A 57,671-nucleotide genomic window follows, 5' to 3' on the forward strand; every position below is an offset into this window, starting at 1 on the left:
ATTTGCATCAATTTGTGCCATTTTGAACTGAGTTTAGACTTCGGTTAACCGTTCAAAAAAGAGCTTATAAGTAATTGATAATTAACGCATTGTGGTTAGTAAATTAGTGCTGCCACCCCGAATCGGAATCGATGGATATGGAATTCAACACTTCGTCTATCGAGACCTGTTCGGTTGTGGAGCTTATACATTCACCGTCTGCAAGTACATGCTGTACAGAAAAGGTATATGTCTGTCCTTGGGCCAGATTGGAAAAGGTAGGGTTGGTCTGCCAAGTAGTTCCCCCATTATTGGAGAATTGATAGGTGCCAGACTCAAATTCCTGTCCTCCCGATGCGGAAAGGGTAACTTCCCCGGTCTCCCCTGTACATTGGGGCTGGATAATATTGTCCACCGATATCTCTACCTGTGAGGGCCTGTTTATGGTAAACTGAGGGGTTATCTTTCCACTTTTAACAGTAACATTTAAACCGTCGTACATTACTTCTTGGTATACTATGAAATAAGTAGCTGAATTGCCCCCATTTTCGTTGCCCCCATCCAGTCCTTCTAGTTTTCCTTTGTAATTACCCCCTCCCACTGGATTCAGTTCCACAAAAGGATCGGCTATGGTTTGTTTGGTTGTTCCTGGAAAAGTCGGATTTTTCTTTTTTAGTTCTTCATCGGTTGGGTCGATAGGATAATCCCCTTCATAGACGATATAACGCATTTGGTACCCATTGGCCGTATCCACATTATCATCAAAAGTAAGGGTGACCGAACCATCGTTGCTATCGAAACAGGTTGTGTTGGTGGTTTGGGGGGTTCCTACAAGTCCAGGGGAACAACCGACAAAACTGATGGTAGTAGAATTTGAGAATATTCCTGGCTCATAATTAACGGCAATTTCAATTATTTCATTTGTATTATACCCATTAAAATCGGCTAGTGTTACATCGATAGAAGTGTTACCATTAAATTTAGTAATGGTATTCCAATTGCTTTCACCAGGCCTCCTATATACCCAGTTGTAAAATGAATTGTCGAGATCATCAGATGTTGTTAAATCAATAGTGTCCAAATAACATATTGGTGATACACCTGCATTTAAGGTGTTTAAAGGTCTGGATTCTATACTTATATCAGCAATTAAACACTCGTCGTACTCAAAATCATAGGTTGTAATGTTGGAATTGCTCACAGATATTGTGGTTTCATCATCTCGAGAGATACAATAAAGCTCCTCCTCGGGATACTGAGAATCTTCAATATAAACCCCAGTAATAAGGACACTTAGGGGCTTACTGGGTACTAATACCTCCCATATCGCCGATCTTAACTGAAGGTTCAATGCACCCCCGTATACCTCAGTAGATACATTTAACGGGTATTCCAAACCATTTGCACATTTTACTTTTATGTCCATTCGTGATTCCGGAGGCATACAACCACTTCTACATCCACGATATCCAGTTGCCTTGTCAATATCTGAGGCTGAAACCCTGAAATGATAAGATTGGCTATAACCATAATTACTAAAAATAAAAAAGAGAACGAAAATGAATATTACTCGCATAACCTAATATTTTACATTGATTTTCTTAATTAAAGATGTTCTTCCTCCATTTAACACCATTTGCAACCCATAGGTGTATTCAGAGTTGATTTCCAGATCAACATCATTATACCCCTTGGTAGTACCTACCAATGTCTTGTACAATCGTAAATTATCTGGACTTGTTCCACGATATAGTCGGTATTCCAAAACCTCTTGGTCCTTTATTTTCCAAGAAAGATTGATAAAACGCAATTCCCTGTTTACCGTTCCAGAGAATTTTATATCATCCTCGCTAATGGTTTTGCCATGCCACACCACGGTTAGTGGACTCGAAGGATTACTCTCCAATCCGACAGAATCCCTGGCTATCACGGTGTAGCTATACTGATTTCGTTCCAATTCCTCGGTATCCAAAAAAGTACTGTCATTTTTAGCGCTGGTTTCATATATTTTTTCCCATAACGCTGCCTGATCATCCATGGCTTTTCTAAAAATCATATGTGAGGCTACATCTTGACTACTACTGGGTATCCAATTGATCCGGATACCTTCTTGCGAAACTTCGTATTTCGTGAGAACAGGAGGCGATGGAGGAAGTACATCCGGTTTGTCCACTATGAGCATTTGGGAAAATCCCGACCTGTTGTACCTTTGATCCTCTGCCTGTAATTTATAATATACTTTGGTGTTCAGATTGCGTACAGGAAGGGTGTCATTATACATTTCAGCATTGAAACTTTCGTTGGTCACTTCACTGAATTCCACATTTGGATTGTTCGACCTAAAAATGCGATACCCCTTTAAATCCTCTTCCATATTTTTATCCCATGAGAGTTTAACGATTCCGGTAGTATCCATCACACCGGTTAAACCTTTGGGTGCTAAAGGAGGAATGGAATCAACGGGTTGTACCAAGGATGAAAAGGATTCACTCTCTGTACCATTTTTACCCATGGCCACAATGGTAAAATAATTGGAACGCTTTAGTCCTTCAAAGGAGGTTTTCCTTGTCGTAATTGGAATATCCTTTTTTACGGTCTCATAAGGACCTTTGTTCGTATTGGCACGGCGAAGTTCAAAACCAGAGATCAATTCGTTTCCTTTATCGTCAAATTCCCAATAAAGTATGACTTTGTTGTCCGTAGGTATTTCTTTTCTGTAGATTCTTGGTACAAATCCCAGGTTTTTTCTTGCTTGACCTTCAATGGGGTCAGAATAAGGTCCGATTTCCCCAAAAGCCGTTTTTCCTTTTAACCGATAATAGAATTTTTTATTGTTGGGTATGGAATCGTTATAGAAAAGAGAGACCTGCTGGGTGTCTTCTTGTTGTTGGGCACTAAAAATAGGGGCGCCATTCAATGGCATATAAGACATGTTGTCGTCGGAACGCTCCAATATATAATTGGTGTAATAGCTTTGAAGTAAATTGAAATTCCAACTTAGGGTAACACGACTGTCATCGAAGACCCCGACCAATCCAATTGGTTTTGGTAAAGGTTCATACATGTCTGGGCTGGCATAAATCGTACCTTCTTCAATGTTGCTAAGATTATCGGGTGGTATAGGCACGTAGACCTTATACATGTATTTCTCCCCTATTTCCACGCTGGTATCCACAAAGGCCCAGCCTGCCAACATAGCGGCCTCAAAATTTTGTTCTGCTGCTACCAATGCAAAGGTGAAACGTTGTTCCAATTCATCATTTATGGCATAAACCGCTCCCATTTGGCTCCCGGGAACCTCTGTTTCAAAGCTATCGCCAAATAAAGCTTGCGCAATTACGGCGGCATTCTGGTCTTGGGTCGCCAAGGCTTCCCATTCATTTAATGGTTTCGGTTTTAATGGGTCTGTCACCATGAGTTGGCGTTCAATCGGGATTACGGCCTCCCCGTTACGGGAGATGGTAGACCGTTCTATAAGAAAACCGATTTCATTGGCCTTTTTCCACGCCAGTGGCTGGTCTACTGCCCAACGGAGCATCACCTTATCCGGTAATGAACGGGCAATGACCTGCACCGATGCCGTTTCTTGGGCTCCAACCAAGCTTGTTATAAAAAAAAGTAAAATTCCAATTTGTTTCATTATTTTATTCTTTACCCTTACCGTTCCCCTCTTGAGAGGGGTTAGGGGTGTGTTTTTCATATTCAGTAATATAATTTTCAATTGAATTCAGAACATTATAGGTGTCCTTTAAAACCTGATAATCTGAATACCTAAGAACATGAACGCCCAAACCATTCAATTCTTTTTCTTTTTTAATATCCCTATTATATACCTCGAGTAAACTATGTGAATATCCATCTACTTCGATTGCAAGTATTAATTCGTGACAAAAAAAATCAACTATATAGTTACCAAGAGGTTTTTGTCGATGAAAATCGTAACCATACATTTGTTTTCTTTTAATTTTCTGCCATAAAATCACTTCTGCCTTAGTCGAATTATTTCTCAATTCGCGTGCAAACTCTTTTAATTTGTGGTTATATGGAATAATTTTTCTTTTCTTCATGCTTTCTTTTACACACCCCTAACCCCTCTCAAGAGGGGAACTATATTATTTACACTAATTATCTTTTTCTTTAAACAAATACATTATCAACTTTCAATCAATCATTTTTATATTTTATCTGATATCCTTTTTGATACAGATTCCCAGGGGTCCTGTAAATAAGTTGGGCCTTAAAGCTTCCTAAAGGCAATGGAGGGAAGCTTGTCAGTAAATATTTGAATGTATTGAATTGCTCCGTATTGCCATCAGAATATGAATATCGATTGATAATTCTATTGCGTAAATGAACCATATCCGATTTGTACTGGTAGGGTAAATTATATACAAATGGAATCCTGTTCTTTACCCAGGAGGATCCTGGATTGTTCTCTAAATTGGCCAGATATTCCTGGCCTACATAAAAGGAACGGATCGGTGGCACTCCAAGAATGGATTCATCGCGATCAACGTATATATTACCGTCTAATGGATAGTTCTCATAAAGTAAAGGATATATTTTCTTTTTGTAATAATCATCATCCAAAATGGCTTGGGCATATACCAAGGGTTGTAAAGCTGTATACTTTCCTCCAGAAACCTCTAGTTTCTCAAAATATTCATAATCCGCAACTTTAATAGATAATGAATGTACATCAGCATAGATGTAATTGGTGAGATTATTGATAACTGTTAGGTCCCTTACCTTATCCTTAAAGGAGGCATGTTTACTGGTTTTAAAGTCATATTCCAGAATAGATTTCGGGGCGCCGTTCGATACCGTGACATTAGCGGCTTTTTTATTGGATACCACGGCACTACTTGAGGTAGTTATGGTTTCTTTGTCCTGTGAATTGGTAGCTACATCAAACCAGTTGGTGTCACCACTCTCTTGATCAGCGAACAATTCCGTTTCCTCAACTATGATTTCAGTTTGAATATCCGCTCCGGGAGGAAAAGCCATTAAATTAAGTTTGTATGGGGTTCCCAATGTCATCTCGGGCACGTCATAAAAAACGGTAGCTTTTGATTGGTCGTAGGACAATTTGGTACGTATACCTTGGCCCGTAGCAGTGGAGGAAAATTCAGCCCTCATTTCATACCCACTATTGAAAAGGTAATTTTGTGGGGTAATCATTTTTACGTAACCTTTATCATATTCTTCAGGGTAAAAGTTTTGCTGTTCCATAACCGGGTACATATAGGCAATATTCTCCAACGGTATATGGTCTGGCGCCAAGTCAGTCGTAAAGGTGGCTTCCTGTTTTTCTATGACAGGATTGCCATTTTCGGTCATTGTTTGATAGGTACCCCCTATTTTTTCATCAAAACTGACTTCGACCACGACTTTCACTTCTTTTTCTGAGGGTAAGGTTTCGGCAGGTTTAAAGGTTACCGCATCATTGGTGTCGTTCCATTCCAGTTCCCCCTCCAATTGTTGCCCTTCTGAGGTAACGGTAAAGTTCTTCAATTGTAGTTTGAACGTTCTTCGCCCGTCTTCGAGATCTACCGTAAAATCGTGATTGGCCGCATAATTGAAAACAGCTTGTGGGGCCGCAAATACGGAAACATCATCACTTTTATCCCTAGGGGTTACGTCCGATATCATAGGTACACCAACGGCATTGTTAATACCTACCAGTTCACATTCCTCTCCTACTTCCACTTTTAGGCGCATACGGCCCTTGACGAGGCCCCCAAGTATTTTGTAGTACATGCCGACATACCCTTGAAAATATGCGGGATTCGGAAATTGTCCACGGAGCATTGCGGCTACACCAGCTTCGGCAATTTTAAATTTACCTTTTATAAATGTCAGATTCACTTTTACCCCGAATTCCCCATAGAGATAGGCATATACCTGCCCCATGGAATACCACCCGTTATTACCGATAGGCCCTGGGCGACCCACACATTTGGCATCGGGATAATAGGCGTGCATTACATCAAAACCGGCACCCAGTTCAACGAATGCGTAGAATATTAGGTAGTCAAAATTATAACCATAGGCGAAGTTCATTCCAAAGGCAAACCCTTTTCCGGAGGTCAATTGGTTTTCTTGGCGGTTGCCATTGAGCATGTCATCACCCAATATTTTTACAACCATTGGGTGGGGGTCCAATTGCATGGGTAGGTCGGTGCCTGTCATAAAATATCCACCAACCCTGAGTTGCACCCCGACTTGGAAAAGGAGTTCAATTCGTTTTTGAGGCGTACCAATGTAAACATGCCAATCATTGGGTGAGGTGTAGATACTGGCATAACCCGCTAGATTGTTGTCGCCCCCTCCCTTAACCCCTTCTAGGTCTAAATAAATCTCAAATTCCCCTTTAAAGGAATCGTTTTCAAAGTCTTTCTCGATACCTACGAATGCTCCGATTTTTCCTGATGCAGCAACGTCATGAAGGGGAATGGCTTCTTTTGCCATAGGTAGGTAATCGGCATATTTGGAATATTTTTCGGCCTTGTCCTTATTTTTTTCATAAAAATCATTGACCTTTTCCAGTGTTTTGTTCAACGCACCGAAATCCGATGTTGTGCTACTGCCCGTGGTATTGTCGCCCATAAAGGCTCCTTCACCTATAAATCCGATTCTATTGAGTCCGCCATGGGTATTGTATACCATTTCCAGATAGGCCTTTCCGTTGAAGGTATCAGAATTCTTCGTGCTGATCTTAACACCGGCACGTAGTCCCAGCCCTACCGTATTGTCTGGAGTGTAAACTGCACTTGAAGGTGTAAAACCATCACTATTGCCTCTGGTCTTCCGCATTTTGTACGATACTCCACCTACGAAGGAATTGATCAAAAATTTACTTTCTTCGCCTTTCTTGGTGTCCGACCAGATATCTACGAACCAGTACCTAAAATCCGTTTTGCCGAACATGGCCTTACCGTTTGCACTGAATTTTAGTTTTTCAAAAGATGCAGTTAATTCACCCGCAAAGCCGTCACCATAGGTGGGGTCGTCTTCCATGACTTCCAAAGCACCCTTGATGTTCAGGTTGCCTTTGGTATAATCGATATCAATACCATTTACTTTTACCCGCTCAAATTTCCACTCCTGTATTTTGGCTCCATCTTCCAGTTTCCCTAGTATGGCCATACTTGTGGTCGCATATGAGCCATCCCCATCCAGATTGATTTTCAGATCGAAATCAAGACCTACTTGATTATTGGTGTCCACTAATTGTAAATCACCGATAGATGCAGGAAAGCCCATGAGGTTCATTTCACCTTCATAGCCAAATGACTTGGCTTGTATGGGTTTTTTGCCGGGTTCGGTCTGCAGTTCCAACTCTTGGAAACTGATGCCGTTAAATGCGAATCCTTTTTTGTCATCTTCGGTGTCTGGGGGAGTGGTATCCCCTTCTTTTTGGTTGATCTTACCTGCGATGGCCAGTTTTCCCGTTAGGTTGGCGTATGGGTACACGTTCCCCTCAATTACATTAATGGCTACACTGGAGTTCCGTTCCAATTGCATTTCACCTAGAAATACGGGGGTTTTGTAATTGCTGTTGAGTCCCACCTCCAACCCATAGTTGTCAGGAGCAATATACCCTTCGTAATCCATGGGTTTCTCAAAAATGGGTACGGCGATATCCCCTCCTATAGAACCACCAATGAGGGAATTTCGGGATAGGGAAATACTTATATCATCAATGGTAAAGGCCCATTTACCCGCAGCACCGTCACCGGTTTGCAATATGTTTTCGCCGAAAAAAGTTCCGGATACGCCTTGACTGTCCAATATCAAATCTTGAGCCCCGAATTCCACACGACCGTTTGACTTTTTGGTATCCTCAATACCTTTTGGTAACATCACACTGACTTCCTTGGCATAAAAGCCTCGCCATAGTTCACGCTGCCCTCTAATGAGCACCTCACTGTAGTCTTTAGGGAATTTCATGCTACTGGCATTACGACTATCACTCAGGTCCAAAACAGCGCGCTTCACATTAAACCCCCATCCTTTTAAGCCCCTAATTTCAAATTTTGGCAGGGAAACCTCTACGAAAAGATCATTCCAGCCATTCGCCTTTATGCTAAATTCGGCCCCGACATAACATTTGTTGTTGACCACATCGGAATCTTTCAGATATTTGTTATCGGGGCTATCGCCACACACATAATTGCCGCCGCTGGTTATTGGTAGCAACACATTTCGGGAAATCCGTAAATCCCCTTCGAGACTTATCCCTTTTAGGTCCGAGCAACTGAATTCAATATAGGATTGGTCAGTGAAAGTGCCATTTTCAAGGTCAATGCCCCCTTTTAGGGTCAATAGCCAGTTGTCTCCTTGAATGGGTACGGCCTGGTCTCCTAATAATACCAGTTTCATATCGCCAGAAAGTCCACCTTCGTGGGAGAGTTTCACATTTTCGGCCCCAAAAAAGAGTTCCCGTTCTACGCCACGGTCTTCTTCATTTTCAAACTCACCTTTTTCCGGAATGATCATACGTCCCCAAACTTTCAACAAGGCATACCCTGGGGTGAATTTTACTTCAGCAACGGCTAATTCTACCGTATTTCCGGATGTTGAGTCCTTTTTTTTGAGCCCTACGGGGAGTTCCAATAGTTCTTTACCGGTTAGAACATCGACAAAATTCCCTAGTTCTTTAACCGCATCCAAGGCACCTTTTGCATTTTTTATAAATTTTTCAGCAGCAGGGTTCTTCTCAAAATTTGCGGCAATGAATTCCGGGGTAAATTCGGGTTCCCGGTCTGCAAAGGAAATATTGAAGTTTTGGCCTTCTGCCAGTTTTTGATCGAGCATAGGAAATGATCGAAGGGTCTTTGCTGTTTCTTCCTTCAAACCAGAAGTATTGTTGTCCCCTTGAGGACGGTGCAGTGCTAACTGCTCGCGAGCTGTGGCGTTGGAGCGGGGTGTTTTTCCAAAGGGTTTCAATTGGGTATTTCCATAATGCATAGTTGCCATTTGTTGTAAATGGGCCAGATGGTTTTTATCGGCTACCAAGGTTTTGGTAGTGTCCTTTTCAGTGGCGGGTATCGTGTCTTTGGACTCTAATAGGTGTTTGATATCCCCCGTCTTGCAGGCACCCCCTTCACTTCGGCTGCGCTCAGTGCAGGCAAAGGGGGAATTGTTAGCATTGGCACTAAGAAGGCCACAACAAAGGAATAGGATGATATATAGGTGGTTGATTTTCATGTTTTATATTTTGAAAAAGGATCTTTAACTTCTTTGTACCATTTGTTCGGGTCCTTTATGATGAGATATAGCATACCTCCTATCATAAATACTCCCAACGCGGTAAATACTAGTCCGAGAAATAAATGATTATGGTGAGATAGGATGGTTTTTCGGTCGATCGTTAAGCCGGTCAACTTCTTTTCGGTTTCGTTGAAACGGTATTTTAGTATAGGCTTCTCCTTTTTTATTCTATCCAGGGCCTGTTTTATGTTCTCGGTATTTTGTGTCCTATTTCTAGGGTCGGGCCCGCCATAATAATTTAACAAATGGTACCACGAGTCATAGTTAAGGGTGTCGCTAACCGTTCGTTCATTGGTCGTTATCGCAAGTATAAACCGCGATAGCGAATGTGGCCTTTCTATTTCAGTCGTTTTTAAGGAATATCCATGGCCTTTAAAATAACTTTCATCGTAATCGAAGTAAAGGCTCAAATGCATTATACCGGCCAATAGTGGTATTAGTCCCATGATCAGATATATAGGAACACGACCTGCCCAATAGTTGGGGAATAGTGTTTTGTTTTCCTTTTTTTCTTTCATTTTGTTAGGTTATATCTTCATCATCCTCTGGGATCAAAGGGTCGGGCAAGGGTTTGTCGATGTTATAATACACTCTGCTGGGCACACTGACTTCCCCATTCTTATAGAAGGTTCCTTTTATGGCATCACCGTTCAATAGTATTTCCCCTTTAAAGATCAATTCAATATCTTCTCCGTAATAGAAATTCCATCTCATTTCTATTTTGTTGTTATCCAATAAGGAATATTTTCCAATCGAAACCGGGTCGTTGCCTTTTTCAATAGATTTAATAAGATTTTTTTTTCTTATTTCTGATAAATCGTTTTGAATCGTTCCATACATAGTACCATTGTTATCTTTCCTATCTATTGAGGACCACCTAACAACCATATTGTCATTATATATATATATAAATCCCCATGTGAATTCGGTATAAATAGATCCTTGAACATCATTTTCTTGTACTGTTGGGGTTGACGTCATTTGACGAAATTCTTTACCTATTATCTTCATATTAGTATTTCCATTTTGACCAATCCATTTCACTTAAATCTACCTCATCTAGATTCAAATTTGAGCCGTCCTTAAATTTTACAATCTTTACTCCTCTATCGCGTAAATATTTGATTTCTTTGGCAAATCCACTGGGTTCAAAAAGTAAGTTTGAGTTTCTTTGATAATTATTTTTTGAACTGTCCCAAGCCTTAAACAAATCTTGATGAATTGGGTTTGTTGTGAATATAATCTCTGTTTTATCTTTATTTACTATTAAAAAATCAAGATATTCTGCATTGAAGTCATCAAAGAAATTTTCGGTGTTAGGGGTACTTGCCATAACATCGGGCATATTAAGCATTGAAATACTACCTGGTTCAAAATCTGCAGCATTTTTATCGGCGAACCGATAATTCTTATACATCGTTAGGCGATCTAAAACATCTCCTGTTCCCAATTCATTGGCTGCACCAGCAGTTCTTGAGGGATTATAACTTCCTAAATAGGCGTTTAGCTTATCGACATACCGAACTAGAATTCCTTTGGGGCCAAAATCAAAACTCGTTGTGTTTTTTTCTAAACCATGAATGAGTTTTAAATCTTGGATAAGCGTTTCATAATCCGATGGGTCTTTTAAGGGGTTTATTAGTTCATCGTTTTTTGTAGGCAGAATTCCCCAGCCTAAAAATTTACCTTGTTCAATATCGTAGAAAAGTAGTCGGCCATCGTTTTTATCAGGTACCAATTTTACATAAAAATTTCCGTCTGCACTAACATATTGTGTATGTGAAATAGAGGAATTCGACCCTAAGTTCCAAAAGGTTCCGGCTCTATTTTGTTTTGTAATTGGATTTGAGTCATCCCCAATTTTATAGGTGAAAGATTTGAATTCGCCAGAAATACTTTCAATATCAAGTAAATTGTCCTTTTTAACGAGAATCTTACCTGCTTTGGATTTAAACACTTTCTTACCAATAATACCTTGTAGTCTTGTTTCGGCCTTTGTGGTTTCTTCGGCCAATTCGTCAGATTTGCCAAGTTTTATTATGTCCTCTTCAATATTTTTGAAACCACTGGCTGTTTTTTCTGCTAATTTTTTATCCTTGGAAAGTAGTTTAGTGGCATCCTCGGTTCCTATCTTTTTTACTAGGGCCTTATAAGTTGCCAGTGCTTTTATGTGCTCGTTGGGGTCGGGGAGTTTTTTTGCGGTATCAATGGTCATTACAGTCGAACCAATGGTCCAACTAGTTTGTAATAAGTTGGCTAATTCATTTGCCTCTTCCTTTGTGGTGCCAAACCTTGCCTGAATAAAGCCTGATGCGTCTTCTCTGAAGCCGGGACTCGAAAAATAGGGGTCTGTAAAAGTGACAAACAAATCGGCGTAAGCGGGTAAAGTTGCCCATGTCAAAGCCCCCTTCGCTGCCAGAATTTCTGCACCGGAAAAATATATGGATGCGGCCGTTAACGTATTGGTTACAATATTCTGGGTGATAGCATTTTTCTTTTTACCATCTAGGAATAACAGAAATGCAGCAGGGACAAGAGCTTCTTGTCCACAAACTACTGCTTCTTTTGAATTACAGTCACCTTCGGTCCCGACAAACGAGATATCTTTAAAAATCTGAATTGATACAAGATCAAAAGGCTTTAGTGTTGTATCTATGGCATATTCCATACATACTGTACTTGTACTATTTCCATAGTAACCGGTAGAGTATATCTTTTCATTGATACAACACTGCTTTAGGCTTAGGTCTCCATTGTTAACTTCGTTAACAATTAATTTACTATTATCTCGAACCATATTAAAGAGCCAAAGAAATTGCTCATTTTGTACATCCCAAAAGAAACGACCATTTGAAAAGGCTTCGATTGTTGATATGTCGTAAGCATTTTCTTTGCCAATATGATTCCTTTCTAGTGTCAAATCTGTCAAATGAAGGATAAATTGGGTGAAATTGTCTCCTTCTAGAACATCGTCTATTCCTTCGAAAAGGGCTTTATAGAGTGGTTTCCCATCAATGTTATAAGTTGCATCGGTCAATCCATTTATAAAGGCCTCACTGTTTTCAGGAGTAATGGAACGAATTATTTTTAATGCTAATGCTTCAATATTGTAATTTGAACTAGTCCAGTAGCCAAGCATGGGGCCAGTAGCCATCAATCTTAGCATTACCAAGCGCTCAGGAACTGTCAACAGAGCAAGCTGTTCTTCAGAAAGGTTATATGCTATTTGCATTATTGCCTTTCTGTCTGTGGCAGTATTTATATAAGCCTTGGCAGCAAAATAATAATCAACATAATTATCATAGGAATCCCTAAATTTTTCGAAAGCCGCTTTGCTTCTGTCCCAATTGCCTTCGAAATATTCTGTTTGCTGCCATCCGAAAAGTTGTTCTATTCCTTTTTGTTCAATTTCTTTAATAAATAATGTGTCACTTGGAGAATTGCAAATAAGATGGGCTATATCTATTATAACTTCTTGCGTGGCCACATCAGAAATATCTTTGTATTTATCAATGAAAATCTGACCTCCTTCACAAGAATTACATGCTCCATTAGACGTTATTATTTCATCATTTATTGGATTTAAATTGGCTGTTAAATCTATATTATTTAAAGGATTCTTATCCCCTCCACTGTTCCAAGTGTCTTTAGCATTGTTAGGATATGTTTTGGAATATAAATTGATGCCGCAAGGAGAATTATTTAGTTTACCAAAATAAACTAGAGTTTGTTTTGGTAAATTTTTTGAGACGTAATCTTTATAAACTCGGTCTTCCCATTTTGCCGTAGATTGATTACTGAAGTTTTTCAAATAACCAGCAAAGTTTTCTTCGGAAGTTCCAGCTTTTCGAACAGCACCGATATACCTTTCTTCTTTATTATTTTCATTAATAGTAAATCCAAAAAGAGCACCTTTACTGGTAAAGGTAACGTCCTTCACGTCATTTGGAAGGGTTATTATTTTTCCTGTAGCAGAAACAAATGATATACCTAGTTTATCATTATTTTTAATGTGCTGTGAAAACAGTCCTGGCACTACATTATAGCCTACTATATATTCATAGCTAGAATGTTCCCCATCTTCCTCATCTTGGAAAATATAGAATTTAAGATCGGGATTATGAATCTGGGCCCAATGCATATGGGGTAAATTTATACCTCCATTATAATCCATTAGCCAGTCGGTACTTCTCTCAGGCATGTCATATTGAGCGAATGGATGTTGTAAGGCAAAAATACCGTGCCCAATTTCGTGCGCAAGTACCTTGCCCTTGTCGCCACCTTTACCTTCTTCATCCCCAGTACCACTGAACACAAAGCCCATTTGCCGTTGCAAGGGCATAAAGCCTGCAATGGAGCGGGAAGGGGTTATGTCTCCAAATACCAGAATATAATAGGTGTCGTTTTTATACCCTGGCAGTTTTTTTACCGCATTAACCAGTTGTTTTTGTTCATCGTTATAGGCAGCCGCCCATGCGCTTTCACCTACGTCCAATCCGTTGGTTCCTAAATTGTCTTTATCAAAACTTAACGCTAGTGTTTCTTGAAAATCAATTTTGGCCACACCCTGTTTAAAGATGTTGGTAACTGTTTCTTCTATGTTCCCCAGGGAGGCATTATTTACCGATACCAAGGCTACTTTAACAGCTCTTTCGGTCAAATGCCAAAGGGTAAAAGCACCTGCCGTATGTTGTTTTGTACTGTCTTCTTTATCGGGGACAACGGCATAAATGGTTTCGCTCTCAAAAGTGTATGTGCCTCTAATCGATAAAGTAGCGGTATTACCAGAAAATGTTGCCGGGATCTTTTCCCCTTGCTTGGTTTTAAAGACTACGCTATCGGCTATATAGGCATTGTTCTTGATTATGATGGTTGCCGTGATTTTGGCATCTTCTCCTTTTTTTACGGCATGGTGGGGTAATACATAATCATTGCCATCGGCATCTTTGATAATCTCATATTCTTTTTTGAGTTTATCGTTGGCGTTAGAAGGCATTTTATCAAAACCAAAGGTGCCCGGTGTATTAAAAGTGACCAAAATACCTTCGGCGGTTAGACTTTCCAACTCACCGTTGTTCGCAACACCTTCTACATTACCTGTATTTACCGCACCTCCTGCGTCAATGGTGCCGCCTTCGGTAATGTTTCCTTCGGCATCTATATGGTATACCTGTCCATCTTTATCCACTACAACTTTATCGTCACCTAAGGGTTCTGAAATTGAAGCGCCATTTTCAGGATTCGTAATCGTTACAATGCCATCTTCTACAGTTATATAGTCATTTACCTTATCTTTTGGAATAGAGAAATTGACACGCATTTCGTCAAGGTCATTATCACCCTCGAAGAATTCCCCCACAGCCTCCACGGCATTCCCTACGGTTTCAACCGCTTCATCAATATTTAGAATATTCTTTAAACTTGGGTCATAGGTGGTAATCACCGTACCCTCTGCCAGTTTTTGATCCGTATTGATCAATACATTGGTGAACTTTACGCCTACGCGAATACTGTTCAGGTAGGGAATGGTCACATACCCTGTGCCGGTAAAGCGCCCATTGCTGCCACTAACTTCCAAAACGTTAATGGGAAAATCCCCTGCCGTGAATTTCTCACCAGAACTTAGGTTGGCCAAAGGTTCTTTATTGGTCAATGTAAAATCCGGGTTAATGCCACATTCATAAACACTGGCCTCATTATCGGCAATAAAGGTTGTAAACTCCTTGGTGAGGCTCCAATCGCTCCCGGTAACGGTACATTTCTTTTGTATCTGATATTCATAGGTGGTACCTGCCTTTAAATCCCAAAGGGTAACCTGGTTGGTCGTGGTCTTGGAAATAAACCATTCATTGTCATTGCCTTTCTTGCGATAACGAACCGTGTATTCGGGAATATCGGTGGTAAGATCGTCCCAGAAAATATTGGCATTGGTACTGCCTTTTACCTCGTGGTTAAGGCTTAAGGGTAAATCGCAACTGCCGGCATAGCTGAAAGAGAAAATCTCGCTATACCCCTCGTTTTTAAAGAGCCCTATTTCTTCAATGCCTTGTTTGGCCCTTGCCTGTACCCGCCAAGCATAATTCTTACCGGACAATAATAAGGGGTCTGCCGGGCCATACACATAAGTGGTTGCCGTTGTCGTGGTTTGAAATACCGGGGGGGAACTTAAAAAAGCGGCCTGCGGGTCTATTTGGGTGTCCCAGATTTCCACAAGGCTCAATTCATATTCCACATTGGTGACATTGATACTTCGTGGGGTCCATTGAAAGACAATGTTTTGGGGATTGATCTCTTCAATATTGGTCTTATTGCGTGGCATTACCAAAAAGGGCGGCTCGTTTTGGAATACGACCGTGGTGGCGCAACTTTTGTTCGAAAGCCGGTTCCCCGATAATACATCATAGACCTCAAAACAGAATTGATAGGCTCCTTCGGGAATGGTTTGTCCATACACGTTGGGGGAAATTCCCGTTATGTTCTGGAATTGGAAGTATGGGGCCAACTCCACATTGGTCAATATGAGGGGTACCCCACCTTCTAAAAACAAGGGGTCGGCACCTACGACGATATCATTGCTTTGGAATGTAATATTATTGCCTTGGAAATAGGCCTTTAGGCGTACCTCGCGATTAGCGATCTCCAGGTCATTAAGGATGATCTGCACCCGTAACGGACTACTGACGGTACTGGCATCTGCATAATCGGAAAAATGAATGGGAGCAGGGGGTATGGCCTGTGGAATGACCTGTACGGGGAAGTTCTGTGCATTTACCGGGGTAATAAAAAGGATAAGTAGTAGGCTGAGGACGGTTAATAATTTTGCAGTGTGCAGTGTGCAGTGTGCGGTTTGCAGTTTGCAGTAAGCAGTAAGCAGTAGGCAGTGTGCAGTGTGCAGTTGGTTGATTATATGTTTTACTACCTTATTGATCATTTATTGTTGAATTTTTTTGGGTTACCGATCATGTATCCTAGTAATTTACCTACCTCAACTGTTTTGCTACATAAATCACTTTTTGTATCCATATTGATATAATTGCAAGAAAAAGCAAAATCTAACCATACTTGGGTTTCGGTATTTTCCATATCGGCATCGGTCAACTTGGCGACAAAGTGTTTTTCGTATATTCTTTTTCTGTAACCTTCAGCAATATTCGCACAAACGGCACGTGAACTTCTTCGAACTTGATCTGTTAAAGCATAGCGCTCCTCTTTTGGGAAGTTCTTGGATACCTCAAAAACCTCCATTGCTAATTCAAATGCTACCTGATATGCCTTTAATCGTTTATACATTTTAATTTTCTTAACTACCTACTACCTACTACCTACTACCTACTACCTACTGCCTACTGTCTACTGTCTACTGTCTACTGTCTACTGCCTACTGCCTACTGCCCACTGCCCACTGCTTTAATTCTTATTGATATATTTCAATTGAAAATTATCAGGGTTCACGATTCCCAAGGATTTTTGATAATAGAAATCTATGATCCTTGTTTCCAGATAGTATTCCAACGCATCCAAATCCCCATTCGTCTCAAACTTTTCGAAAGCTTCCGCATTGGTTTGTTCCACAAACTGTTTTAAATACCCACTTGGGTTTTCAATATCTTCAAGGGTATTGAAATTTCTGAACCGTTGTTCCATCCAACGATGTCCCACCAACTTCTGTAATCGTTCTTCCTGTTCTGCAACGAGCTCTTTATAGGTGGTCCATTCTTCCTCCCTAACGTCTTTTTTATCAGGATTCGTTTTTAAAGGGTGTTTGTCCACCTTTACTTTCGTTTCTACAAAGCTGTTTTCGAGCACCATATCTATTTTGCGCATATCGTACTTCACTCTTTTTATCACACTGAAAAGGGCATTGTTGTAGGTGTCCAAAAAGTCATCATAGGCGTAGAGTTCCTTTAAAAACGCCAATGCGTTTTCCTTATAGTCCGCTTCTTTTTTCTGCTCTTTGGTGATGGCTAAAAGTAGGGCAAGGTTATCTTTTTTGAATGGGGGAATGGCAGCGAACTGTGAGCTTTGGAACACATTGGTCAATTGCTCGTTCAGTTCTGGAATGGTTCCGCTATATGATATATTGCGATACCGGAAACTCAAGGTGCCCATGCGATTCCTAGGATCACGTTCGTTGGGGGTTCGATTGCCGTTTCTAAGGTTCAGTTTAAAATTGTCAAAAGCATAACTGTATCCGAAGGTAATCGTGAGGTCCCTACCGGTATTCAATGTGGAATTTCTAAATAACGCCAAAAAGTTTAGACTGAAATTGTGTTTTTGTAACCAAAGGTAATTACCCCCCAATCTAAAATTATAAACGTTATTCTGTTGCTCCCCATTGGCGTAGGAAGTGTTGTATGAGCTGGATAAATTGGTGCGCAACTGTTTGTCGAAAAACTGTTTGCCAATGGCCAAGGTTGGACCCAGGGTTAAATTGTTGTCCTCGGCAACTGTATTGTAGGAAGCATTTGCTGCCAGGGATATACTCAAGGCCTGTTCGGGATAGCCTAAGGTATAGGCCGCAACCCCATTATAAAACGAGTTTTTTCCACCTTCTATGGTTTCACCCTCCTGCTGGTTGTTACTGTTTTGGTAAACGAGGTTGAGGTTGGTGCTGTGTTGTTTGGTTTCCGTCTTTTTAAGGATATAGTTGATGCCTAAATTGGCATTTTGGGATATTTGGCGATAATTCAGGGTATCCACATTATCAAATTCACCTACTTGGTTAATGTAATCAAATTGATCCCGGATATTGGTGTAGGATTGGAAGTTGGAATAGGAACCATTAAGTCCCAATCGTTCCGAAGCCGTATAATTAAGGTTTACGGAACTTACGATACGCTGTTGGTCCGAAGTTTTGGCATTATTGAGGTTGTCTTGTTGAAGTCCGGCATTTACACTGATATTCAGCGCATTGTTAAACAGGGTCTGATTCGCGTTTACCGTTATGTTCTCCAGGTCGTTGTTAAAGTAATAGGCGCCCAAGGTCTTGTAGTCGGGATCGATGCGTTCGTAGCCTACACCGAGGGTACCGTTTCCGGCAGGGTAATCAAAAGAAACATTCAGGGCATTGTAATACTCGGTGCTGATATTCTCATCCAACAGGAATGAAAGCAATCCGTTATCTGTTCTCGCTTCGGTAAGCCTGGTGTCTTCGGTTACTCCTGAAATAGCATATTCTACCCTCAATTGGGCTTTTTCGAATAGCTTGAACTGGGATTCGAAAGAAAGTACGGCATTGTCCTTGGGCGAAAGCCCTAACTCTATAGGGAAGGGGTTTTCCAATGATTCTTCTTCGTCGGAAGCTTTAAAGAGAATAACACCGAATTTGGCAAAATCAAAATCGTAACTGGCCTTAACGCCATACCCCATTCGTTTATAAGAGGTTATGGCACGCGGCTCTTCCTCATTGTATTCCGTTGCCCTTAAAAACCGACCGTACATGCCACTTATGCTGAATTTGCCCTCGGGGGCCAATTCAAATCCGGCACCGGTAAATTGGTGTCCGCTTAGGGTATAGGGAGAAAAAGTCATGCTTACATCGCCCAAATGCGCTGTTGCCCATTTGTAGGATGGATGTAAGCTCAACCTATTGAATTTAAAGGGACTCGGAAAATCGAAGTTTTGATTGGAATAGGTGAACGATAAAGGAATGTTGTAAACCCCGGCAATATTGAAATTCAGGTTTCCCGTAAGGTAATAGGTAAGGTCTTGTCTGTTTGCCGTGCCATCATAAAAAACGGCATTGGCTGCAACACCACCATTATACCTTAACCATTTTTCTTTACCCAATTGGTCAAAGTTTATACTCTGGGAGAAACCTAGTGCACCACACATAAGGAATAGTAGTAGAAATTTGTTCAAAAGAATTCACTTGAAAATGTTAAAATACGTTAAAATTAACATTTGATTAAAATATTTTCGATGAATTGCACTTATTTTTTTAACATATATATTGGTTAAGGGGGTAAATTAAATAGCATTTATGGTGTAGTTAAAGTCTTATTAATGTATATGGTAAGTGGTTAATTACCCGATACTTGGGGGGTTTTCATTTTTGTGTGATTATTTTTGGGAAGAATAATTGTGACATTCGAAGTGAGTTAAAATGATTTGGAATTGTTGGGTAAAAGTCAAAGCGTCCCAAGCCTAATCATTTTTCATTCCTGCCATCTTAGGTATGTGTATTTATAAGTTCGAATCCGACCGAAGTATGGGTCAGTAAAGAACGTTGGTTTTTTGCAGCTTTTTCGTTACTTACGGTAAAGTCATGGGGTGTCGGTGCAGCCCATACTTTCCGCTACCTTGCCTACGGATGAGGAGCGTTTACGTTTTGCCCTCATAATTACAATACACAGAAAGAAATAAAAATGGTTTTATAATTTTTGAAAAAGTACCTTTAACCCTATGGAGGAAAAGTTTTTTATACTGGCTTCTTTTGAATTCGTTGCTGACGTGCAGATTCTTAAGGGAAAGTTGGAGTCTGAAGGTATTCCTGTTTTTTTGAAGGATGAAAATACTTTGAATTCGGACCCTTTGATCAGTCATGCCATAGGCGGGGTTAAATTGCAGGTATATGCCAAGGATAAGGAAAGGGCCCTGGAAATTTATAATGAGATACGCGCCTATGCGATTGATGATAATGGTAATCCTATTGTTTGTCCCAATTGCAAGGCCCAAAAATCAGAGGCTTATTTTGAACGCAAGACTATTTTTTATAAACTATTTCCTTTTTTTGAGGAAAAAAAATACAAATGCTTAAATTGTGGTATCATTACTAAACCAGATAAGCATGTATAGGATCTTTGTCACAGGAATTTCAACGGAAGTGGGTAAAACAATGGTTTCGGCCATTATAGCTGAGGCATTGGAAGCCGATTATTGGAAACCGGTACATGCAGGGGATTTGGAAAATACCGATAGTCATAAGGTGGCCCGATTGATTTCCAATAGTACATCGAAGATACATCCTTCTGATTATGAGCTCAATACCCCCATGAGTCCACATGCTTCGGCAGAAATCGATGGCATCACTATTGATGTCAACGGAATTTATGAACCAGGGACCGAAAACCATTTGGTGATTGAAGGGACTGGCGGGTTGTTAGTGCCGATGAACGACAACGATACGGTGCTAGATATGATATTGCCCAATTACAAGGTCATCGTGGTCTCCCGACATTATTTGGGAAGCATTAACCATACCCTATTGACTGTGAATTGGCTACTTCTTAAAGGATATGATGTGTCATTGATTTTTAGTGGTGATGAGAATCCTACAACGGAAAGCATCATACTTAAAAAGACAGGGGTACAATCGTTGGGTAGGATCAGCGAGGAAAAGACGTTTGATCAAGCGGTTATTAAAAAATATGCCGACCAATTACGCCCGGCATTGCTATCGCTCTAAGCGCTGCAAAATTTCTGCTTTTTCCACCGTAGCAACTACTTTATAATGTTTTACTAAATAGGCGTCAATATAACTATTTTCGGCTTCTTCCTTTTTATCGAAGACACGTCGATTTTTTCTCGTAACTATGGTTTTGGGCTGAAGGGTTTCCATAATGTACCGTAATTCATCCATCGAAAGGGCCCTTGGATTATCATGGAACGCAAATAATTCATCACGACAAATATTACTGGGGTGGGTGGCCGCTTTAGTCGGTGGTTTGGCATCCAGGACCCAATATCCTATATGATATCCCAGAAACAATATATTTTTGGTGTCTAGATGGTTTTCTTGGATGTATTTGGGAACCGAAAAGCCCTCTCCATTGTAAAAAGTATCCCGCTCGTACTTATTTTGTGCAATATTGAAATACTCCAGATAGGTTTCCATCGGAATCAATAAGAGTATAAATAGGAAATAAGGCTTCCATTTGAACTTTTTGAAATATTGCAAATTGCTTAGCGCAATGATCACCAATAACAATAACATGGGATGCAATTGTATCAGATAGTGGCCGTTGATTCTACCCCCTTTATAAAAAGCGAACAATACACCTAAAATTGCCACAAGTAAGAATTGTATGGGTGCCAATTTAAAATTGAGTAGTTTCTTTTTCCATGTATAAAAGAAAAAGCCGGCCAAGATTACAAAAGTGGGTGCTAGTTTAAGAACGGAGTATCTACGTGCATCAATATATGCCATTGGGGCCTTAAATACCGATGACACCCATAAATCTTTAATTCCTTGTAAATAATAAGGTAGTAATGTCAATGCAATGATCAGCAGTATGCCCATATAATATAAAGAGGAGTGGCCTATTCCTTTGACCCAATTCCGGTTTCTGTAATGGTAATAAAAGACAAAGATTCCGAGGAACAATATGGCATAGGCAATATTCATTTTAGACATCACTGCAATGCCCATAAGTAATCCCGAAAGAAATGTAGTACCCCATTTTTTATACTTTATCAAAAGGTATAATCCAGGCATAAAAAAGGCCATACAAATATGTTCTGACATTACGCCCTGTAGACTGCCAAACATAGAAAGCAATGCTACCGTTGCAATGGCAGCCCAAAGACCTATTTTTTTGGAATGGGCCTCCTGACCTATTTTATAGGTAAAAAAAGCAGCGCTGGTAACCAGTAGCACCCCAAGTAAGCGAATGGCGATAAAACTTTTGCCGAAAACATAAATAACGGCTGCGAAAACAAGGAAAGTGATCGGAGGTTTTAAATCCCAAAGTTCGGTATAGGGCAAATGCCCCTCTACCCAGGATTGCCCCATAAGTATAAAGGTGCTTTCATCGCGATCAATATAATCCCTAAAGAAAAATGGGAGGCGAATAAAGAGCGAGATACAGAAGACAATTAGAAAAACCGTTCTATCCTTTAGGTTGGTACCGTTCTTTACAATCGAATTTATAAGGGTGTTGGACATGTATTTTCTTGGGATTGATTTCCCTCTTTGCAAGATAAATATAATACCAAATGATTTTCAAAAGGACTGAATAAATTTGAATTATTTTTTTGTTCCGATGAAATTGAAAATCTTAGTGCTGCCTATGTTACTGTGCTATATGCATTCTTCGCTTCGAGGGAGGCTATAAGACATTAGGCGCTATAGAGCAATCCGGTAGATATTGTTATTGTGTATGCACCGGGAGCCGTTCGTGGGGATTGTTTGGAAAAAAAGACAATTGATATAATATTCTAGAACAAATTACCGTTGCTTACTACAGATAAGTGGAAAGTGGGCCGTACTTTTGGTGCTTCGGGAATGTTGGGTTTGGAATTTACCTTGCTCATGTTACGACATAATGGATTTATTGATATTCCATTTGGTATGCAAGATAAAAAACCGGGGAAAATTAGACCAGTAATGGTGAATGCCGTTGGTTTTGGAGGAAATGCAATATCGGTTTTACTTTCCGTTTAATGAATAGGATTATTCTTATTAAATTGAGTATCTTTCTTATACCAACCTAAAATCAAGATTATGGAACAATGGTTTGCCGCATTGACTTCGTTTGAAAAAATCTATTGGATTGTCGCTATAGCATCATCGATTGTTTTATTGATCCTACTGGCTATGACCTTTATAGGGGGCGATGTTGATGATTTGGGAGGAGATGTCGATACCGATATAGAATCGGATACAGGTATTGATTTCCAGTTTTTATCCTTTAAGAATTTAATGGGATTTTTTACCATTTTCGGATGGGTAGGTGTCTCATGTTTGGAAAGTGGGTATTCCAAGGCAACGACCATTTTGATTTCCGTTGTATGCGGTTTGTTGATGATGTTGGCCATGGCTTCGCTGTTCTACTATTTGAGCAAATTGCAAAGTAGTGGAACCTTAAAACTTAAAAATGCCCTTGACCAAATCGGGGAGGTATATTTGACCATAGGGGCCAATAGGTCTACCATAGGTAAGGTAAGTATAAGTGTGCAAGGGACGTTACGTGAACTTGAGGCGCTTACCGAGGAAGATAAAGACTTGCACCAAGGAGATGTGGTAAAGGTTACGGAGGTCACCGAAAACGGAATACTGATTGTTCAACTCTTAAATAAATAACCAAAATGTTCTTATTACCATTACAACTGGGCGCTGGCGCCTCATTGCTGGCCATTGGTTTTGCAATTCTTTTCTTTTTCATCATCATTATTTCTTTTATACGTAGGTATAAGCGCTGTCCATCGGATCGTATTCTTGTAGTCTATGGTAAAGTTGGTGGTGGGAATTCTGCAAAATGTATCCATGGTGGTGCTGCATTCATCTGGCCTGTGGTCCAAGATTACCAATTTTTGGATTTGACCCCTATTTCAATAGAAGTTAATTTGGTCAATGCCTTAAGTAAGCAGAATATCCGTGTGAATGTGCCTTCGCGATTCACCATTGGGGTTTCTACTGAACCGGGTATTATGCAAAATGCGGCAGAACGACTTTTGGGTCTTGGTCAAAATGAAATACAGGACTTAGCCCAGGAAATCATTTTCGGCCAGTTACGTTTGGTAGTCGCTTCTATGGATATTGAGGAAATCAACTCGGATAGGGATAAATTCTTGACCAATATCTCCCAGAGTGTAGAATCCGAATTGAAGAAAGTAGGTCTAAAGCTGATCAACGTGAATATTACCGATATTGTTGATGAGTCTGGTTATATAGAGGCTTTGGGTAAGGAAGCTGCGGCCCATGCCATTAACGCGGCAAGAAAATCAGTAGCAGAGAAAACCAGGGATGGTTCTATTGGTGAGGCCAATGCCGTACAGGATGAACGGACACAAGTTGCTGCGGCAAACGCCAAAGCGGTAGAAGGGGAAAACATTGCCAAGATCAATGTAGCGAATTCCGACTCCCTAAGAAGACAACGTGAGGCCGAGGCCGAACGTACCGCAATCGCTGCGGAAAAAGTCCAGGCAGCGAAAGCATTGGAAGAATCGTATGCTGCTGAAAAGGATGCGGAGATTGCCAGGGCGGAAAGGGAGCGTAGTTCCCAAATGGCGGATATTGTGGTCCCTGCGGAAATAGATAAGAAGAAAGTGGAGATCGATGCAGAAGCCGATGCGGAAAAAACCCGTAGAATAGCAAAAGGGGAGGCAGATGCCATACTTTTTAAGGCGCAGGCTGAGGCAAAAGGTATGTATGAAGTACTAACCAAACAAGCTGCTGGTTTAGAGCAGATTGTAAAAGCAGCAGGGGATAGTCCTAAAGATGCGGTACTGTTATTGGTGGCTGATAAACTTCCTGAGCTCGTTAGAACCCAAGCAGAGGCCATCAAGAACATAAAAATAGATAAAGTCACGGTATGGGATTCAGGGGCTAAGACAGCCGATGGAAAAGGTTCCACTGCCAATTTTATTTCTGGAATGTATAAATCTGTACCACCATTGCAGGAAATGTTCAATATGGCAGGAATGCAATTACCTGAATATCTAAAAGGAAAAGATATTGTTGATACGGCCATGGCAGAAGAGGATGAATCTAACAAAAAAGAAGGGTTAAAAGACGATTCGGAAGAATAGTTAAAGGATTGTCCTTTAAGTAGAAATAAACCTGGTTGCTGTGAAAAGCAACTAGGTTTTTTTGTTGAATAAAGGTATTCGCTAAAAAAAACCAGTACTATGGAAAATGTCAGGGAAATGGCATCTGGAAAAATTGAATAACTCTTTTTTATTCTAAACTACTAAGTTCCACTTTCTTTACATTCCGCTTTTAGCACACATTATCCATACAAATGAGAAGATTGCAAAACTGAATTTCCTATTAAAGATCAATGACCTTATTATAGGCACTTTTCAACTTCTTAATTACGATTTCCAGTTCTTCTTCATTTAAATGCCCAAAACCAAAACGAATAGCACAGGTATGTTTATCTTGATATAAAATGGTTTTTGGTAGGAATAAATCTAATTTTTCAGCTTCCTCAGCAAGTTTCACCAATGATATGGTTTCTACAAATTGCAGCCATATTGCCAAACCTCCTAAGGGTATTTCCCAAGTGATGACACCTTTAAGATAATAGTTTAAAAAATGGCACAAACTATCGCGACGCTGTTTGTAAGTGACTATGTTTTTTTTCTTAAGTCTATATATTTCGCCTTCGGAAATAAGTTCAGAAAGCATTTGTTCTTGTATTAAATCGCCTTGTTTATCCAGTAATTGCAAGTAATTTTTAGCTTCGGAAATTAAGTTTTCCGGTGCCACTACAAAGCCCGTGTGAAAACTTGGAAATAACGACTGTCCCAACTTGCCCAAATAAATAACCATTCCGTTGGCATCTGCACTGGCCATAGGTAACATTGCAGAACCTTCCAACTGAAAATCGTAATCGTAATCATCTTCTATAATGGCAAATCCATGTGTTTTTGCTAATTGCAATAATTGTAATCGCCGTTTTGCGCTCAACGTTATGGTTGTAGGATAATCCCTATTGGCACAAACATACACACAGCGTATACTTCCTTTAACAAAATGCTTTTTTATATACTCTATATTTAAACCTTCACTATCTACAGGAATCGTTCTAATCGTTGCGCCTGCTTGTTGAAAAATCATATTGGCAGCATAATTGCTCAACTGTCCAACCAACACCAAATCATCCTGTTTAATTAATAATTGTGAGACTATATACAGACTCATTTCCGTGCTACGCGTATTTACTAGATTATTTGGTTTTATGTGAAATCCTCGTGTTGCGTTTAAATAATTACAAAGTTGTGTGCTAAAAACCGAAGGAATCAACGCACTTGTCTTATTCCATTTATTAATTAATGGTTTTCGTTTCATGGCAGCACTATACCATCTGGAAAATTGATGTACTGGATGTAAACGCAAATCGGGCTTACCATCGTTAATAGAATATTTAGCAGTCGTTTCTTGTACTGTTGAAGCCAAATGAAATGACTGTTGAAAAGGAAAACCAACCACTTTCGGATACGTATAAGCCTGATGGATATGCTGGGCTGTTGCCTTGATTTTTACAGTGGATTCCTCCGGCACCAAAACGAAAGTCCCTCTATTGGCTATTATATCTACCCAACCTTGTGAAGCCAATTCTTCGTAAATGGCAACGGCTGTATTGCGATGGATGTTTAAAAACTGACTTAAAACACGTGTTCCTGGTAATTTACTGCCTTTGTCTAAATAGCCACGCTGTATCGCATTTATAATTTGTTGTGCCACTTGTATATAAACAGGTTGCACAATCGTTTTGTCGAATGTGACAAGTTGTTTTAATATATCACTAACCGGACTATTCATTGTTTTAAAACTGGACTAGGTTAATCGTCCGGAAAGTTACGACTTTTGCAGAATAAAATTAATTGAAGCAATGACAGCCATTACAAAATCCAACTAGATGAAAAAGAAAGTCTTACTTTTTGCATTTTTACTAATTAGTGCATTTCAATTACATGCCCAACAAGAAGAACCTATCATAAAAGTCGATTCCTTAAGTGAGGTTGTAGTTACTTCAACCCGGATTGATTTACCCTTCAAAGAAAATTCCAGGACCATAAATATTATTACAGCAGCTGATATTAAAAACAGTTCTGCCGGTACCATGGCGGATTTATTACAGCAAGTTGCCGGTGTAGACATTAGAAGACGTGGTACTGGAGGAAGTCAGGCTGATTTATTTATCAGAGGTGGTGGTTTTGATCAAACACTCTTATTGATTGATGGTATTAAAATGGACGATGCACAAACAGGTCACCATACCATGAATGCTTCTTTACCGCTGGAGGTTATTGAGCGCATAGAAGTTATAAAAGGTCCAGCAGCTCGGGTTTTTGGGCAGAACGCTTTTACAGGTGCCATTAATATTGTCACTAAAAGCAATTTAAAAAATTCCGTTTCTGCAAATCTTGAAGCTGGTTCTTTTGGTCAGCTTAATGGTTCTGTGACCGTAGGGTCTGAATTGGAAAATTCAACACATATTTTCCATGCTGGAAAAATGACTTCGGAAGGGTATAGAAATAATTCGGATTATGACAATTCCAACTTTTTTCTAAAAAGCATATTCAATAAAAAAGACCAACCTATTGAGATGATTGCAACGTTCTTTGAACGAAAATTCGGCGCTGAAAATTTTTACACACCAAGTAGTTGGGGGTTTAATGAATATGAAGAAACCCAAAATAGCTTAATGGCATTTACAACCACTTTTAAGTCTGAAAAATTAAAAATTAAACCGCGTGTGTATTGGAAACGGAATCAAGATATGTTTCTACTGCAACGGGATGACCCCAACTCTTTCAGAAATTTTCATATTTCAGATAAAATCGGCGCCGAAGCTAATGCAGCGTACACCTCTGAATTAGGTATTACAGGATTTGGAATCGATATGTCCAAAGTGTATTTGCGAAGCAATAATTTGGGTCAGCGTAATCGTTTTATGACCACCTTGTTTTTAGAACATAGATTTCAATTTGCTGACAATCGTTTAGATATTACTCCAGGAGTTGCCATGACGTATTTTTCGGATTTTAAATTCAATGCCTTTCCTGGTTTGGATATTGGATTTGACATTACCAACAACCTAAAAGGGTATGGAAACATTGGTTTTACGTACAGAATACCTACCTATACCGATTTATATTATAACGGAGGCGGAAGTGTAGGGAATCCGGATTTGGAACCCGAAGAAGCCTTTGCACAAGAATTGGGAATTAAATATGTGAGTCCAAAAATTGGGGCAAGTATTTCAGTTTTTAATAGGGACGCGGAAAATCTTATTGATTATATCAGGCAAAATATAGATGAAGAAAATTTTACCGCAACCAACATCGCTGAAGTTAATACTAAAGGATTGGAAATTGATGCTTCTTATAATTTTAAGCTGAATACCTTCAATCAAACCTTAGCAATCGGCTATGCTTTTTTGGATGATAATATTTTAGACCAAAACGAAGAATTGTCGCGGTATTCCCTGAACACATTGAAACATCATTTTACGACCCGATTGAGTACTAAATTATTCAAAAATGTAAGCCAGAATATTGTTTACAAATACGCTGAACGTACCACAGGACAAACGTACAACGTGTGGGATGCCTCTATTGTACTAAAATTAAAACAAGTTGAATTATCAATGACGGCAAACAATATTTTTGATGCTGAATATATTGAGTCTGGCTTTACACCAATGCCACCAAGTAATGTGCTATTTGGTTTGCGTTATAGTTTTAAATAACAATCATCATTTGGATACTTCTGTAGATTATTATAAAGATGTAGTGCCTACAATGGCTTTTAAAGACCTATTTTAGGAGATTTCATACATTTGTTGGATAATTCAACCCAATTGAACTTGAACTTAAACGAAATACCTAGGGTAAAGACCATTACCAAGGAGACTTTTTTAAATACATATTTTAAGCCTCAAAAACCTGTTGTAATCGAACGGTTCATTGAGGATTGGCCTGCCTATTCCAAATGGGATTTGGAATATATGCGTAAGGTTGCAGGGGACAAGGAGGTTCCCTTGTACGATGACCGTCCCGTACAACACGAGGATGGGTTTAACGAACCCCACGCTAGGATGAAGATGTCCGATTATATCGACCTACTTCAAAAAGAGCCTACCAAATACCGCATTTTTCTTTGGAACATCTTAAAGGAGGTACCCGAATTACAAAAGGATTTTACTTATCCTGATTTTGGACTGCGATTAATGAAAACCTTGCCCATGCTTTTCTTTGGAGGTCGTGATTCATATACTTTTATGCATTTTGATATTGACCTGGCCAATATTTTCCATTTCCATTTTGAGGGAGAGAAGGAGTGTATCCTGTTTCCGCAATCCGAGAGTGATCATTTATACAAAGTACCACATTCATTGATTACCCATGAGAGTATCGATTTTGCCAATCCTGATTTTGATCAATGGCCTGCCTTAAAGAAAGCCGAAGGGTATAAGACCCATTTAAACCACGGGGAGGTCTTATATATTCCCGAGGGTTATTGGCACTATATGCGGTATGTGACACCTGGGTTTTCCATGAGCTTGCGTTCAATTGCCAGGAGTCCAAAAAATCTTTTTTCCGCTTTTTACAATGTCATTGTAATGCGTAATTACGACGGGTTGATGCGAAAATTCCAGGGTCAAAAATGGATAGATTGGAAAAACGAACAGGCTATCGAAAGAACCAATAAGCTATAGTGCTTTCCCTGATCGGGAATTCTGACTTTTATCAGGCTGCATTTTATATTCTAAATTCCCAGTTGTTACTAATCTGAAAAATAGTTATCAATTACTTTAGGCAGAGACGCCAAGTCAGAAATTATAAATGAAAAGGTCTCCACTTCGCTCGACCGGACATATAGCGTGAAATGAACTTACATCATTTAATGAGTTCTTGTATTTTGGCATAGACCAAATGGCTTTCCCAACCACGGTAGAGCAGGTAATCGGCAAGTTTTCTCCTTCGTTTTTGAATATCGGTGTCCTTTAGGGAATCCAGTCTTTTTTTGGCAAGGGCATCAAAGGTTTCCAGGTAGCGGCTATCATCGATTTCCTTTAAGGCGGATTTGATATTATAGCTTGTTATATGTCGTTGTTTCAACTCATTTACAATCCTATTTCTTCCCCATTTTTTTATGTTGAATTTACCACGTGCAAAACTTTGGGCAAAACGTTCCTCGTTCAAATAATTTTCTTGGATCAAATGGGTTATTATTTGGTCTATCGCCTCTGGAATCATACGCATTTCCTTCAGTTTTGTCGTCACATCCTTGTGGCAACGTTCCTGATAGGCACAATAGCGTTCCAGTTTTTTGGTCGCTTCCGATAATGTATATGACTTTGATTTTTGGAACAAGGTGCGAATTTAAGTTTTATAAGATTGAAAATGGATCATACCAAGGTCAAATAGGATAATTTAAATGGCAAGGACAAAATAAGGTTATTTGGTATTAAGTTAAGAAAGATTGGATTAAACTTTGAAGTTGGTGCGAACAAAAAAAGCGACTCCGTTTCCGAAGTCGCTTTATATTGGATATCTCTCTATTTAGGAATTTGAAAGACCCTGAAAATTAAGCTTCAGGGTTAGTTAGACCTACTATTTTCCATTTGGAAAACAGGGTTTCACTAATATATTGTTTTGCCGTCCTTGTCTTTAAAACGGTATTCGAGATACGTGTAGGCATCCCTAGGTTGGATCTTAATCCATTTCTTATGTTCCAAAAACCATTTTGAACGGATTGATGGAAAACCCTTGGTAAGGTAAGCCGCAATAAAAGGGTGTATGTTCAAAGTGATCTTACTGTCCTTTTTAGGGCCTTTCAAAAGTTTTTCTAGGTCTACGTTAATTTTGTCTATTAAAACAATCGGAGCTTCTACTTCCAGACCCGCACGATTGGGGTCTACTTCTGTTGTCTTAATATTCATTTCGGGTCGTACCCGTTGTCTGGTAATCTGTACAAGGCCAAATTTACTGGGCGGCAAGATTTTGTGCTTTGCGCGGTCATCTTTCATTTCATCACGAAGATGGTCAAAAAGTTTTTTTCTATGGGGCGCTTTTACCATATCGATAAAATCGATAACGATAATTCCTCCCATATCACGCAGGCGTAATTGTCTTGCAATTTCTGAAGCTGCCAGCATATTCACCTCCAAAGCAGTATCTTCTTGATTTTTCGCTTTGTTGGATCGGTTGCCACTGTTTACATCAATAACATGTAAAGCTTCGGTGTGCTCTATGATCAAATAGGCCCCTTTGCTCATTGTGGCCGTACGGCCGAAAGAAGTTTTGATCTGTCTTTCTATTCCATATTTTTCAAATAATGGAACAGGAGAGTTGTAGAGTTTTACAATGGATTCCTTACCCGGTGCAATTTCCTGTACATAATCCCTGACCTGGTTATAAAGCGTTTCGTTATCAACATGTATTCCAGTAAAGGAATCGTTGAATACGTCCCTTAGTATACTGGAGGCCCTATTGAGCTCTACCAATACTTTTGATGGGGTGGGTGCTTTATACAATTTTTTACACATTGCTGACCATTTGTTCAGCAAGTTTTCTAAATCTTTGTCCAGCTCGGCGACTTTTTTGCCTTCGGCGACTGTTCGGATAATGACACCAAATCCTTTAGGTTTAATGCTTGTTACAAGCCTTTTTAACCTATCCTTTTCCTCCTTGCTGGCGATCTTTTGAGAGACCGATACGCGTTCGGAAAAAGGCACCATGACCAAATAACGTCCGGCTAGTGATAGCTCAGAACTTATTCTTGGCCCTTTGGTGGAAATGGGTTCCTTAACAATCTGTACTAATAAGGATTGATTCGATTTTATGACATCATTGATGGTGCCATGCTTATCAATATCTTTTTCCAACGGAAAGTCCTTCAAGGAATAATCCTTGAGCTTTCCGGTGCTCACTTGTTTTATGAATTTTAACATCGTGGATAATTGCGGCCCTAGATCATGATAATGCAGAAAAGCATCTTTCTCATAACCTACATTTACAAAGGCAGCATTAAGACCGGTAACGGGTTTTCTAACTTTGGCCAAAAATATATCGCCAACAGAAAAATCGTTATTGTCTTCCTCTTTGTGTAATTCAGTGAGTTTTCCTTCTTTTAGTAAGGCAAAATCGACGGCGTTGGAACTAGATCTTACGATTAATTCTCTATTCACCTGATTTTATTTATATCTGTTCACCACAGCCAAATTGGCGTATGAACAAATAGATTAAACAATAGTAATTACAGGTTGTATAAACCCGTCGAAATTCGATTTCGAATTTCTATGTCAATGAACGTATTAAACGAAAAAGTAGTTGGTTACAACTACTTTTTCTTGTGTCGGTTAGCTCTTCTACGCTTCTTGCGCTTATGGGTAGCTACCTTATGTCTCTTTCTTTTCTTACCACTCGGCATAAAGTTCTTATTTAAAGATTATTATATTATTTTACTTGTACGTTACTTTTGACACCCTCTACAAAAACCTTAGCCGGTTTAAATGCCGGAATATTGTGTGCCGGTATTTTTATAGTAGTGTTTTTTGAAATGTTTCTTCCAGTTTTTTCTGCTCTGGTCTTAATGATAAAACTACCAAATCCTCTTAGGTATACATTATCGCCACTTTCCAAAGAAGTCTTAACTTCCTCCATAAAGGATTCGACCGTTGCCTGCACATCTCCTTTTTCAATTCCCAGTTTGTCTGAGATTTTCGATACAATTTCCGCTTTCGTCATTTTGTGTATTATATTATCTGTGTATTTTTTCGGCTTGCAAATATATAAATTTAATTCATTCTTTTGCCCTAATCAACTAATTTTAAGTCTATAAACAGCTACTTTTATCATATAGTATAAACGTGCATGATTTTTTCCCATAAAATTCTTCTTTGGTATGCTCAAAATAAACGATCATTACCATGGCGTCAAAGTACGGATCCCTATAAGATCTGGCTTTCAGAGATCATCCTTCAGCAGACGAGGGTGGCTCAGGGATTGCCCTATTATTTAAAGTTCATAAAACGGTTCCCGACTGTTGATGATTTGGCATGTGCCTCGGAGGATCAGGTGTTGAAATTATGGCAGGGGTTAGGATATTATTCCAGGGCGAGGAACCTTCATACAACTTCAAAAATGGTGGTCAATGAATATGGAGGGGTATTCCCTGACACTTATAAAGGGCTACTTAGTTTAAAGGGAGTCGGTGATTATACGGCCAGTGCCATTGCCTCCATCTGTTTTAATATTCCTGAGCCTGTGGTCGATGGTAATGTATATAGGGTGCTTTCCCGGTATTTTGGTATCGGAACGCCGATTAACAGTTCTGAAGGTATTCGTTATTTTAAGCAATTGGCAAGGGAGGTCATGGATGTTGGGCAAATACGGGACTACAATCAGGCCATAATGGAATTTGGCGCCATACAATGTGTTCCAAAAAATCCCGATTGCCAAGGTTGTCCACTAAATCAGGGTTGTGTGGCGCTTCAAAAGAAACGGGTTGACGAACTTCCGGTAAAACAAAATAAGACAAAGGTCAGAAAAAGATATTTTAATTATTTGGTCGTTATCGATTCGGAAAATAGGACCTTGTTGCAACAGCGCAAAGGGAGGGGGATTTGGCAGAATCTTTGGGAGTTCCCCGTGTTGGAAACCAAAGGGAATATCAATTTGGCCGAAATGGAACATAGGTATACCGAGGTAATTAACATTGAGGACGCCCCGGAAATCCATCAATTTAATAATGATGATATTGTACATAAATTATCACATCAGCATTTATATACTAAATTTTGGATCGTAAAAACAGATTCCTATATGGGGAATGGAATTGATTTCGGAACTTTGGAGGCATATCCGGTACCGGTTTTGATAGCTGATTTTATTAAAACATTTAAAATTTAGTACTTTTGGACATTAGACGAAAATTATGAGTGGAACATTGAATAAAGTAATGCTCATCGGGCATTTGGGTGATGAAGTGAAAATGCACTATTTTGAGGGTGGTGGTAGTATAGGGAGGTTTCCTATTGCAACCAATGAGTCCTATACCAATAAGCAAACAGGTGAACGTGTGACCAACACCGATTGGCATAACATTGTTGTGCGCAACAAGGCTGCCGAAATTTGTGAAAAATACCTTAGTAAAGGGGATAAGATATATGTCGAGGGGCGCTTAAAGAATAGGCAATGGCAAGGTGAGGATGGCAATACGCGCTATACCACTGAAGTGCATGTGCAGGATTTCACTTTCTTAAGTACCAAAAAGGAAAGTATGGCCAATGCACAGGCAACCGGTCAACCAGCGCAAACCACCCAATCATCGAAACCAGCACAACCGGTACAACAGAACGAACCGACAAGGCCTGCTGAACCTACACCATCAGTTGAACCCGATGATGATTTGCCTTTTTAGACCCTATAAAAATTAAAATTTGACTGTTGGACCCAGAACCCCTTAGTTTTTCCCTGAATTCTTTAGCTATGGAGGGTGCTTTTGTACTCAATGTTACCATGCTAATCATATTATTGTTTTGTTCAGCCCTTATCTCGGGTGCTGAGGTGGCCTTTTTCGGTTTGTCCCCAACAGACATTAACGCCATAGAACATGACAAGACGGCCAAGGGCAATATTGTTGTGAAATTACTCGAACGTCCGAAAAAATTATTGGCGACCATTTTAATTGCCAACAATGCCATTAACATCGGGATAGTACTTATTTTTAACTTGATTGGGGACACCTTGTTCTCAAACATCAATTATTTTCTGTTCAATTTTATTTCAGTTCGTTTTCTTTTGGAGGTTGTTGTGGCAACTTTTTTGATTCTGATGTTTGGCGAGATTTTACCAAAGGTCTATGCCAATAGGAATAGGGTGAGTTTTTCCCATTTTATGGCGTATCCGCTTAAAGTACTCGATTTCCTTTTTTCCCCCTTGAGCCTGCCAATGCGCTCAAGTACGATATACCTCAACAAAAAATTGGGAACACATAAATCGAGTCTTAGCGTAGATCATTTGTCCCAAGCTTTGGAATTGACCTCTGAAGGGGATACCACAAAGGAAGAGCAAAAATTATTGGAGGGTATTGTTTCCTTTGGTAATACCGATACCAAGCAGGTGATGCGCCCACGCATCGATTTGTTCGCTTTAAGTGAGGATATGAAATTTCCCGATGTGCTCAATGAGATAAAACAACAGGGTTACTCCAGAATTCCCGTATTCTCGGAAAACATGGACAATGTCTTGGGTGTACTTTACGTAAAAGACCTTTTACCCTTTATAGACCGAAAGTCCTTTAATTGGATTTCCTTGATCCGGGAACCCTATTTTGTACCGGAAAACAAGAAGCTGGATGATCTTTTGTTGGAGTTCCAGGAAAAGAAAAACCATTTGGCCGTGGTGGTCGATGAATATGGGGGTACTTCGGGTATTGTTACCCTTGAGGATATTATTGAGGAGATTGTAGGTGATATCAGTGACGAATTTGATGATGAGGATTTAGTATATTCGAAATTGGATGATTTTAATTATGTCTTTGACGGAAAGACGGCCTTAAAGGATTTTTATAGGGTGGTGAAGATGGATGACGATGGCGATTTTGAGGAACAAAAAGGGGAATCCGAGACCATTGCCGGTTTTGTATTGGAGATTGCCGGAAGCTTTCCCAAAAAAGGCGATAAGATAGAATTTAAGAATTACGAATTCATTGTAGAAAGTCTGGATAAGAAAAGATTGAAACAAATTAAAGTGATCTTGCCACATGAGAATTAAGCGTGTCCTTTTTTTATTGTTTTTTACTGGTATTGTTATGGGTTGCCAAGATGAGGTGATTCCCAAGCCTAAGGCCAAATTGCGTTTGGAATACCCTAAATCGGATTATGGACCCATTGAAACGGATCATTTTAAATTTCTAAAGAACCAAACTAGCATTTTCAGGCAAAAGGATGCCAATTCAATGACCTTGGATTATCCTAGCTTGAAAGGCTCCCTATTTGTTACCTATAAGGATGTTCATGGGGATATTGATAAATTATTGATGGATGCCCAAAAATTATCGATAGAACACTCCGCTAAAGCTGATGGTATTTTGCCACATCCCTTTGTGAATGAAAAGGATCGGGTATACGGAATGTTCTTTGAGGTTGTCGGGAATGCCGCTTCACAAGCCCAATTTTATGTTACCGACAGTACCGATCATTTTGTGACCGGTTCCCTTTATTTCTATGTTAAGCCCAATTATGATTCCATATATCCCGCAGCTACTTATTTGCAGAACGATATAAAGAAATTCATGGAGAGTGTTCGTTGGAAATAAGCCCATTAGGAACTTGTCCCTATTTTTATAAGGGATAACAAACCACTATAATTTTATGCCTTTATTCCGAGCCGAGTAGTTTTTCGGCATTGGCGATGCTGGTATTGATCTGTTCGCGAAGGGCTTTTATCTTTGCTTCCTCCTCATCCAACCAACTTTGTTTTTGCGCTGTAAGTGCCTTTCCGTTTAAAATCTCATCGGAATCAAATCGGTTACCAAAGCCTTGCATCCAGTCCATCATGGCTTTATGGGCGTCTTGCAAGCCCTTTCTGGCATTTTTGTATTGTAGCCCCAATTCAGTACTATCTTCCTTGCTGCTCAATTCACCGACCATTTTACCCATTACGCTCATTTTGGGCATTACCTCATCGTGAATGGCCATGACCTTTGCCATCTGGTTTTCAGAGGCATTTTCGTCAACCTTTTTTTCATCTTTGCACGAGATGTTCGAAATAAGGAATACTACGGCTATAAGGCTTAAAAACTTTTTCATTTTATTATTTTTTGATTTTTATAAATTTAATTATGGTTCTTTATTCTGATGTTTGGGCTTGTTTCCGGAATATCATCGGTGTTCCCTTCGGCAGGGATCAACGTTATGGTACTACTTCCGTTTCCGAATAGGGTTGATCCCCTTCATATCGATTATCTTCCTTTTTCAAAAATACATAATACCTATTTGTTTTTATGACAAATCGTATCTGATATTGCATCGAATCCATTTTTTTTGATGTTTGGGAAGATAACCCGAATCCAGATCGAATGATTAACAATCCAAAGCCCAAAAAAAACAGGGCAGCCATATTAATTAGTAAGCATATGAGGTCCCTGGTAATACACTGTCTGCAGTATCCAAAGAAAATAGAAATGCACCAATCATTGCCTCATAGGCTTTGGGCGTAAACATCCGGGGTAGCAATGCCATTTTCAAGCAGGTATATTTTTTTATTTACCTGAAGGGGAATCTTTTATAGGATTAAAATTATATAAGAAGCACGTTCTAATTGGATCTAAAGTTTCACTTTTGTATAAATTGAATCGGTGAACGAAACAGTCAGAAAATGGATCTATCTCATCATTCTTTCATTGGTATGGGGTTCCTCCTTTATATTGATTAAAAAGGCGTTGATTGGCCTTACTGCCATACAGTTGGGAGGGTTGCGTATTGTTCTAGCTTCGTCTTTCCTTTTTGTTTTTGGGTATCGCAGTGTATGGAGATTGACTTTGAGGGATTGGAAATGGATAGTTTTCGCCGGCTTATTGAGTTCGTTCTTTCCGCCATTTCTGTTCGCCTTGGCACAAACCCAACTCGATAGTGGGGTTACATCGATCTTTAATTCTGTGGTTCCTTTATTGACTACGATTGTTGGGATTGTACTGTTTGGTGTGCTTGTTACCAAAAAACAGATTTTAGGGGTGGCCATTGGACTTTTGGGCACTTTGGTATTGATAGTCACAGGAATGGAGTTTAGTCAGGATCAAAATTATTGGTATTCAATTTACATCATACTATCAGCTTTGGGTTATGCCTTGAATATAAATATCATAAAAAAACATTTGGCCCATTTGAGTCCATTGGCCGTAACTACGGGAAGTTTTGCGGTAGCATTTGTCCCTGCTTTGGCCATAGTCCATTACACGGGTTTTTTTGGAAGCATTGGTAGTAATGTGGAAATGCAACGATCGATGTGGTTTTTATTGATTTTGGCCGTATTGGGCACGGCGGTGGCCAATATCTATTTTAATAAATTGATTCATTTGTCAAGTCCGGTTTTTGCGGCCTCGGTCACCTATGTGATTCCTATCGTAGCGGTACTTTGGGGTGTTTGGGATGGGGAGTCTATCAATGTGTATCAATTGATGGGTGGTGTGATCATACTTTTTGGAGTGTATTTGGTAAACCGAAAAAAAAGACCGTCATAAAAAATAACGGTCCTTGTTCGATTTCTTGCACCCATCAGGATTTGGGTTTTTCTTGTAAAAAAAGTCATTGGGTCTTAAACGATGACAATCTCAAAATTTAGGTTTTTCAGTGTTCTTGGCGAATTTATCAAAATATTTTACAGGGACCTTTTCACCATTGAAGGTAATTTTTTCCAAGTTTTCAATAACCTCACTTCCTTTTCCTGTGACCACTACACGGGCATTATTGATGCCCATGTACTTTTGGGCGGCTTTTTGCACATCTTCCTTGGTAACGGCATTCAGGCGTTCCAAATATGTTCTGTAATAATCTTTTGGCAGTCCTTCGGTTTCAATATTCAAGGCATATCGGGCAATGGTTTCCGGCTTTTCCAAGGCCAGCACAAAACTCCCTACGTATTTGGCCTTCGCATCTTTTAATTCCTCATCAGTGACGGGGTGTTTCACGATGTTGTCAATCTCCTTTAAAATTTCAACCACGGCACTATCGGTTACCATATTCCGTACTTGGGCGCTAGCAACGAAGGGTGAAGGGGCATATTTATCATTCCCGATGCTCGAATAAGCTCCATAGGTATACGCCTTGTCTTCCCTTAAATTTAAAAATAGACGGGCCTGGGCGCCACCACCAAGGATCTTATTGGCCAGAAGGGCGGCTAAAAAGTCATCGTTCTTCATTTGGAGGTCGGCCAAACTTTCAACGATGACCTCGGATTGTACGGCATTGGGAACATCGACAAAGTTGATTTGGGTATATTGTACATTGGAGGGTTTAGAGTAGGATAAGGAAGGTGGGGTGGCTTTTGTCCAAGGGGTAAAATAATCCTCCACCAAGGTTTTTGCCTGGTCGAATTGAACATCCCCAACAATGACCAAATAGGCATTGGCGGGCACAAAATAATCTTCATAATATTGGACCACATCGGGCAAGGTTACGTTCTTTACCGTTTCTTCGGTAACATATTCCCCGTAAGGGTGGCTGGTACCATAGGCCAAGGCATCGGCCACTCGGTTGGAAATCGCGGAAACATCCTTTTCCATCGATTTTATGGAAGTGAGTAATTTCTGTTTTTCCTTTTCAAATTCTTCCTCGGTAAAATTAGGGTTAATGGCAGCATCTGCCATAAGTTCGAAGATCCTTGGGAAATATTTTGATAATGAACTCGCATAGGCACTTTGGGAGCCAAAATTGATACGTGCACCCAGAAAATCCACCTCCTCATTAAAATCATCCTTTGGGATGGACTGGGATCCGTTGCCTAAAAGACTGGCGGTGAGGGCCGAAACCCCAGCTTTTTCACCTTCAAGTGTTGGTGGGTTGTCTATGAGCAATTGCATGGATACCCGTGGTAATTTGTGATTTTCGACCACTAAGACCTTAAGTCCGTTTTTGAGTTCGTAATGTAGTGGTTCATTCAAATTGATTTCTGGGGCAGGGCCAGGTTCGGGCATCTTACTTCTATCAATCTGGGCCTGTAAATTAAAGGCGATAAAACCGAGGATCAAGGTTATATATAACTTTTTCATTGTTTTTTAGTTTTCTGTTGCTTCTAGGGGTAAATATTCCAACGCTACACGTTGATTTGGTTTAAGGTACTTGTTGGATACTTCCAATATTTCCTCCCTTGTGATCGATCGGTAAATTTCGATTTCATTATTGATCAAGCCGGTGTTGTCGTATAGCACATAATATCTTGCCAATGAATTCGCTATGCCCGAAATACTGCTATTTGAGTTTACGAACATATTCTCAAATTTATTCTGAAGTTTTTGATAATCCTTTTCGGATATCAATTCGGATTGCAACTTCCCGATTTCCTCGTCGATATCGCTTTGAAGGTCTTCCAAAGAGGTTTCCCCTACGGGGAGTGCACCAACAACATATGCTCCGTAATCTTCCTGTGAACCATTGAAAGCAAAGACCTGAAGGGCTTTTTTCTCTTCATCAACCAATTTTTTGTAAAGTTTGGAGCTTTTGCCATCACTTAAATACGTAGAGATCATGTCCAATACATAGGCGTCCCTATTGGTTTGTGCGGGAGTTCTGTAGCCAAGGAAAATGGCGGGTATCTGTATGTTCGGGTCGCGGTATTCGGCCTTTATCGGGGTGGTAATGGGGTCTTCTACGAATGTTTGGCGCTGAATGTCCTTCCCTTTTGGGATGGGTCCAAAATAATCCTGTACCATTTTTTTGGTCTTGTCCAAGGAAATGTCCCCCGCGACGACCAATACGGCATTGTTGGGTACATAATAAGTTTTGTTGAACGCTTTAAAATCATCTAAGGAGGCATTGGCCAAATGCTCCAAGGAACCAATGGTCTGCCAGCGATAAGGATGTTTTTTGAAAAGGTGTATGAACATTTGTTCGCGCCATCTTCCATAAGGTGAATTGTCATAACGCATCCTTCGTTCTTCCTGAACCACCTCACTTTGGGTGTCTACCCCAATTTGGTTGATTATGGGGTGCATCATTCGTTCCGATTCCAACCATAGTCCCAACTCTACATTGTTCGAGGGGAATACCTCATAATAATAGGTGCGGTCCTGGGTGGTATTTGCATTGTTCTGGCCTCCGTTCGAGGACACGATCTTAAACCATTCCCCACGTTTTATGTTTTTCGTGCCTTCGAACAATAAATGTTCGAAAAAATGGGCGAAACCTGTTTTTTCGGGATTTTCATCCTTGGCACCTACATGGTACATGACCGATGTGGTTACCACAGGGGCGTTATTGTCTTGGTGTAAAATTACGTGAAGACCGTTGTCAAGGTCATATTCTTCGAAAGAAACCTCTTGGGCAGAGAGGGTTGGCAAAAAGAATAGGGCCAACACACCTAGGGTCAGCGATGTTTTTATTCTCATAGGATTATGGGTTAATCTATTGGACAATGTGCTTTTATTATTGGATATGCTAATATATATTTTTAAGGATAAGCATCCGATTGTTCCTTGGTCTTTAACAAGATTTTAAGCCGAATTGAATATATAATGCTTATTTTAAGGGAATTAACCAAAAAAACCAGTTCAATGAAGCATTTTTCCCTACCCATTCGATTCGGAATTGCAACTAGCGGATGCCTGATTGCCTATTTTTTGATTTTGTCCTTGTTCGGTGTGCATACGAATGTGTTTTATAGTATTTTCAATGGAGTAATCACAGGATTTGGTATTTACGAGGCCATAAAGTTTTTTAAGATCAAAGAAGCGGAACGGTTTAATTACGGTAAAGGATTTACGGCCGGTGTGGTAACCGGAAGTGTTGCCACGATTATATTCACCTTTTTCTTTGCGCTCTATGCAACAGAACTCAACACCGAATTTCTGATTGAGTTGTCCAAGGCTTGGTCGGGGGAGTTCAAAAATTTTGAGGCTATCGTATTCTTTACGGTGGCTATTATGGGTTTTGCCACTACCTTGGTAATTACATTGACCATTATGCAACTATTCAAGTCGAACAAATAGGAGATTAAGCAAGAATATTAAATAGTGTCGGACAGCCGTGGTTTTTAGGTCATTTTTTATTTATAAATCGCTTGTACATTAATGAATTAGCAGTATATTTGCACCCGCCTATCCAAAAAGGTAGGCTTAAAATTTAACTAATATATACGCTATGTATGCAATTGTAGAGATGGCAGGGCAGCAATTTAAAGTTGCGAAAGACCAGAAAGTATATGTTCACCGTTTGCAAGCGGAAGAAGGGAAAAAGGTAACTTTTGACAATGTACTTCTTTTGGATGATGGTAAGAACGTTACTGTTGGCGCCCCAGCTATAGACGGAGCCGCTGTTGAGGCTAAAGTCGTTAAACACCTAAAAGGTGACAAAGTTATTGTCTTTAAAAAGAAAAGACGTAAAGGTTATGCTGTAAAGAATGGCCATCGTCAATCTTTTACTGAAATCGTTGTTGAGAGCATTGTTGCTTCCGGAGCGAAAAAAGCAGCCCCTGCAAAAGCCGCGGCAGCACCAAAAGCTAAAGCAGCTCCAAAAAAGGCGGCTGTAAAGGCAGAAGCGCCCAAAGCTAAAGCAGCACCGAAAAAAGCGGCTCCCAAGAAAGCCGATGATTTGAAAAAGGTTGAAGGTATTGGACCTAAAATTGCAGAGACCTTAATCGCTGCAGGAATATCAACTTTTGCTGAATTGGCAAATACCAAAGCGGATAAGATAGCTGAAATCATTGCAGATGTTCGTGGTAACCACGTAACAGACACTTGGCCGGCACAAGCTAAAATGGCTGCTGAGGGTAAATGGGATGAGTTAAAAAAATGGCAAGACGAATTAGACGGTGGTAAGGCATAATAACCAAACCATTAAGTATAACAATAAAAACCGAAAAAAATGGCTCACAAGAAAGGTGTAGGTAGTTCGAAAAACGGTAGGGAATCAGAATCGAAACGCTTAGGGGTTAAGATTTTTGGTGGCCAGGCGGCCATCGCTGGTAATATCATCGTAAGACAACGAGGTACTAGACACAATCCAGGAGATAATGTCTATGCAGGTAAGGATCATACATTACATGCAAGGGTAGACGGAATCGTAAAATTTCAAAAGAAAACAGGAGGGAAATCCTATGTTTCCATAGAGCCTTTTGAGGCCTAATATCTTGTATTTTCAAGAAATAGAAAACCCTTTCCAGAAATGGAAGGGGTTTTTCCTTTCGTATATTGTCTAGAGTAACTTTTTCCCGATCTCTTCCCATGTGTCGGCCCTTTCGAAACCATTGATGTAGGCATTGTGCGGGGATGAATACAAGATTGATCTGCCGTTGAACATTTCAAGGTTATAGCTTCGGTCATCAATCAATACATCTCCTTTTAAGATATGTTTGTGTCCGCATAAGATCCTTTTTTGCCACGGGATAAAAGGGAAATGCTCATCCAACCACTCACTTTTTTCCTCTAGTGAATTCGGAAATTGCATGGCAGCCGAAGCTATATAAACATTATACTTTTCAGAAAGTTCCTTTAAAACATCCTTACTGCCTTCAATAGGGTTGAGATTTTTAAAGAAACCCCTTCGGGTTGCATGTTTCCGTATACTTTCCTGATGGGCTTTGGGGACCATTTTCCAAACGTCGGATCCCTTACAGGCTTCTGGGGTAAGGTTTCCATTAAATTCAGTATTGTAAATCTCAATATGTGCGCCGAACGTATCGGCAATCACTTCATCCATGTCCACAAAAATTGTCATATCATAAAATTTTGTACGAAGTACCGAAAAAATGATTTGATCCGAAAATGATTCTTAAAACTAAATGGTTAGACTAGGCTTTTTCTTTAAGCGGGGTCAATACAATAGGCTTTTGGAAGGTCATACCTTTGGCTAGGTTTTCTACGGTGCTTATTAACATATTCTTATGTGTTTGGGAATATGGATTCCCCTTATTGCGTTTTATCTTTGATGTAATAATTCTAACAGTTAATACTATGAAAATGTTCAGGTTAATGACCGTGATGTCCATGATATTGGTAATGAGTGTTGCCACAGGACAGACACGGAGTGAGAAGAAGTTAATGCAGGATGCCACAAAGGCAAAAAAAACCATGTTGAAGACAGATGCGGGCATAGAAAAGTTTTTTGATACCTCTGCAGGATTTGTAATTTTCCCTAATGTGGGTAAAGGTGGATTTATTATCGGTGGTGCTTCCGGAAAGGGAGTCGTCTATGAAAAAGGGGATGTCGTGGGAATGGCTGACCTAAAGAAATTGAATATTGGATTGCAGGCTGGTGGACAGGCGATAATCGAAGTGATCTTTTTTGAGACCCCGACAGATTTAGCCCGATTTAAGGAAGGGAAGTTCCAGTTTGCAGCGGAAGCTTCTGCTGTTGCCTTGAAGTCCGGGATTGCCGTTAATGCCAAATACAAAGACGGCGTAGCCGTGTTTGCCTTGCCAAAGGCTGGTTTAATGGCCGATGCCTCAGTTGGTGGCCAGAAATTTGGTTATGATCCTTTTTGAGGGATGAAAAGTAAAAAGTTAAAAAACCCTTGATCTGTATAGAACAAGGGTTTTTTTATATCCAATTACGGGTTTCCTCCTAGTATCTGTAATAATCGGGTTTAAATGGACCTTTTACGGTAACCCCGATATATTTTGCCTGGTCTTCACGAAGTTCCGTAAGCTCGGCACCTAATCTTGACAAATGCAATTTAGCGACTTTTTCATCCAAATGTTTGGGTAGCATATATACCTTGTTTTCATAGGCATCACTATTTTTCCAAAGCTCGATCTGTGCCAAGGTCTGATTGGTAAAGGAGTTGCTCATTACAAAACTAGGGTGTCCCGTGGCGCAACCAAGGTTCACCAAGCGTCCTTCCGCCAAGACAATGATATCTTTACCGTCAATGGTATATTTGTCGACCTGGGGTTTTATTTCGTCCTTGGTAGTGCCATAGTTGGAGTTCAGCCAAGCCATATCGATTTCATTGTCGAAATGTCCGATATTACACACGATTACCTTGTCTCTCATGGCCTTAAAGTGTTCACCTCTGATAATATCCTTATTTCCCGTGGTTGTGATTACGATATCCGCCTTGCTTACTACATTCTCTAATTTCTTCACTTCAAAACCGTCCATACAGGCTTGTAAGGCACAGATAGGATCGATTTCGGTAACGGTTACAATAGCCCCCGCACCTTTAAATGAAGCGGCTGTACCCTTTCCTACATCGCCATACCCGGCGACTACGACGCGTTTACCGGCCAACATGGTGTCGGTTGCCCTACGAATGGCATCGACGGCACTTTCACGACAACCGTATTTATTATCGAATTTAGATTTGGTTACCGAATCGTTTACGTTCATGGCAGGCATTGGCAAAGTGCCATTCTTAACCCTTTCGTATAAACGATGGACGCCTGTTGTGGTTTCTTCCGATAATCCTTTTACGGCAGAAGCGAGTTCAGGGTATTTATCCAAAACCATATTGGTAAGATCCCCACCATCATCCAAGATCATATTCAACGGTTTGCGGTCTTTACCAAAGAACAAAGTTTGCTCTATACACCAGTCAAATTCCTCTTCATTCATCCCTTTCCAAGCATACACAGGAACACCAGTGGCAGCAATGGCGGCGGCGGCATGGTCCTGAGTGGAGAAAATATTACAGGAACTCCAGGTGACATCGGCACCAAGCGCAACCAAGGTTTCAATTAAAACCGCAGTTTGTATGGTCATATGCAGGCAACCTGCAATTCGGGCCCCTTTAAGTGGTTGTTCTTCCTTGTATTCTTCCCGTAGCGCCATAAGCCCTGGCATTTCTGCTTCGGCCAAAGTAATCTCTTTTCTTCCCCAATCCGCTAGGGTAATATCTTTCACCTTATTGGGCACATATGAAACGGTTTTGGTAGCCATATCCTTTTTTCTTTTTACTTTCGTTGTTAACTATTGCTCTTTTTTTAAGAATTGCAAAGTTACGAATATCCTAAATAACAACATGCCTCTTTACAAGACAATAGAAGTTGCCCCGTCGATCAAAGTATATATTTGGAAGATAGAAGAAACCGAAAAGGAACTATCAGAGGCCGTTGAGCTTACCGAACACTGTCAAAACCGTATGGATGGCATGAAGTCCGAATTGCACCGCAAGGGCTTTTTAAGTATCCGCCATTTAATGGCCGAGGCCGGCTATGAGGACAAGGATTTATACTATGACAAGGTGGGGAAGCCACATCTCTATGATGGTAATCACATCAGTATTACCCATTCGCATCAATTTACCGGGATTATTATAAGTAAGGATCAGGAGGTAGGAATCGATATCGAGATGCAACGCGATTTGATTACCCGTATAGCGCATAAATTCACTCCGACTGAGGCTTATGTCCATATTAAGGACAGGAAAGATCTCGTTCGTAAATATACCATAATCTGGGGTTGCAAGGAATCACTGTATAAGATCTTTGCTACAGTGGGACTTAGTTTCCTGAACCATATTTACATCAATGATTTTGAATTTTCGGACGAATTACTGGAAGGAGAGATCAATTATAAAGGGGATACTACCTATTACAGGCTTAAATTTCTGGAATTTGAAGGTTTCACCTGTGTTTATGCCGTTAAAAAATAAATTTATATTACAATCATGGAAATATCAGTAGAACTTACTTTTTCACCACTTCAAGATGATTTTGAACAGCATATCATCAACTTTATCAAAAAATTAAGGGCGTCCGGACTTACGATTTTGGAGAATCCGTTAAGCACCCAAATATATGGACCTTATGATGAGGTGATGAAGGTGTTGGACACCGAGATCAAAACGGCTTTTGAATTAATGGATCGCGGTCTGCTCTATATGAAATTGGTAAAATCTGACCGAAGCGCCTATGAGCCCCATTTTTGAGTTTTTGTTCGGTCAGTATGCCGGCTATGAAACTTATTATATTGTTTTAGAGATCGTTGCGGTTATTTTTGGACTACTATCTGTCTGGTATTCAAAACAAAACAATATTTTGGTGTATCCTACGGGGTTGATCAGTACCTCCATTTACGTCTATCTTCTTTTTAAATGGGGATTGATAGGGGATATGATGATCAACGGCTATTATTTTATAATGAGTCTCTACGGATGGTATGTTTGGACACGAAAAGTCGACGATTCACATTTTACCCCGATAACCAAAACAACAAGTAAAGAGCATAAAATATCGATTTTGATTTTTATGGCCACCCTGGTCTTTGTTTTCGTCGTCTATCAAATATTCGATAAATGGACAAGCTGGACGGCTTATGTAGATACCGTAACAACAGCGGTCTTCTTTGTGGGTATGTGGCTTATGGCCAAACGAAAAGTTGAGAATTGGTTATATTGGATCGTGGGGGATATAATTTCAGTTCCCCTATATTTTTATAAAGGATTTACGTTTACAAGTTTTCAGTATCTTATATTTACCTTTATAGCTATATATGGGTATCAAGCATGGAAGAGAAATATAGACAGCAACCGGCTGACATTGTCAAAATAGTATTATTCGGTCCGGAATCTACGGGGAAAACCACACTTTCGGAACAACTGGCCCGACATTATCACTCGGTCTGGGTGCCAGAATATGCCAGGGAATATCTTCAGGACAAATGGAATAATGAACGAAAAACCTGTGAATCGGAGGATCTTTTACCGATTGCGGAGGGTCAAATGCTTCTTGAAAATGATTTGGCACAAAAAGCGTCAAAAGTCCTGATATGTGATACCGATCTCTTGGAGACCAAAGTGTATTCCGAAGCGTATTATCTAGGGTACTGTGACCCGCTACTGGAAAAGTATGCTTTGCAAAATCAATATGACCTTTATTTTCTTACATACATCGATATACCTTGGGAAAAAGATGATCTACGGGACAAGCCCAATGAACGTGAACGGATGTTTTTGTATTTCAAAGATACATTGGAGAAGTATAACAGGAAATTCATTATCTTAAAAGGGGATAAAAACACACGTTTAAAAACAGCAGTCGAACATATAGATAACCTATTGAAAAAATGATTCAATTTACCGAGGAAGATTTAAAGCAATTGGCCGAAAAAGGCATAACTAAAGAAAAAGTCAGAAATCAAATTCAGATTTTCGAGGAAGGGATTCCCTTTGTCAACTTGGTTAAGGCGGCCGTTGTCGGTGATGGCATTCTTAAGTTTACGGTTCGTGAACAGAAAGGGTTGGTCAATAAATTTGAAGAGGCCAAGGATGGCTTGTCCCTTCTAAAATTTGTGCCCGCTTCGGGGGCCGCATCCAGAATGTTCAAAGCTTTGTTCAACTTCTTGGAAGCTTATGATCCAGCAAAGGAAAGCTTGGAAAAATACTTTGGACGTACCAATGATTCGGATTTAAAGGTTTTTAGGGATGGATTGAAAAAATTCCCCTTTTATGAAACCGTAATGGACAGGATAAAGGGAAAGACAACCCATCCCGGTGAGGAGCTCTATCTCTTTGTAAAGGAAATGATGTCTGAGGATGCTATGAATTATGGCTTTTATCCTAAGGGACTTTTACCGTTCCATAACTACGGGGAACATACGGCAACGCCTTTTGAGAAACATTTGAATGAGGCGTCGGATTATGCCGCGGTCAATGGGGAGGCTCATTTGCATTTTACCATTTCCGAACAGCATATCGATATGTTTACCAAGGAATATGGTAAAATCAACGAGCGATTGCGCAAGGCCACAAATACGGTTTTCCATGTTACCTATTCCTATCAAAAAAGCTCAACGGATACCATTGCAGTAGATATGGATAATAACCCCTTCCGTAATTCCGACGGTTCACTTCTTTTTAGACCCGGCGGGCATGGGGCCTTGATCGAGAATCTTGACGAAGAGGATGCCGATATCATTTTCATTAAGAATATAGACAATGTGGTTGTCCCCAAGGCCCAGGAAGAACTTACAAACAGCAAAAAAATGCTCGCAGGCCTATTGTTGAAAGTCCAAGAAAAAGCATTTGCCTACGCCAAAAAAATCGATGAGAATAACTTGACGGCAATTATCATGTCGGAAATCAAGGAGTTTTTGGAGAACGAACTCAATGTGCGTTTTGTAGATAAATATTCGAGTTTCAGTATCGGAGAGCAGATTGAAATATTGAAAGACAAGATAAATCGACCGATCCGTATCTGCGGGATGGTTAAAAACGAGGGGGAACCCGGGGGTGGACCTTTTTGGATCAAGAATTCCCTAAATCATGTGTCCTTGCAGATAATCGAATCTGCCCAGATAGATATGTCCAATCCCAAACAAGTCGATATCCTTAAAAATGCCACACATTTCAATCCTGTGGATTTGGTTTGTGGTGTTAAGAATTATAAAGGTGAAAAATATAGCCTGTTGAATTATGTTGACCATAAACAAGGATTTATCACAGGGAAAACACAAGAAGGCCGTCCTCTGAAGGCATTGGAACTTCCAGGTTTGTGGAATGGGGCCATGGCCTATTGGAATACGATTTTTGTTGAAGTTCCCTTGGCTACTTTCAATCCTGTAAAAACGGTTAATGACTTGTTGAAACCCACACATCAGGTTTCCTGATGCCATACCGGTTTTCAATTATCTTCAAAAGTGTATATTTTTTATACACTTTTTTTTATTTGGATACATTTCTATACAGTTTGGGGTTTTAGACGATTTCTTGTAAAAAACTAAGGATCAATCGATTAATGACCTAAAGGCAACCTTGGTTGCTTTTGGCATTATTTTGACTAATGATTAGACAGGAATGTTTAATTAAAAATCATAAAAATGAAAAAATTAGTTTTAGCAACAGCATTTGTTTTAGGAGGATTATCATTGGGAACTGCGTCTACTCCATTTTTCCATGACGGAATAATGGAAGAGGTTCTTTTACAGGATTATACCGAAATTGCGGCTTCTGAAGTTCCTGAAGCCATTACCACAGCCTTGGAAGAAGCATATCCGGATGTAACGTTGGTCAAAGCCTATAAAAATGGCGAGGAGCAATATAAATTGGAAGTTTCCTCTGAAGACGGAAGTACAACTGAATTGTATGCCGATGCCGAAGGGAATTGGATAGAGATGTAAGCCGTTTTTAGATATCGGATTTAAAACTGCCTTCGGGCAGTTTTTTGCAATAGACATCGGAAGTAAACCATGTATAGGTTCCCAAAAAGGAACAATGACTTATGACTTTTCGATAACGTATAGTAATTGACTAGCTATTATTGCCCCCTATAATTTTACCTATTTTATTTAGTTTGTTTCGGTGGATGTATATCCACACCCCACTTTTGTTTCGTTGGTTTGGTCGAAAAAGGGTAGCATTTTGCTACCCTTTTTTATTTGGGACGGAATATATATTACCTCTTTATTTATCATAATGGTGTTCTAGGTTTAAGATAATTTTTTATATCATATAGCTTTCTTATGGTAATTTTACGTACATACCTATGATGAATTATACTATGCCTAAAATCTTGATTATTGAGGATGATACCTCGTTTGCCCAAATGCTACAAAAGTTTTTGATTAAGAAGGGGTACGATGTAGAAATCGGTTTTACAGTGAAGGAAGGGAGGCAAAAATTAAAACAAACCAGGTTTGATCTTGTGTTGACCGATTTACGGTTGCCTGATGCTGAAGGAATAGAGTTGATTACAGACATACGGAATAAAGTGCCTGTAATTATAATGACGGGGTATGCTGAGGTGGGTTCTGCGGTCAGTGCTATGAAGAAAGGGGCTTTTGACTATATCTCTAAGCCTTTTACAACAGATGCCGTGTTAAAAATCATTGGCTCGGCCCTAAGTACGGTCGACAAAACGGGTCAAACAGGGAATGAGTTTATTGATACAGTGAAGAAGCCGGAAATCCAACCGAAGCCTTCGATAATAATAGGTAGTCCTAATTTGGTAAGTTCGGCATCCAAAAAGTTGGAAGAATATATTGGTTTGGTCGCACCAACCGATATGTCAGTGTTGGTGACAGGGGAGAGTGGTACAGGTAAGGAAGTTACGGCAAAGGCAATACACGACCGTAGTAAAAGAAGAGATAGACCTTTTATTGCCGTGGATTGTGGGGCTATTCCCAAAGAATTGGCCTCTAGTGAGTTCTTTGGTCACTTGAAAGGAAGTTTTACAGGTGCGATAAATGATAAGGTAGGGACATTCGAAGCGGCAAATGGTGGTACCCTTTTCTTGGATGAAGTAGGGAATCTGCCTTATGACAACCAGATACAACTTTTACGGGCATTGCAAGAACGCAGGATTAGGCGTATAGGAAGCACCAAGGAAATTGATGTGGATGTCAGGATACTTACGGCAACCAACGAGGATTTAAAGGTTGCGGTAAAGGAGGGAAGGTTTCGGGAGGATTTGTACCACAGGCTGAATGAATTTTCACTTCAGATACCCTCCTTGATAGATAGACAGGGAGATTTGATTATTCTTGTGGAACACTTTTTGGAAATTTCCAATAAGCGCCTGAATAAAAGGATTACCGGGTTCACGAAGGAAGTTTGGAATATTTTTGAGTCCTATGGCTGGCCGGGAAATATTCGGGAACTACAGAATGTGATACAACGTGCCGTACTGTTGACCGGGGATGGTGAAATAACAAAAGAAGCCTTGCCTACTGAAATTATCGAAACACCTACTGTAAACAATGATAATGGGAATATCTCCAAATCTGAATTTGAAAAAGAGCAAATTATAAAGGCACTTAAACGTACCAATTATAATAAGTCCAAGGCAGCAAAGCTTCTTCAGGTCACAAGAAAGACCTTATACAATAGAATCAGTCACTATGATCTGGATGTGTAGCCACACGTTTCTTTAATTCTACGAGTAACGGGGTAATATGGTCTATTAGGCTATCATAGGTTTGAAGTAAATCCATGGGGCCGGATGCTGTGCTTTCCAATTTATACAGTAAATCAATACAGGAGGGGTCAACTTCCAATTGCCTGAACATTGGTAACATTCTATGGGCTGTGTTTTTGCTCTTAGGATAATTGTTTTGGGTAGCAGCCTCTTTTAATGTTTCCAAACTCTTATAGGTATCCTTTATAAATAATTGCAATACTTCGTTAATTGATTTTTCGTCATCACCCAAGAATGAACGAAGGATCCTTAGGCTATAGGTCGTACCTTCCTCTTCGGTTGGCATAGGTTTGGACGGGGTCATTTTGTCGCTATTTTTTTTCAAAGAAAGAAAGGGTTGTAGGGTATGGAATAGTTGGGTGTTGGAAAATGGTTTTTGTAGTACGGTTGTAAATCCGTGGGAAAGAAAAAGATGTTCGTTTAAATCCCGTCTTCCGGTCATGGCTATAATGGGCTGGTCCGAGTAATGGCCATATTTTCCCGATTTCAATTGGGTCAGTACCTCAAATCCGGTAATCGAAGGCATTTCAATATCGGTCAATACTACTCCGTATTCCAAACCTTCTTTTTGTAGGGTGCTGAAATCGGTGCACAATATGGGTTTAATATGTTCCGATTTTAAGAACTCACCCACCATTTGTATAAATGATGCATCATCATCAATGATCAGTATGCTCGATTTATGGTGGAGGGTTTTTTCATGGCTAGGGATATTGGGCTGGGCAGATGCTGTTGTAAAATCGAAAGGCAGCGTTATGGTAAAGGTACTTCCAACCCCCAAAGTACTCTCCAAGGTCATTCTACCTCCTAGTAAATCCACAAGTTTTTTGGAAATGGTAAGTCCCAGGCCGTATCCGCCGTATTTTTTCTCCGTATCGATTTCTGCTTGGGTAAATTCCTTAAAGATCAGTTGTTGTTTTTCTTTACTGATGCCGATGCCCGTATCCGAGATTTGAATTTGGATCAGGTTATCTGAAAAACGGTTTTTCAATCGATGGGCTTTAATGGTTATGCTTCCTTCTTCCGTGAATTTAAAAGCGTTACCCAAAAGGTTGTTTATAATTTGACGTAATCGGATGGGGTCGCCCAGGATATCCCGGTCCAATTCATCATCAATATCCAATATGACAAAGATATCCTTGTCCTTATACTGTACCGAAAGATCGTTTGAAGATTCCTTGATGAGCTGAGACAGGTTTAAAGGTACTTTTTTGATGTTGATTTTCCCGGTCTCCAATCTTGTGAAATCGAGGAGGTCATTTACCAAATTATTGACATAACCTGCCGCCGACTTAATATGGGTCAGGTATTCGTTTTGGTTTGGGGACAGTTTTGATTTCTCTATGATTTCTGAATACCCCATGATGGTATTCAAGGGGGTTCTAAGGTCATGGCTAACGGTTTTGATGAGCTGCTCCCGGCTTTTTAACAAGGATTCGGAAAATCTTTTTTCCTTTTCCAGTTTTTGTCGATATACATTGGCCTTCCAGAAATCCCGGTTAATGATGAATGTGAATATCCCAACCACTAGAAAGCCCAATATAGCGGCAATTACGGCCAATTGAATACTGCGTTTTAGGGCGGCTTCCCTGTTGATGTTGTCATTGATACTACTTACCAGCACCTCTTTTTCCAATGAAGTGATGATATTGCGCAATTGTTGGGAAAGCTCTAGGTCGGTTTGGTTGATTTTCGATTCTTGATAGGTTTGGGAGTTTTCATTGATGGTATTGTCCGCTTTGATCCCTTTTATAAGCTGCTTCGAAACCTGTAGTATGGAGTCTGTTTTTTTTGACCTGTTGATTTCCGTTTCATCCGAGGGGATGTTCTCATTCAAATAATTGGCCATTTTACGAATGGATTCTTGGGCTTTGGGGGGTAGTTCTTTAAAATTTGGAGCCAGGTTTTCGGCAGTAATGATGCCTAGGGATGCCTCCATTTTATTGAGCTCGTCAAGGGCGTTGTTTATAGATTTTCCGGTTTTGTTCTCGGTTTTTAATTTCCGTAAAGCATTGTTGTTGGTTACCTTTTTCTCCAATAAGTAACATAAACTATCCAATAGCGCGTCTTGGTTCTTGCTTTGTGATAGGTCTTTTAGGCTTTCAATATCGGTGAATATGGAATCTATTTTTTTTGAGTAGGCAAGGATGTTTTTCTTTTCACGATGTTGAATGGCTAATTTCGATAAACTTTCCGCTTCATAGATGTCGGTAAGTAATGTGCTGGTCTTTAGTAATTTGGTCTCATTGTTGTCGAACGTGTCATTGGAGATATAATTCCTTATTTCTAAAAAAATATAAAAAGAGGCTATGGATGCCAATAATATGAGTAGTAGGTAACTGAGAACGATTTTAATGGTGAATTTGTTTTTTTCCATAGTGACTTTTTCTTGTCTTAGATAGATACGTATGAACAGGATGTAGAAGATCGAATGGAAGTGTTAATTTGAACTTTTGGTTTTATGAAAATTGAAGTGGAATATTTTTACTTTTTTTTATGAAAGATTAAAAAGGCTGTATTACATTTGCACCATCTCAAAGGGGTGCTTAACCCTCGGACTTTTGCAGAAGTTTTCTAAAGAAGATCGGGATAAGCTGAGATTATACCCAACGAACCTGGGCAGGTAATGCTGCCAAGGGAGGCAAAGTTTGCCATTTGGATTATCATAACGTTTCCATTGGAAACAAAAATCAATTTTAACCAAGAATAACGCCCCTTTTATTCGTAATAAACTATTACGAATGAAAATGCTCTATTCAATTTCAAAATTCTCAACTGTCGGTTCACAAGGCAGTTCAATGCGATCGCCGAAAAGCATCAAAAATCATCGCATTAAGTTTTTATCCACTACTTTAGGTATAATGGCTATGGGACTTTCGGCCCAAGAAACCCAAATCGATTCTTTGGTAGGCAAAAAAATAGCCTTGGAGGAGGTTTTTGTTTCCGCGGTACGCGCAACAAAAGAATCGCCTGTTACCTTTACCAATCTTACAAAGGAAGATTTGGGGCCAAGGAACTTGGGACAGGATATTCCTATTTTACTGAACTTTATGCCTGCCGTGGTTACGACTTCCGACGCGGGTGCCGGTGTAGGCTACACTAGTATTAGGGTTCGTGGTAGTGATGCCACTAGGGTCAATGTGACCATAAACGGAATACCTTATAATGATTCTGAATCGCATGGTTCGTTTTGGGTGAACATGCCTGATTTTGCTTCTTCCACAGAAAGTTTGCAATTGCAACGAGGTGTAGGGACTTCCACCAATGGAGCCGGTGCTTTCGGCGCCAGTCTTAACATTGCGACCGATGGGGTGTCCGAAGAAGCGTTTGGGCGTATTTCTTCATCCGTAGGGAGTTATAATACCCTACGGAACAACTTAAAGTTCAGTACGGGGTTATTGAATGATCATATGGAGATTTCCGGGCGATTGTCAAGAATCACTTCTGACGGTTATATCGATAGGGCCGCTTCAGAACTCGATTCCTACTTTTTGCAAGGGGCGTTTAAAAATGATAATACCATTTTAAAGGCTGTTCTTTTCGGTGGGCATGAGGTTACCTACCAGGCATGGTACGGCATAGATGCCGAAACTTTGGAAAACAATAGAACCTTTAACCCTTCCGGTATTTATACAGATGCAAATGGGGATACACAGTTTTATGATAACGAGGTTGACGATTATAAACAAAACCATGCCCAGCTCCTTTGGAACCAAAAACTGAACGATAATTGGAATACGAACCTAGCGTTGCATTATACACGAGGCAGGGGCTTTTTTGAGCAGTTTAAAGAGGATGATGATTTTGAGACCTATGGTTTTGAACCTTTATTGGTCAATGGGGAAGAAGTGAATACGACAGACCTTGTGCGAAGAAGATGGTTGGATAACGATTTTTACGGAACCGTTTTTTCGGCCCATTACAATAAAGGAGCTTTAGACCTTATCATAGGGGGTGGCTGGAATACCTATGAGGGCGACCATTATGGGGAAGTGATTTGGGCCGAGTATGCCCCAAATAGTTTTATACGTGATCGATATTATGACGATTCCTCGAAAAAGACCGATTTTAATGTTTTCACCAAAGCCAATTATAATTTAGGTGATCATTGGAGTCTCTTCGGGGACTTGCAATATAGAACGGTAGGGTACCAGGCCAATGGCGAGGATACCGGATTGGTCGATGATACCTTCAATTTCTTTAATCCGAAATTCGGAGCATCCTATGACCTGAACCAAAACAACAATTTCTACCTTTCTTTCGCCGTGGCGAATCGGGAGCCCAATAGAAATGACTATGAGAATGGGAGTCCTAAACCAGAGAAGCTCAATGACCTGGAATTGGGTTGGAGGTATGTTTCACCGGATGTACAGCTTAGCACCAATGTGTATTACATGAAATACAAAGACCAATTGGTACTCACTGGTGAGCTGAATGATGTGGGGGCACCGCTACGGGCCAATGTTGGGGATAGTTATCGATTTGGTTTGGAGATTGATGCCCATCTTGCCTTAGGCGATAAATTCAGTCTGAATCCGAATGTTGCATTGAGCTCCAATAAGAATAAGGATTTTGTTTTTCAACGCGATGGGGTTCTTGAGGATTTAGGAAATACCGATATTGCCTTTTCCCCTGATGTTATTGTGGGGAACGCCATTTCATACATGCCCAATGAAAACATGCAACTTTCACTGTTGAGCAAATATGTGGGAAAACAATATATGGGAAATATCGATTCCGATGGGTCTGTGTTGGATGACTATTCACAAACCGATTTCAACGCCCAATATACGATTGAGACCAATTCCTTCGTAAAACGGTTGACCCTTTCTTTGTTGGTGAACAATATCTTTGATGCCAAGTATGTTTCCAACGGTTATTTCTATACCTATGATGATACTTGGTCAAACCCTGGACAAACGGCAACCATAGAAGGTTCGGGCTACTATCCACAGGCAGGTACTAATTTTTTACTCGGTGCCACCTTTGATTTTTAGTAGCAATCGCGTTTAAGGCGATTCACAATAATAACATGGCACTTAACCTCGGTTTTGTGCCATGTTCGTTTATTTGTAGTTTTATGTCCAAATATTTGAATAAATGGATTTTGGATTTGGAATAGGGCAAATCTTGATTTTGATTGCCATGGCCGTTTTGGCCATTGCGCCAGTGGTTGCCATAATCGATATTACCAAAGGCCGGTTTAAAGGGGCCAATGACAGGTTGATCTGGATATTGGTCGTCTTGTTTTTAAATCCATTGGGTACCCTACTTTATTTTTTGATGGGAAAAGATCAGAAAATCAGCAAGGGCGATAATTGATTTTCACATAACGAAACACCGAAATACATAGAGTAATGGAAGAGGATAAAAATATAAGATGGGGCATAATCGGTTGCGGGGCAGTGACAGAAGTGAAGAGTGGTCCAGCTTATCAAAATACCGAAGGGTTTGAGGTTCATGCCGTAATGCGGCGCAACAAGGAGAAAGCCGCAGATTATGCGAAGCGACATGGCATAGCTAAATTTTACACCAATGCGGATGAATTGATAGCCGATAAGGAAATAGATGCTGTTTATATCGCCACACCACCGGATTCCCATAAAGCATATGCATTGAAAGTGGCAGCTGCGGGTAAGCCTTGTTGTATCGAAAAGCCAATGGCTCCTAATTATCATGATAGTCTTGAAATATACGAAGCCTTTAAAGCTAAAAACCTTCCGTTGTTCATTGCCTACTACAGGCGTTCCTTACCCCGTTTTCTAAAAGTAAAACAATGGTTGGATGATGGTGCCATTGGTGCCATCAGGCAGATCCGTTGGAGTTTGTCCAAACAGCCCAGTAATACGGATCTAAGTGGGGAATACAATTGGCGTACCGATGCCAAAATCGCGCCAGGTGGCTATTTTGATGATCTGGCAAGTCATGGGCTCGATCTATTTGTTTATTTATTGGGCGATATTGAGCAAGCCAATGGTATCACCACCAATCAAATGGGATTGTACACGGCCAAAGATGCCATAGTTGGCGAGTGGAAGCACAAAAATGGGATAATGGGTTCCGGTAGTTGGAATTTTGGCTGTTCCCAAAGGGAAGACATTGTTGAAATTTACGGAAGCGAAGGCAAAATCATATTTTCAGTTTTTGATGAGGCCCCGATTATACTGATAAATCCAAACGGAGAGGAAAAACTCGAAATAGAACACCCGAAACATATCCAACAGTTTCATGTGGCGAACATTAAAGATCACTTAATGGGGGTAAAAGAGCATCCTTCCTTGGGGAAATCAGGATTGCATGCCAGTTGGGTCATGGACAGGATTTTAGGGAATATTTAAAATCCCTTACCACGAATGGTGTACGTGTTCACGAATCAATCGGTCGTAAATGGCATCTACTTGCTGATGTTGCCCTTCGGTTAGTGGCGGTAGGTCACTTGCGGTAATAT

Annotated in this window: 47 protein-coding genes (1 of these 47 running past the window's edge); 26 read left to right on the forward strand and 21 right to left on the reverse strand. The window is 40.0% G+C overall.

Features of this window, described 5'->3' with window-relative positions:
• Positions 1-103: 103 nt before the first annotated feature.
• The 9 genes from HPE56_RS04150 to HPE56_RS04190 all read right to left on the reverse strand — a co-directional run bounded on the left by HPE56_RS04150 (position 104) and on the right by HPE56_RS04190 (position 19,116).
• On the reverse strand, positions 104-1,555 hold the full coding sequence (locus tag HPE56_RS04150) for a polysaccharide deacetylase family protein (protein WP_188242524.1): 1,452 nt from the start codon (positions 1,553-1,555) through the stop codon (positions 104-106).
• Positions 1,556-1,558: 3 nt separating this feature from the next.
• Complete coding sequence (locus HPE56_RS04155) at positions 1,559-3,619, reverse strand: fibronectin type III domain-containing protein (RefSeq protein ID WP_188242525.1); 2,061 nt, start codon at positions 3,617-3,619, stop codon at positions 1,559-1,561.
• A gap of 4 nt (positions 3,620-3,623) precedes the next feature.
• Complete coding sequence (locus HPE56_RS04160) at positions 3,624-4,046, reverse strand: endonuclease domain-containing protein (RefSeq protein ID WP_188242526.1); 423 nt, start codon at positions 4,044-4,046, stop codon at positions 3,624-3,626.
• A 97-nt stretch (positions 4,047-4,143) separates the two neighbouring features.
• Complete coding sequence (locus HPE56_RS04165) at positions 4,144-9,192, reverse strand: hypothetical protein (RefSeq protein ID WP_188242527.1); 5,049 nt, start codon at positions 9,190-9,192, stop codon at positions 4,144-4,146.
• Positions 9,189-9,773 (reverse strand): hypothetical protein, encoded by a 585-nt coding sequence (locus HPE56_RS04170; RefSeq protein ID WP_188242528.1) that lies wholly within the window; start codon positions 9,771-9,773, stop codon positions 9,189-9,191. The genes HPE56_RS04165 and HPE56_RS04170 overlap by 4 nt, the downstream gene beginning before the upstream one ends.
• Before the next feature lie 4 nt (positions 9,774-9,777).
• Positions 9,778-10,266: a hypothetical protein gene (locus HPE56_RS04175; protein WP_188242529.1), complete on the reverse strand. Its 489-nt coding sequence runs from the start codon at positions 10,264-10,266 to the stop codon at positions 9,778-9,780.
• 1 nt (position 10,267) lies between these two features.
• Positions 10,268-16,186 (reverse strand): fibronectin type III domain-containing protein, encoded by a 5,919-nt coding sequence (locus HPE56_RS04180; RefSeq protein WP_188242530.1) that lies wholly within the window; start codon positions 16,184-16,186, stop codon positions 10,268-10,270.
• Positions 16,183-16,545 (reverse strand): four helix bundle protein, encoded by a 363-nt coding sequence (locus tag HPE56_RS04185; RefSeq protein WP_188242531.1) that lies wholly within the window; start codon positions 16,543-16,545, stop codon positions 16,183-16,185. The genes HPE56_RS04180 and HPE56_RS04185 overlap by 4 nt, the downstream gene beginning before the upstream one ends.
• A 117-nt stretch (positions 16,546-16,662) precedes the next feature.
• On the reverse strand, positions 16,663-19,116 hold the full coding sequence (locus HPE56_RS04190; RefSeq protein ID WP_188242532.1) for a TonB-dependent receptor: 2,454 nt from the start codon (positions 19,114-19,116) through the stop codon (positions 16,663-16,665).
• 543 nt (positions 19,117-19,659) lie between these two features.
• Here HPE56_RS04190 and HPE56_RS04195 point away from each other — a divergent pair.
• The gene (locus HPE56_RS04195; RefSeq protein WP_188242533.1) at positions 19,660-20,052 is read left to right on the forward strand and encodes a putative signal transducing protein; all 393 of its coding nucleotides are present in this window, start codon (positions 19,660-19,662) and stop codon (positions 20,050-20,052) included.
• Positions 20,045-20,662: a dethiobiotin synthase gene (gene bioD, locus HPE56_RS04200; RefSeq protein WP_188242534.1), complete on the forward strand. Its 618-nt coding sequence runs from the start codon at positions 20,045-20,047 to the stop codon at positions 20,660-20,662. Before HPE56_RS04195 ends, bioD begins: the two co-directional genes overlap by 8 nt.
• Here bioD and HPE56_RS04205 read toward each other — a convergent pair.
• Positions 20,651-22,141 carry an ArnT family glycosyltransferase gene (locus HPE56_RS04205; RefSeq protein WP_188242535.1) on the reverse strand — a complete coding sequence of 497 codons (1,491 nt, stop codon included), beginning with the start codon at positions 22,139-22,141 and terminating at the stop codon, positions 20,651-20,653. The two genes, bioD and HPE56_RS04205, sit on opposite strands and share 12 nt — an antisense overlap.
• Before the next feature lie 288 nt (positions 22,142-22,429).
• On the opposite strand from HPE56_RS04205, the gene HPE56_RS04210 reads away from it, so the two are divergent.
• The 3 genes from HPE56_RS04210 to HPE56_RS04220 are packed head-to-tail and all read left to right on the forward strand — an operon-like array spanning position 22,430 to position 24,726.
• A complete protein-coding gene (locus HPE56_RS04210) occupies positions 22,430-22,639 on the forward strand; it encodes a hypothetical protein (RefSeq protein ID WP_188242536.1) in 210 nt (69 codons plus the stop codon).
• Between the two features lie 60 nt (positions 22,640-22,699).
• On the forward strand, positions 22,700-23,278 hold the full coding sequence (locus HPE56_RS04215) for a hypothetical protein (protein WP_188242537.1): 579 nt from the start codon (positions 22,700-22,702) through the stop codon (positions 23,276-23,278).
• 5 nt (positions 23,279-23,283) lie between these two features.
• Positions 23,284-24,726, forward strand: a complete 1,443-nt coding sequence (locus HPE56_RS04220; RefSeq protein WP_188242538.1) for a flotillin family protein — start codon at positions 23,284-23,286, stop codon at positions 24,724-24,726.
• 241 nt (positions 24,727-24,967) lie between these two features.
• Here HPE56_RS04220 and HPE56_RS04225 read toward each other — a convergent pair whose 3' ends face one another.
• The gene (locus HPE56_RS04225; protein WP_188242539.1) at positions 24,968-26,464 is read right to left on the reverse strand and encodes an aminotransferase-like domain-containing protein; all 1,497 of its coding nucleotides are present in this window, start codon (positions 26,462-26,464) and stop codon (positions 24,968-24,970) included.
• Positions 26,465-26,561: 97 nt separating this feature from the next.
• On the opposite strand from HPE56_RS04225, the gene HPE56_RS04230 reads away from it, so the two are divergent.
• Positions 26,562-28,397 carry a TonB-dependent receptor plug domain-containing protein gene (locus HPE56_RS04230; RefSeq protein WP_188242540.1) on the forward strand — a complete coding sequence of 612 codons (1,836 nt, stop codon included), beginning with the start codon at positions 26,562-26,564 and terminating at the stop codon, positions 28,395-28,397.
• Positions 28,398-28,508: 111 nt separating this feature from the next.
• Positions 28,509-29,366: a cupin-like domain-containing protein gene (locus tag HPE56_RS04235; protein ID WP_188242541.1), complete on the forward strand. Its 858-nt coding sequence runs from the start codon at positions 28,509-28,511 to the stop codon at positions 29,364-29,366.
• 181 nt (positions 29,367-29,547) lie between these two features.
• Here HPE56_RS04235 and HPE56_RS04240 read toward each other — a convergent pair whose 3' ends face one another.
• The 3 genes from HPE56_RS04240 to HPE56_RS04250 form a co-directional block, all read right to left on the reverse strand.
• Positions 29,548-30,024 carry a regulatory protein RecX gene (locus HPE56_RS04240; RefSeq protein WP_188242542.1) on the reverse strand — a complete coding sequence of 159 codons (477 nt, stop codon included), beginning with the start codon at positions 30,022-30,024 and terminating at the stop codon, positions 29,548-29,550.
• A 269-nt stretch (positions 30,025-30,293) separates the two neighbouring features.
• The gene (locus HPE56_RS04245) at positions 30,294-31,841 is read right to left on the reverse strand and encodes an Rne/Rng family ribonuclease (RefSeq protein WP_188242543.1); all 1,548 of its coding nucleotides are present in this window, start codon (positions 31,839-31,841) and stop codon (positions 30,294-30,296) included.
• A 268-nt stretch (positions 31,842-32,109) separates the two neighbouring features.
• Positions 32,110-32,400, reverse strand: a complete 291-nt coding sequence (locus HPE56_RS04250) for an HU family DNA-binding protein (protein WP_013306152.1) — start codon at positions 32,398-32,400, stop codon at positions 32,110-32,112.
• A 126-nt stretch (positions 32,401-32,526) separates the two neighbouring features.
• Here HPE56_RS04250 and mutY point away from each other — a divergent pair, with 126 nt between their 5' ends.
• From mutY to gldD, 4 genes are read left to right on the forward strand one after another with little or no spacing between them, the layout of a single operon-like run.
• Positions 32,527-33,564 (forward strand): A/G-specific adenine glycosylase, encoded by a 1,038-nt coding sequence (mutY, locus tag HPE56_RS04255; protein ID WP_188242544.1) that lies wholly within the window; start codon positions 32,527-32,529, stop codon positions 33,562-33,564.
• A gap of 25 nt (positions 33,565-33,589) precedes the next feature.
• Positions 33,590-34,075: a single-stranded DNA-binding protein gene (locus tag HPE56_RS04260; protein WP_188242545.1), complete on the forward strand. Its 486-nt coding sequence runs from the start codon at positions 33,590-33,592 to the stop codon at positions 34,073-34,075.
• A gap of 26 nt (positions 34,076-34,101) precedes the next feature.
• Positions 34,102-35,430: a gliding motility-associated protein GldE gene (locus tag HPE56_RS04265; protein WP_223170186.1), complete on the forward strand. Its 1,329-nt coding sequence runs from the start codon at positions 34,102-34,104 to the stop codon at positions 35,428-35,430.
• Entirely contained in the window at positions 35,420-35,974 is a 555-nt protein-coding gene (gldD, locus tag HPE56_RS04270) for a gliding motility lipoprotein GldD (protein ID WP_188242547.1), read from the forward strand. The genes HPE56_RS04265 and gldD overlap by 11 nt, the downstream gene beginning before the upstream one ends.
• Positions 35,975-36,035: 61 nt before the next feature.
• Here gldD and HPE56_RS04275 read toward each other — a convergent pair whose 3' ends face one another.
• Positions 36,036-36,467: a hypothetical protein gene (locus tag HPE56_RS04275; protein ID WP_188242548.1), complete on the reverse strand. Its 432-nt coding sequence runs from the start codon at positions 36,465-36,467 to the stop codon at positions 36,036-36,038.
• 548 nt (positions 36,468-37,015) lie between these two features.
• Here HPE56_RS04275 and HPE56_RS04280 point away from each other — a divergent pair.
• Positions 37,016-37,897, forward strand: a complete 882-nt coding sequence (locus HPE56_RS04280) for a DMT family transporter (RefSeq protein WP_188242549.1) — start codon at positions 37,016-37,018, stop codon at positions 37,895-37,897.
• Between the two features lie 90 nt (positions 37,898-37,987).
• Here HPE56_RS04280 and HPE56_RS04285 read toward each other — a convergent pair whose 3' ends face one another.
• Both HPE56_RS04285 and HPE56_RS04290 read right to left on the reverse strand, forming a co-directional pair.
• Positions 37,988-39,424 (reverse strand): M16 family metallopeptidase, encoded by a 1,437-nt coding sequence (locus HPE56_RS04285; RefSeq protein ID WP_188242550.1) that lies wholly within the window; start codon positions 39,422-39,424, stop codon positions 37,988-37,990.
• 6 nt (positions 39,425-39,430) lie between these two features.
• Positions 39,431-40,759, reverse strand: coding sequence for a M16 family metallopeptidase (locus HPE56_RS04290; protein ID WP_188242551.1), 1,329 nt, complete (start codon positions 40,757-40,759; stop codon positions 39,431-39,433).
• Between the two features lie 165 nt (positions 40,760-40,924).
• Between HPE56_RS04290 and HPE56_RS04295 the strand changes: the two genes are divergently transcribed.
• The 3 genes from HPE56_RS04295 (at position 40,925) to rpmA (ending at position 42,494) form a co-directional block, all read left to right on the forward strand.
• Positions 40,925-41,359 carry a DUF4199 domain-containing protein gene (locus HPE56_RS04295; RefSeq protein WP_188242552.1) on the forward strand — a complete coding sequence of 145 codons (435 nt, stop codon included), beginning with the start codon at positions 40,925-40,927 and terminating at the stop codon, positions 41,357-41,359.
• A 151-nt stretch (positions 41,360-41,510) separates the two neighbouring features.
• Entirely contained in the window at positions 41,511-42,194 is a 684-nt protein-coding gene (gene rplU, locus HPE56_RS04300) for a 50S ribosomal protein L21 (RefSeq protein ID WP_188242553.1), read from the forward strand.
• A 39-nt stretch (positions 42,195-42,233) separates the two neighbouring features.
• On the forward strand, positions 42,234-42,494 hold the full coding sequence (gene rpmA / locus HPE56_RS04305; RefSeq protein WP_188242554.1) for a 50S ribosomal protein L27: 261 nt from the start codon (positions 42,234-42,236) through the stop codon (positions 42,492-42,494).
• Positions 42,495-42,563: 69 nt separating this feature from the next.
• On the opposite strand, the gene HPE56_RS04310 is transcribed toward rpmA, so the two are convergent.
• A complete protein-coding gene (locus HPE56_RS04310; RefSeq protein WP_188242555.1) occupies positions 42,564-43,085 on the reverse strand; it encodes a 5' nucleotidase, NT5C type in 522 nt (173 codons plus the stop codon).
• A 236-nt stretch (positions 43,086-43,321) separates the two neighbouring features.
• On the opposite strand from HPE56_RS04310, the gene HPE56_RS04315 reads away from it, so the two are divergent.
• Positions 43,322-43,852, forward strand: coding sequence for a lipid-binding SYLF domain-containing protein (locus tag HPE56_RS04315; RefSeq protein ID WP_188242556.1), 531 nt, complete (start codon positions 43,322-43,324; stop codon positions 43,850-43,852).
• Between the two features lie 79 nt (positions 43,853-43,931).
• Here HPE56_RS04315 and ahcY read toward each other — a convergent pair whose 3' ends face one another.
• The gene (ahcY, locus tag HPE56_RS04320) at positions 43,932-45,248 is read right to left on the reverse strand and encodes an adenosylhomocysteinase (protein ID WP_188242557.1); all 1,317 of its coding nucleotides are present in this window, start codon (positions 45,246-45,248) and stop codon (positions 43,932-43,934) included.
• An 82-nt stretch (positions 45,249-45,330) separates the two neighbouring features.
• On the opposite strand from ahcY, the gene HPE56_RS04325 reads away from it, so the two are divergent.
• From HPE56_RS04325 to HPE56_RS04355, 7 genes are all read left to right on the forward strand, one after another.
• Positions 45,331-45,963, forward strand: a complete 633-nt coding sequence (locus tag HPE56_RS04325; protein ID WP_188242558.1) for a 4'-phosphopantetheinyl transferase family protein — start codon at positions 45,331-45,333, stop codon at positions 45,961-45,963.
• A 15-nt stretch (positions 45,964-45,978) separates the two neighbouring features.
• Positions 45,979-46,239: a thiamine-binding protein gene (locus HPE56_RS04330; protein ID WP_188242559.1), complete on the forward strand. Its 261-nt coding sequence runs from the start codon at positions 45,979-45,981 to the stop codon at positions 46,237-46,239.
• Complete coding sequence (gene pnuC / locus HPE56_RS04335; RefSeq protein ID WP_188242560.1) at positions 46,223-46,861, forward strand: nicotinamide riboside transporter PnuC; 639 nt, start codon at positions 46,223-46,225, stop codon at positions 46,859-46,861. Before HPE56_RS04330 ends, pnuC begins: the two co-directional genes overlap by 17 nt.
• On the forward strand, positions 46,816-47,379 hold the full coding sequence (locus HPE56_RS04340; RefSeq protein ID WP_188242561.1) for an AAA family ATPase: 564 nt from the start codon (positions 46,816-46,818) through the stop codon (positions 47,377-47,379). The genes pnuC and HPE56_RS04340 overlap by 46 nt, the downstream gene beginning before the upstream one ends.
• Positions 47,376-48,917, forward strand: a complete 1,542-nt coding sequence (locus tag HPE56_RS04345) for a DUF4301 family protein (RefSeq protein WP_188242562.1) — start codon at positions 47,376-47,378, stop codon at positions 48,915-48,917. The genes HPE56_RS04340 and HPE56_RS04345 overlap by 4 nt, the downstream gene beginning before the upstream one ends.
• A 210-nt stretch (positions 48,918-49,127) precedes the next feature.
• Positions 49,128-49,427, forward strand: a complete 300-nt coding sequence (locus tag HPE56_RS04350; protein ID WP_188242563.1) for a hypothetical protein — start codon at positions 49,128-49,130, stop codon at positions 49,425-49,427.
• 365 nt (positions 49,428-49,792) lie between these two features.
• A complete protein-coding gene (locus HPE56_RS04355) occupies positions 49,793-51,163 on the forward strand; it encodes a sigma-54-dependent transcriptional regulator (RefSeq protein WP_317173172.1) in 1,371 nt (456 codons plus the stop codon).
• Here HPE56_RS04355 and HPE56_RS04360 read toward each other — a convergent pair.
• A complete protein-coding gene (locus HPE56_RS04360; RefSeq protein ID WP_188242564.1) occupies positions 51,138-53,600 on the reverse strand; it encodes an ATP-binding protein in 2,463 nt (820 codons plus the stop codon). The genes HPE56_RS04355 and HPE56_RS04360 overlap by 26 nt on opposite strands.
• Before the next feature lie 490 nt (positions 53,601-54,090).
• Between HPE56_RS04360 and HPE56_RS04365 the strand changes: the two genes are divergently transcribed.
• From HPE56_RS04365 to HPE56_RS04375, 3 genes are all read left to right on the forward strand, one after another.
• Positions 54,091-56,220, forward strand: coding sequence for a TonB-dependent receptor (locus HPE56_RS04365; RefSeq protein WP_223170205.1), 2,130 nt, complete (start codon positions 54,091-54,093; stop codon positions 56,218-56,220).
• Between the two features lie 103 nt (positions 56,221-56,323).
• Positions 56,324-56,545, forward strand: a complete 222-nt coding sequence (locus HPE56_RS04370; RefSeq protein WP_188242565.1) for a PLDc N-terminal domain-containing protein — start codon at positions 56,324-56,326, stop codon at positions 56,543-56,545.
• 35 nt (positions 56,546-56,580) lie between these two features.
• Positions 56,581-57,561: a Gfo/Idh/MocA family protein gene (locus tag HPE56_RS04375; RefSeq protein ID WP_188242566.1), complete on the forward strand. Its 981-nt coding sequence runs from the start codon at positions 56,581-56,583 to the stop codon at positions 57,559-57,561.
• A 6-nt stretch (positions 57,562-57,567) separates the two neighbouring features.
• Here the strand turns inward: HPE56_RS04375 and HPE56_RS04380 are convergent, their stop codons facing one another.
• A protein-coding gene (locus HPE56_RS04380; RefSeq protein WP_188242567.1) for an aldo/keto reductase crosses the window boundary here: on the reverse strand, positions 57,568-57,671 show its 3' end. 883 nt of this gene lie beyond the right edge of the window; the window shows 104 of its 987 coding nt (coding positions 884-987); the start codon falls outside the window, past its right edge; the stop codon is at positions 57,568-57,570.

Origin of the sequence: Maribacter aquimaris (assembly GCF_014596745.1) — a bacterium.
GTDB classification, from domain to species: Bacteria; Bacteroidota; Bacteroidia; order Flavobacteriales; family Flavobacteriaceae; genus Maribacter_A; species Maribacter_A aquimaris.

What these genes read in the sequence shown, in the direction of transcription:
- HPE56_RS04150 (WP_188242524.1), bottom strand. Translation starts at nt 1,555, where the DNA reads ATGCGAGTAATATTCATTTTCGTTCTCTTTTTTATTTTTAGTAATTAT.
- HPE56_RS04155 (WP_188242525.1), bottom strand. Translation starts at nt 3,619, where the DNA reads ATGAAACAAATTGGAATTTTACTTTTTTTTATAACAAGCTTGGTTGGA.
- HPE56_RS04160 (WP_188242526.1), bottom strand. Translation starts at nt 4,046, where the DNA reads ATGAAGAAAAGAAAAATTATTCCATATAACCACAAATTAAAAGAGTTT.
- HPE56_RS04165 (WP_188242527.1), bottom strand. Translation starts at nt 9,192, where the DNA reads ATGAAAATCAACCACCTATATATCATCCTATTCCTTTGTTGTGGCCTT.
- HPE56_RS04170 (WP_188242528.1), bottom strand. Translation starts at nt 9,773, where the DNA reads ATGAAAGAAAAAAAGGAAAACAAAACACTATTCCCCAACTATTGGGCA.
- HPE56_RS04175 (WP_188242529.1), bottom strand. Translation starts at nt 10,266, where the DNA reads ATGAAGATAATAGGTAAAGAATTTCGTCAAATGACGTCAACCCCAACA.
- HPE56_RS04180 (WP_188242530.1), bottom strand. Translation starts at nt 16,186, where the DNA reads ATGATCAATAAGGTAGTAAAACATATAATCAACCAACTGCACACTGCA.
- HPE56_RS04185 (WP_188242531.1), bottom strand. Translation starts at nt 16,545, where the DNA reads ATGTATAAACGATTAAAGGCATATCAGGTAGCATTTGAATTAGCAATG.
- HPE56_RS04195 (WP_188242533.1), top strand. Translation starts at nt 19,660, where the DNA reads ATGGAGGAAAAGTTTTTTATACTGGCTTCTTTTGAATTCGTTGCTGAC.
- bioD (WP_188242534.1), top strand. Translation starts at nt 20,045, where the DNA reads ATGTATAGGATCTTTGTCACAGGAATTTCAACGGAAGTGGGTAAAACA.
- HPE56_RS04205 (WP_188242535.1), bottom strand. Translation starts at nt 22,141, where the DNA reads ATGTCCAACACCCTTATAAATTCGATTGTAAAGAACGGTACCAACCTA.
- HPE56_RS04215 (WP_188242537.1), top strand. Translation starts at nt 22,700, where the DNA reads ATGGAACAATGGTTTGCCGCATTGACTTCGTTTGAAAAAATCTATTGG.
- HPE56_RS04220 (WP_188242538.1), top strand. Translation starts at nt 23,284, where the DNA reads ATGTTCTTATTACCATTACAACTGGGCGCTGGCGCCTCATTGCTGGCC.
- HPE56_RS04225 (WP_188242539.1), bottom strand. Translation starts at nt 26,464, where the DNA reads ATGAATAGTCCGGTTAGTGATATATTAAAACAACTTGTCACATTCGAC.
- HPE56_RS04230 (WP_188242540.1), top strand. Translation starts at nt 26,562, where the DNA reads ATGAAAAAGAAAGTCTTACTTTTTGCATTTTTACTAATTAGTGCATTT.
- HPE56_RS04250 (WP_013306152.1), bottom strand. Translation starts at nt 32,400, where the DNA reads ATGACGAAAGCGGAAATTGTATCGAAAATCTCAGACAAACTGGGAATT.
- mutY (WP_188242544.1), top strand. Translation starts at nt 32,527, where the DNA reads ATGATTTTTTCCCATAAAATTCTTCTTTGGTATGCTCAAAATAAACGA.
- HPE56_RS04260 (WP_188242545.1), top strand. Translation starts at nt 33,590, where the DNA reads ATGAGTGGAACATTGAATAAAGTAATGCTCATCGGGCATTTGGGTGAT.
- gldD (WP_188242547.1), top strand. Translation starts at nt 35,420, where the DNA reads ATGAGAATTAAGCGTGTCCTTTTTTTATTGTTTTTTACTGGTATTGTT.
- HPE56_RS04275 (WP_188242548.1), bottom strand. Translation starts at nt 36,467, where the DNA reads ATGAAAAAGTTTTTAAGCCTTATAGCCGTAGTATTCCTTATTTCGAAC.
- HPE56_RS04285 (WP_188242550.1), bottom strand. Translation starts at nt 39,424, where the DNA reads ATGAAAAAGTTATATATAACCTTGATCCTCGGTTTTATCGCCTTTAAT.
- HPE56_RS04290 (WP_188242551.1), bottom strand. Translation starts at nt 40,759, where the DNA reads ATGAGAATAAAAACATCGCTGACCCTAGGTGTGTTGGCCCTATTCTTT.
- HPE56_RS04295 (WP_188242552.1), top strand. Translation starts at nt 40,925, where the DNA reads ATGAAGCATTTTTCCCTACCCATTCGATTCGGAATTGCAACTAGCGGA.
- rplU (WP_188242553.1), top strand. Translation starts at nt 41,511, where the DNA reads ATGTATGCAATTGTAGAGATGGCAGGGCAGCAATTTAAAGTTGCGAAA.
- rpmA (WP_188242554.1), top strand. Translation starts at nt 42,234, where the DNA reads ATGGCTCACAAGAAAGGTGTAGGTAGTTCGAAAAACGGTAGGGAATCA.
- HPE56_RS04310 (WP_188242555.1), bottom strand. Translation starts at nt 43,085, where the DNA reads ATGACAATTTTTGTGGACATGGATGAAGTGATTGCCGATACGTTCGGC.
- HPE56_RS04315 (WP_188242556.1), top strand. Translation starts at nt 43,322, where the DNA reads ATGAAAATGTTCAGGTTAATGACCGTGATGTCCATGATATTGGTAATG.
- ahcY (WP_188242557.1), bottom strand. Translation starts at nt 45,248, where the DNA reads ATGGCTACCAAAACCGTTTCATATGTGCCCAATAAGGTGAAAGATATT.
- HPE56_RS04325 (WP_188242558.1), top strand. Translation starts at nt 45,331, where the DNA reads ATGCCTCTTTACAAGACAATAGAAGTTGCCCCGTCGATCAAAGTATAT.
- HPE56_RS04330 (WP_188242559.1), top strand. Translation starts at nt 45,979, where the DNA reads ATGGAAATATCAGTAGAACTTACTTTTTCACCACTTCAAGATGATTTT.
- pnuC (WP_188242560.1), top strand. Translation starts at nt 46,223, where the DNA reads ATGAGCCCCATTTTTGAGTTTTTGTTCGGTCAGTATGCCGGCTATGAA.
- HPE56_RS04340 (WP_188242561.1), top strand. Translation starts at nt 46,816, where the DNA reads ATGGAAGAGAAATATAGACAGCAACCGGCTGACATTGTCAAAATAGTA.
- HPE56_RS04345 (WP_188242562.1), top strand. Translation starts at nt 47,376, where the DNA reads ATGATTCAATTTACCGAGGAAGATTTAAAGCAATTGGCCGAAAAAGGC.
- HPE56_RS04350 (WP_188242563.1), top strand. Translation starts at nt 49,128, where the DNA reads ATGAAAAAATTAGTTTTAGCAACAGCATTTGTTTTAGGAGGATTATCA.
- HPE56_RS04355 (WP_317173172.1), top strand. Translation starts at nt 49,793, where the DNA reads ATGATGAATTATACTATGCCTAAAATCTTGATTATTGAGGATGATACC.
- HPE56_RS04360 (WP_188242564.1), bottom strand. Translation starts at nt 53,600, where the DNA reads ATGGAAAAAAACAAATTCACCATTAAAATCGTTCTCAGTTACCTACTA.
- HPE56_RS04365 (WP_223170205.1), top strand. Translation starts at nt 54,091, where the DNA reads ATGGGACTTTCGGCCCAAGAAACCCAAATCGATTCTTTGGTAGGCAAA.
- HPE56_RS04370 (WP_188242565.1), top strand. Translation starts at nt 56,324, where the DNA reads ATGGATTTTGGATTTGGAATAGGGCAAATCTTGATTTTGATTGCCATG.
- HPE56_RS04375 (WP_188242566.1), top strand. Translation starts at nt 56,581, where the DNA reads ATGGAAGAGGATAAAAATATAAGATGGGGCATAATCGGTTGCGGGGCA.